We start from the raw sequence: 57671 nt of genomic DNA on the forward strand, positions 1-57671 counted from the left end.
AACAGCTGCCTGAATAACCTCAAAAGAGGCATCTAAATGAGGACGAAATCAGCTCACTTGCTCAGCAGTATTGCGTTAATACACCAATTCCCAGTGATGTTTTGAATTCATAGTGTCAGCCCGGCTTACTTTAAAGCGTCATATACTGCTCATTTTCATGGTCGGTAAACGTATACACCTCATATGGCTCTTCCTGAGGCCCTGGCATGCCTGGCGTACCAATCGGCATGCCCGCCAGGCCAATGCCATCTACGTCAGGCTGCTCTTCGAAAAGTTTGGTGACAGCTTCCATCGGTACATGGCCTTCAATCCAGTAGTCGCCTATTTCGATGGTATGGCACGACCCCAAACCATAAGGCACGCCCGCCTTCTGTTTAATATCGCCGAGCTCTATGTTATCGACGATTGTCACATCGACCCCCAGCGCTTCCAGGTGGCGAGCATACTCGTCACAGCAACCGCACTGCGGATTTTTGTAAAGTGTGGCTTCATCCGGCAACGCGGCCTGAGCCGAGGCCGCTCCTAAGAGTAAGGCACTAGATAACACTATAGTGGTATAACGTTTCATGAGCGGTCTCCCTGAGGTATGTGACTAAACAAATATTTGGTCAGCGAGGCAATACCTAATCCTATCAACAGTAAAAAAGTTAACGGCATTAGCCAACCTAACCAACCCATGGAGTTCATAAAAGCAAAACAATCCGCATTCATCATGTTAAGTCTCCTACCAAATCAGCTAGCAATAACGCTTTAAGCTTACAACCTTGGGGCTACCCCAAGGTCAAGTCTTGCAACCTTGCGGACAACGAAAGGTTGCTCCAGATCATTTTTACCCGTGGGTTCAGCCTCGTTTCAGGTTAACGCCGTATAAAGAAAGGGTGACAATAACCTCCGAGGTAATGACCATGCGCAAAATCACTTTCACTACGTCTTTGTTTGCCCTTTCACTAAGCCTGTTAACCAGCTTCGCGTGGGCTGCGCCCGGCCAAGGCAGTGGTGACAATGGCCTAACCGAGGCTGACGTTGACCGCACGATCAGCCTTGAAGCTGGCGATATGTGGTTCGACCCTGAAGCGCTAGAAATGGCGGCTGGGGAGGTGGTTAAATTTGAAGTCACCAACACCGGTAATTTAGAACACGAATTTGTGATTGGTAGCAAAGAAGCCCAAGAAGAGCATCGTCAAATGTTGCTAAACATGGCCAATGGCGGAGGTCATGACATGTCGAATATGTCACACGGCGACGGTCACGATATGGCCAGCATGAACATGGCAGGCATCACCATTGCGCCTGACGAGACCGGGACTCTATTATGGAGTGTCCCTGATAATGTTAACGAGCTTGAGTATGCATGTAACATTCCCGGCCATTACGAATCCGGCATGTACGGCAATTTTACTTTCTAATCTGACGCTTACCCATGAAACTGTTGCTACTCGAAGATGATGATTTGCTAGCGGAAAGCTTGGCAGAAAGTCTTAAGGACAACGGTTACCTGGTTGATTTGGCCGCTTCATTAAAAGCGGCCAAATCGCTGATGGCAACCGAGCATTACGAGCTGGCTATTTTAGATGTCGGTTTGCCCGATGGATCGGGGCTGGATTTGCTCGTCCAGTGGCGCAAGCAGAAACGCAGTACGCCTATTTTAATTTTGACGGCGCGTGATACTTGGGAAGATAAAGTCATCGGTCTTGAGACGGGTGCTGACGACTACCTCACCAAACCCTTCCACGAGGCCGAACTCATGGCTCGTCTGAAGGCCTTACTGCGTAGGCAGTCTGGTCAATTATCGCAGGTGATTACGCTAAACGGCGTCTCGTTGGATGAAGCAGGTCAACGAGTGTGCTTAGAAGGGGAAACGTGGCGTTCGCTAACGGCAACAGAGTTTCGGTTACTGCGCTACTTAATGCTGCATCCTGATCGCATTCACTCTAAAGAGCAGCTACTAGAGCAGCTCTATGCCTTGGATCAGGATGCCGCCGCGCCTAACTTGGTCGAAGTCTATGTCGCTCGTCTGCGCCGTTATCTAGGCAAATCAATTATTCAAACTCGCCGCGGCCAGGGGTATTTCTTTGCTTCACATTGATCGGCGCAGTTTACGTTTTCGGCTACTCGCATGGCTAGGTGGCGTGGCGCTACTGGTTGTGCTCGCAACTTGGCTACTGCACGGTTTTTTTTTACAGAGCCTGGCACGAGATTTTTTAGGCGAGCGCTTACAACGTGAAGCCAATCATGCGGTCGCACAGCTAGAGCAGGACCAAACGGCTGTCCCGGCTGCGCTAGACTTGGTTAGCCAAGGCTATCAAGTCTTTCATCATCTCTACGTACTCCGCTTTAACGGTTCGGTCAGCGCTTCCGACCCGCAATGGCAGCAACAGCTGGCGCCTCTCCTGGACGAGAACGGCGATGCTCTTGTGGACGTTAGAGATAACGATCAGCACATGCTCGTCTACCGTCGCCATTTTGAGTGGCAGGGTTCTAGCGGCGTATTACTGGTGGGGGAGAATTTTTCTCAGGTAGAAGCGGGACTTGCTACCTTGCACTGGTGGGTCGGTGGGATTGCCGCCGTGCTTTTAGGGATGCTCATCATACTCAATATGCTGGCGGTTAACCGTGGCCTCACGCCACTTTGGCAACTGCGTCAACAACTTGAAGCTTTGCGATCAGGTAAACGTGATCGCTTGTCATTAGTAGCCCCTTCTGAGTTAGATGAGTTAGTCGACCAATTGAACTGGTTTATGGATGATATTGATCTTCGTTTACAACGCTCGCGGGAATCAGTCACTAATCTTTCTCATGCTTTAAAAACCCCGCTGGCCGCGGTTACCCAAGTACTACGCGGCAACCGACCTATTGATGAAAACCGCCGCCATAAACTGCTCAGTCGTATCGAGGATATTAACGCCCAGTTGGATGCTGAGTTGCGTCGATCACGTATTGCAGGCCCTAACGCGGGGCGAACGGCCAACGTCACGCGTGATAGTTCACGGCTCATAGAGATGTTCCGCAGCCTTTACCCTGTGCGTATCTTCAACCTCACCCACTCGGCAGGCGAGAAAGACCAAGTACCTATTGAGGCTCACGACTTTTCTGAAATATTAGGCATCGTGCTCGATAACGCTGGCAAATGGTCGAATAGGTGCGTTAATTGCGATATTGCCGTCTCCGCTACCACACTCACGCTCACCATTGATGATGACGGACTCGGCGTTGCAGAAGAGGATCTTTCGCGCTTGGGAGAGCGTGGCACACGACTGGATGAACGCCGTCCCGGCTACGGCTTAGGACTGTCGATCCTTGCGCAGTTAATTGCCCGCTACTCAGGGCACTCGCGTTTTGAGCATAGTCCACTGGGTGGACTGCGCGTTACGATTACATTGCCTCTAGCGATTGAAGTGACTAATTAATCGCTATTCAGCTTTGATTCAGCTTTTTCCATCAAGATGGTGCCATTCATCATTGATGGGAGTTACACATGGCACGCTCAAGCATCATTTCTCACCCGCTTTCTCGTCGGCAGGTCCTAAAAGGCGGCGCTGCCCTAGGAATAGGTTCCGCTGCCACAATGGGACTAACCCCCGCCTGGGCAACCCCCTGGGGCCGCAGCAATGTCTACGCGCAGGGTGTTGAAGAAGGCCCCGTGGTATCACTGGCCATTCGTCGCGAATCACACCCGATTGATGGTCAGGAGGCGACCCCCATTACCATCAATGGCACCAGCCCTGGCCCGATGATTCGCTTACAAGAGGGGCAGGACGCGGTGCTTCGCGTCACTAACCTGCTTGATGAACCTACTTCTATCCATTGGCATGGCCTCATCCTACCGCCGGAAATGGATGGCGTCCCTGGGGTTAGCTTTGCCGGTATAGCCCCTGGCGAAACCTTTACCTACCGCTTCCCCGTACGCCAAAACGGCACCTACTGGTACCACAGCCACTCCGGTATGCAGGAACAGCTAGGCCATGCCGGGCCGCTGATTATCGACGCCGCCGAGCGCGAGCCTATCCGTTACGACCGTGAGCATGTGTTACTGCTCACCGACTGGACCTTTGAAGACCCCATGTCGGTGTTCCGTAATCTGAAAACTATGGAAGGCTATTACAACTTCCAAGAGCGCACGATTGCTGATTTTTTCGCCGATGTTCGCGAAAAGGGTTTCGCACAAACCGCCGAGATGCGCGGTATGTGGGCCCAAATGCGCATGAGTTCGCGGGATATCGCCGATGTCACCGGCAGCACTTATACCTACCTGCTCAACGGCCACTCCCCCCAGGAAAACTGGAATGCGCTGTTCAAGGCCGGTGAGCGGGTACGGCTACGCGTGATTAACGGTTCGGCCATGTCATACTTCGATGTCCGTATACCTGGCTTGAAGATGACCGTGGTGGCCGCCGATGGCCAACCGGTCCAACCCGTTCCCGTTGATGAGTTCCGCATTGGCGTGGCGGAAACCTACGATGTGCTTGTTTCACCTGAAGACGACCGAGCATACACCATCTTCGCCGAATCCATGGATCGCAGCGGCTACGCCCGCGCTACCCTGGCACCGCATGAAGGCATGCAGGCCGACATCCCTGAACGACGCCAAATTGCCGACCGCGGCATGGAAGCCATGGCTGCCCACGGCATGGGCGGTATGGATCATTCTGGCATGTCAAATATGGAAGGTATGGATCACTCCAATATGCCGGGAATGAGCGGTGACGATGCTGGTATGGAGGGAATGGATCATTCAAACATGCCGGGGATGGACCACTCAGGCATGTCGAATATGCAAGGCATGGATCACTCTAATATGGGTGGCATGGCGGGTGAACAGGCGAAAATCGGCGAAAATGGCTTGCTCGTTGCCGGTGAAGCCCAGCCCGGCTCTCGCTACGACCAGACGGGCATCGGCGTCGACCCCGATGAACGTCGTGTTTTAGTCTACCGCGATTTAAAAGCCTTCACGCCATGGCCTGACCGCCGTGAACCAGGCCGTGAGCTTGAACTGCACCTGACCGGCAACATGGAACGCTACATGTGGTCGTTTGATGGCAAGAAGTTTAGCGAAGTGACCGGCCCAATTCATTTTGTGAAAAATGAGCGGCTGCGCCTCATCCTTGTCAACGACACCATGATGGAACACCCCATTCACCTCCACGGTATGTGGATGGAGCTTGAAAACGGCCAGGGTGAACTGATTCCGCGCAAACATACCCTGAACGTGAAGCCCGGCGAGCGTGTGTCTGCGCTAATCACCGCGGACGCCGAGGGCAGCTGGGCGTTCCACTGCCACCTTCTCTATCACATGGATGCCGGCATGTTCCGCGTTGTTCAGGTTTCTTAAGGAGGCAGTATGAAAACCAAGTACTATGTAACCCTCGCCAGCGCCGCCCTCGGCATGGCCGCAGCCACTACCGCTTTTGCCGAAGATGGCTATGCGGCTCCGGACCACTGGCCAGCGCCCACGATGGAACACAACATGGGCATGGGGCTGTTCGACCGGCTTGAATACACCGTTCCCGACAAAGGCCAAGACGCCGTGGTATGGGACTTTCAAGGCTGGTATGGCGGTGATATCAACCGTGTTTACCTGAAGTCAGAGGGCGAAAATGTCCAGGGCGACGGCGAAGATGCTGAGTTTGAATCCCTGGAACTACTCTATAGCCGCCTAGTGGCAGATTTTTGGGAGCTACAGGGGGGTATCGGTTACCAAGGCGGTGTGTTCTCCGATGATCACGCCGAACGCACCTATGGGGTTGTCGGCCTACAAGGTGTGATGCCCTACGGCATTGAAACCGATGTTGCTATGCGAGTGAGTGAAGATGGCGACGTGGCCGCAAGTTTTGAAGGCGAATACGACCTGCGCCTCACACAGCGGCTCTACCTACAGCCGCGCACCGAAATTGCCGTGGCTGCCAGTGAGGTAGAAGAGTTCGGTGTGGGTAAAGGGTTAAACTCGGTTCGTGCAGGCCTGCGGCTTGGCTATGAAGTGTCCCGTCGCTTTGCCCCCTACATCGGTGCTTATTGGGAAAAAGAGTACGGCGACACTGCGGATCTCTCCCGCGCCAGCGGCGATAACACAGAAGACACTGGGGTCGTTGCCGGTGTTAAGTTAATGTTTTGAAAATGATAGGTGTTATTGCCCTTTTGCAGCCTGCGAAGGGGCAAGCCTTCTATAAGTTCGTTTGGCCCCAACATCCCTGGTCATTGTCTCACTGGTCGCCCATACACTCGAATTGTCCGTATCTACAAGTAGCGTATTCAACAACAGTTTGATTCGTTGCACACATAACACGAGGAAACACAGCCTTACAGCAATGCTTGACCTATAGGCAACCCCAGGCACTACATTTATAGCTTTGATAAGGCAAAAAGAGGGAGATTGCCATGGCATCATCACAGCAAAGCGCGCGGGTATACCGGATGAAAACCGCCGAGCATATGTGCCCGTTCGGTTTGAAGACCGTGGATTTACTCAAGCGCAAAGGCTTTAAGGTCGAAGACCACACCTTAACGTCCCGCGACGAGATTGACGCATTCAAGGAGCAGGAAAACGTCGCCACGACGCCCCAGGTGTACATTGGTGACCAGCGCATCGGCGGCTACGAAGAGCTGCGTGAGCATCTTGGAATGGGCCTGCCCAACGCAAAAGAAACTACTTACCGGCCGGTTATTGCTATTTTCACCACCGCACTGCTGATCGGCTTGGCGATTAGCTGGGTCACCGAGGGCACACTATTTACGGTGCGAATGCCGGAGCTCGCAGTTGCTTCAGCGATGGTGCTGCTGGGCTTGCAGAAACTGCAGGATGTAGAAAGTTTCAGCAGTATGTTTTTGAATTACGACCTGCTGGCACAGCGCTACGTTCCCTACAGCTATTTTTACCCCTACGCCGAGACGCTTGCAGGCATTTTAATGCTGGCTGGTGCGTTAATTTGGCTTGCAGCACCACTGGCGCTATTTGTCGGTACGGTAGGGGCGGCCTCCGTGTTTAAAGCCGTGTATATCGACAAGCGTGAGCTTAAATGCGCCTGCGTGGGCGGTAACAGCAACGTTCCGCTGGGCTTTGTGTCGTTAACCGAGAATCTGGTAATGATCGCCATGGGGGTGTGGATGCCGCTAAGGATGTTGATGGGATAAGACCCCCATTCATACACCAAGGCAAAATATGGGTCAGTTAATTTACTGACCCTTATTCAGGTTGCGTTCAGCTAACTCAACCACACGATGTATACCCGCTTCAGGCACCTGGATAGCTCAAGCACCAATAGGCGGTGTAAGTTATAAGAATATGTAATGCGATATCAAGGATTGTTATAAGCTTAGGCCTTTAGCTAAAACCAAGTGGGCTTATTAGATTTTCTTTATCGTTGATAGATGGCTCAACCAGCCCTGCAACCTTGATCAGTGCCTGTTTCCGTTCTTCGTAATAGTCATACCGGTCATAAATACCTTCGACACCCTTAAGCTTGTGATTCAAGCAGCGCTCGGCAACGTGGCCCGGTACACCTGCAGCGGCCAACAGGCTGCGGCAGGTACGTCTTAAGTCATGCACGGTAAATTCGGTAAGCTCGCCCATTTTGTTCTCGGACTGTTGCTTCTTTCCAGGCTCCTTACCAAATAGCTTGGCAATGGCTCGGTTCAGTGTGTCCTTACCCATATGAGGCTGCTTGCTGATGCGACGACTGGGAAACACATACGGCGAACCACAAGCACGAACCTGAAGCTCATCTAGCCAGGCGATAGCCTGTAGAGGAAGAGGAATCGCAATCCCAACTCCTGATTTACTACGCTCTCCGGGTAAAATCCATTTCGCATTGGTCAGGTCAAATTCAGACCATTTAGCTTCTGTAAGCTCTGTTTTGCGTACTCCTAATACAACAAGCAACGCGCAAGCGAGATAGTTATCACGCGTAAAGCTAATGCGATTCTCCCTGAACACAGCAAAGGCAAAGCTGAGTTCATCTATGCTCAGTGCTCTATCGCGGCTTTTTTCGACCCCACCCGCATCATTGACATTGAAAGCAGAAGCCGGGTTATAGGTAAGAAGACCCAGCTTGATGCCGTGATTAAAGAGCTGTTTCAAATACATCAACGCATCGTTTGCAATGGTTGGCCGGCCGCTACTTGTCACTTTTCTGACGATGGTTCGGATATCCATCGGGGTAACACTAGCCAATGTCATCGCGCCAATGGCGGGAGCAATATCTCTTTCAAATACGCGTTTTGGGATATTAGGGTGTTTAAGGCGCTTCTCTAGCTCCTGATACCAATCGTCAAACAGATCCTGAACCGTGCTGATCGTTATCTTTTCTTCACGTTTGCGCTCTGTAAGAGGGTCGGTGCCGCTACGAACCGCCTTCTGGGTTTCAACCACTTGTTCACGAGCTTCAGCGAGGGACAGGTGAGAACATTTACCCAGTGTCATGCCACGACGCTTGCCCGCGAACGTATAGCGGCACATCCAGTAGGCAGTACCTGCCTTAGGAATCATCAAGTACAAGCCGTTGCCATCACCATAGCGCCCCGGCTTGGCTTCCCTGATCAGTGACTGGGCCTTCTTGGCAGTAAAGCTTCCCATCCCTCCCCTCCGCTAACGCTTCAAGATTTTTGCCGTGTTTCACGGCGGGCGTAGAGCAGCTGCGTTCAAAGTGGGTAGTACTTCCACAAACAGTGCTTCCTTGATGGATAAGCATGACATTTTACTACCCACTTTACTACCCACTTGTCAGCGGCTTAAGCTGGAACTCAGTAGACAAGCGTAGACAACGCCTAAATAAAAATTCAATTAAAATAATATCTTGTATATTTCAGCGAACAACCTTGGGCCTTACTCAATATTCTGAATCTGCTCGCGCATCTGCTCAATCAGCACTTTAAGCTCTACCGCGCAGCGGGTCGTCTCGGCCACCACGGATTTGGATGAAAGCGTGTTGGCTTCGCGGTTTAGCTCCTGCATCAGAAAATCAAGGCGGCGGCCTTTAGGGCCTGTTTGAGTGAGCTGGCGGCTGACTTCTTCAACATGGGCCGTGAGACGGTCGAGCTCTTCGTCTACATCGGCTTTTTGGGCCACCAGTACCAGCTCAGCTTCCAGCCGCTGGGGATCAAGTTCGGTTTTGGCCATTTCCAGACGCTCCAGCAGCTGGGCACGCTGGCGTTCTAATAGCTGGGGTAGCAGGCTTTTGACGGTTGCGACCTGTTCGCTTACCGCGGTAAGGCGTGTGCTGATCATTTCGGCGAGTTTGTCGCCTTCACGGGCACGGGCATCGATGAGTTCTTCCAGCGCTTTCTCAAACAACGTTTTGGCAGCGGCTTTGATGGCGGACTGATCCAGGTGTTGGGTTTCCATCACGCCAGGCTGGTTTAAAAGCTCAAGCGTGGTGGGCGGTACGGCGCTGGGCACGTGCTGCTGGATCGTCGTAAGCGCATCAGAAATCGCGGCCAGGCGTGCGGTATTTACCGTAGGGGCCTGTACGGTTTCTGAGCTTTCAAAGCGTATGCTGCACTCTACTTTGCCTCGTGCCAGGCGGGTTCGCAGGGTTTCTCGGAGTAGCGGTTCGAGATCGCGCAGGCTTTCGTGTAGGCGAAAATGCGGTTCCAGGTAACGCTGGTTCACCGAGCGAATTTCGACGTGCAGCGTGCCCCAGGAAGCAGCCTCCTCAATACGGGCAAAGGCGGTCATGCTGTGTACGCGACGTAAAGTGGCCATGGTGATTATCCTTTGAGAACGCGTTTTCCTCAGTCTACCCGATAAGGGCAGGCTTAAACGTGAAGACGTGTACAATAGGAGGCTTTTCCTAGTTACGCGCTTATTGTGAAGTGCTTTTTGTGAGGTGCTATGCGTCCTGAAGTTGTTCGCCCCAGTGGTCGCGAGGCCAACCAGTTGCGTGAGATCCGCCTGACCCGCGACTATACCCGTCATGCGGAAGGCTCTGTACTGGTTGAGTTTGGCGATACCAAAGTGCTGTGTAATGCCAGCGTAGAAATGGGCGTACCGCGCTGGCTGCGCGGCAAAAACCAGGGCTGGATCACCGCGGAATATGGCATGCTGCCCCGTGCGACCCACTCACGCAGTGGGCGTGAGGCGACACGTGGCAAACAGGGTGGCCGCACGCTGGAAATTCAGCGCTTGATTGGCCGGAGCCTGCGGGCAGCGGTCGACCTGAAAAAGATGGGCGAATTCACGATCACCGTGGACTGCGATGTCATTCAGGCAGACGGCGGCACGCGTACGGCGTCAATTACGGGTGGCTGTGTCGCGCTAGTGGATGCCATTCGTTATCTGCAGCGTGAGAAGAAGATTAAAAGCGATCCTTTTAAACAGTTGGTCAGCGCGATTTCAGTGGGTATCTATAAAGGCACGCCGGTGCTGGACCTTGACTACCCCGAGGACAGCAAGGCCGATACCGATTTGAACGTGGTGATGACCGAAAGCGGCGAGCTGATTGAAGTACAGGGCACGGCCGAGGCAGGCGCGTTTAACCGCACGGAGCTAAACGCCATGCTGGACTTGGCCGAAAAGGCGGGCTCTGAGCTACTTGAGCATCAGCGTGAGGCGCTGGGTATTCGCGGTTAGGCCGTTTAATCGCCAACGCAATGAGCCGACCATAGTCCATGGCCGGCTCATTGGTTAACGACGACGCGGGAAAGATGCTTAAAGGGCGAGATCGTACTCGACAATTAGCGGGGCGTACTCGGAGAAAGTTGCCTCTTTATCGATCCATGCGTCGACCACGTGACGACGGAAGTTGGGGCCGACTAACTGATAGTCGATCCGCCACCCTTCCTGACGGCTGCGTGGTACTTCCTGGTCAAGCTTCGGCCACCAGGTGTATTCGCCAGCATCGCGATTGATTTCGCGGAAGGTGTCGATAAACCCTGTTGGGCCAAGCACCTGATCCATCCAGGCGCGCTCCTCAGGGCGGAAACCAGAGGTGAGCTGGTTATCCGACCAATTGGCCAAATCGACCGTTTTATGGGCCACGTTCCAGGTACCACAGATGATGTATTCGCGACGTTTGCGCGACATCTTCGTCAGGTACTCCTGGTACTGCTCCATAAACGCCTGTTTGGCTTTCTGGTCGCTGCCATCAGGCATCAAAAAGGTGGCAATGCTGAAGCGGTCATAATCCGCCTGCAGAAAGCGCCCTTCATGATCGCACTGCGGGAAACCCAGGCCATACATGATCGCCTTGGGGATTTTGCGGCAGTAAAGCCCAACACCGGAGAACCCATCTTCTTCTGCATCCAGGAAATAGCCTTCATAGCCTTCCGGATAAAGAATATGGTCACCTAATTCAAAACTTTTTGCCTTGATGTTCTGCACGCAGACCACATCGGCGTCCTGCTGAGCCAGCCAGTCCAGGAAGCCACGGTCGACGGCATCACGTATACCATTAACATTGATGCTGGCAATTTTCATAAATCGTCCCTTTTGCGTCGCTGCTGTATGATACCCGACGTTTAGACGTTTGGGTAAAGAGACCAACCATTTCTTGCTATTTACCTGCGTTTTATTGTTGCCTTCAGGCTGACATGCACCCACCGCCTAATGAGGAACGCCGTGGCTACCACTCTACAACCCTATCAGCGCGAATTCATCGCCTTTGCCATTGAGCAGGGCGTTCTCAAGTTTGGTGAGTTTACGCTTAAATCTGGGCGAGTAAGCCCTTACTTCTTTAACGCTGGGCTATTCCAGACCGGCCGCGCGCTGGCCAAGTTAGGCCGTTTTTATGCCCAGGCCATTGTCGACAGCGACTTGAAAGCCGATGTGCTGTTTGGCCCAGCGTACAAAGGCATTCCGCTGGCGGCAGTGACCGCTGCGGCACTGGCGGATCATCACGACCAGGACATGCCCTACGCGTTTAATCGTAAGGAAGCCAAAACCCACGGCGAAGGCGGCAACATTGTGGGTGCGCCACTGGCGGGCGATATCCTGATCATTGATGATGTGATTACCGCCGGTACAGCCATCCGCGAAGTCATGAGCCTGATTGAGCAAAGCGGTTCCCGGGCAGGCGGCGTAATCATTGCCCTGGATCGCCAGGAGCGCGGCCAGGGCGAGCAGAGCGCCATCCAGGAAGTCCAGGCCGAGTATGGCATGCCGGTGGTGAGCATCGTTACGCTTGAGCAAGTACTTACTTACCTTGAAGAGCATGCTGGTAGCGAAATGCTCGCCTATGCAGAAGCCGTGCGTGCTTATCGTGACCGCTATGGTATTGCCGCCTAGCTAAGTAGCAAGTGCGCCAGCAAAACCTTGCTGGCGCCACGCTTCATAGCTCACAATAGCCACCGCGTTGGAAAGGTTTAGGCTGCGATTATTGGGCTGCATGGGAATTCGTAGCTTTTGGGCGTCTGGCAGCGCCTGATGCACCTCGGCAGAGAGACCAGCCGTTTCAGAACCAAACAGCAGTACATCGCCAGCCGCAAAATCTGCCTCGCTGTGGGGCCGTGTACCCTTGGTGGTAATTGCCCAAATTCGCCGCTCAGGCAGAGCTTTTTGGAACGCAGCAAAATCAGCATGACGCGTCACATTCGCCAGGTCGCGGTAATCAAGCCCAGCACGGCGCAGCTTTTTTTCTTCAAGATCAAAGCCCAGCGGCTCGATTAAATGTAAACGACAGCCATTGTTGGCTACCAGGCGCATGATATTACCCGTGTTGGGTGCCATACGCGGCTCAAACAGCGCTACTTCAAACATCACCACCTGCCTATCCATATTGTGCGCGTAGAAACGCCTGATTGTAGATGAAAAACCGCCAAGGATAACGTGCCTAATGACGCCCTCGCCCCCGCAATCCATTCTTAGCCGCATTAAAGGCCTTAACCCGCGCCAGCAGGAAGCCGTGCGTTACATTGATGGCCCCTGCCTGGTATTAGCGGGCGCGGGTTCCGGCAAAACCAGCGTTATCACCACCAAGATTGCGTATCTGGTTCAGGAATGTGGAATGAGTGCGCGCCGGATTGCGGCGGTCACGTTCACCAACAAAGCCGCCCGCGAGATGAAAGAGCGCGTAGGGCAAATGTTGAAAGGCAAGGAGGGTCATGGCCTTACCGTCTCCACCTTTCACACCCTGGGGCTTAATATTATTCGTGGCGAGCTGAAGACGCTGGGGTACAAGCCGGGGTTTTCGCTGTTCGACCCGGAAGATGCCAAGGCGCTGCTGCGTGACCTGATGAACAAGGACGCCCAGGTCGACGCCGAGCAGATCAATGCCGTGCAGAGCAAAATATCCACCTGGAAAAACGACCTGGTGCTGCCCAGCGACGCGCTTTCCTTTGCCGCCGATGACGATGAACACTTTGCTGCTCGAGTCTATGAAGCCTATAACCGTCATCTCAAAGCCTACAACGCGGTGGATTTTGATGACCTGATTCTGTTGCCCGTCGTGCTCTTGAAAAACGATGCCGAGGCACTGGCGCGTTGGCGGCGCAAGATTCACTACATGTTGGTGGATGAGTACCAGGACACCAACGTGTCCCAGTATTTGCTGGTGAAGCTTTTAATGGCCGAGCGCTCGACCTTTACCGTGGTGGGCGACGACGATCAGTCAATCTACGCCTGGCGTGGTGCGCGCCCCGAGAACCTGATCACGCTGGGCGAGGACTTCCCGCGCCTGAAGGTGATCAAGCTGGAGCAGAACTACCGCTCAACCGGGACAATTCTACGCGCGGCCAACACGCTGATTGCCAATAACCCGCACGTCTACGATAAAACCTTGTGGTCGGATATGGGCGACGGTGCACCGATTCGGGTGATTGTGAATCGCCATGAAGAAGCGGAGTCTGAGCGGGTGGCTAGCGAAATGCTGACTCGGCGTATCAAGGAAAAGGCTGAATGGCGCGACTTTGCCGTCCTTTATCGCGGCAACTTTCAGGCACGGCTTTTAGAGCTCAAGCTTCAGCATTACCAAATTCCCTACAAGCTGTCCGGCGGCACGTCGTTTTTCTCGCGTAATGAGATCAAGGACGCCATGGCCTATCTGCGCCTACTCATCAATCCTGCCGACGATAACGCTTTTTTGCGGATAGTAAACGTACCGCGCCGTGAGATTGGGCCAGGCACGCTTGAGAAACTGGCTAACTATGCCACCGAACGGACGATTTCCCTGTTTGCAGCGTGTCATGAAATGGGCCTGGAACAGACGCTACCCACCCGCGCTGTCGAGCGGTTAAGCCGGTTCACCCACTTTATCGACGGTGTGCGCAAACGCATGGATCAGGGCGATGCAATTGCCGCTATCCGCGACATGTTGCGTGATATGGATTACGAGGCGTGGCTTTATCAGAACGCCAGTGCGCCCACTATTGCTGAACGGCGTATGGCCAACGTGTGGATACTGATCGACCAGTTGGAAAAGTCACTTAACCGTGACCCGGAAGAGGATACCGCCTCAGAGGCGACTGAAACCGATAGCGTGGAGGCGGCAATTTCTCGGCTGGTGCTGCGCGATATCCTGGAACAGCAGGCCGAAGAGGATGACTCGGACCGCGTACAGCTGCTCACCATGCACGCTTCAAAAGGGCTTGAGTTCCCGCATGTCTACCTGCTGGGCCTTGAAGAGGACCTGCTGCCCCACCGCAATGCTATTGAAATGGGCACGGTGGAAGAGGAGCGCCGCCTGGCCTACGTGGGTATTACCCGGGCGCGGCGCACGCTCACGCTCACGCTTGCCCGCCAGCGCAAAGCCTACGGTGAGCTGATGGATTGCCAGCCCAGCCGTTTTCTGGATGAACTGCCCGGGGAAGACCTGGAGTGGGAAGGTCGAGCGGATAAAGAGGACCCGGACAAGAAGCAGGCGCGCGGCAAGGATGCAATTGCCGGGCTGCGCTCTCTGTTGGGGTAACGACCAGACCAAACTATCCACAGGTGGAACACCGGAACCGCTTGTGGATAGGCTATTCGACCTCTTCGATCATGTAGTCGACCGCTGCCTTGATCTCATCATCGCTGAAATTAAACCGACCGCCCTTGGGCGGCATCGCACCAATCCCCTTAATGGCGTTGACGTAAAGCGTGTCAGTGCCTTGAGCAAGCCGTGCAGTCCAGGCGGCGTTATCGCCCGTTGCCGGAGCGCCCGCAATGCCTGCCGCATGGCAGGCGCCACAGCCTGCCCTGGCATACAGCGCTTCACCATCATATTGGGCGGCGATATCTTCCGGTTCAGGCTCCTCTGGCAAGGAAGCATCAGGTTCAGGCTGGGCCACCGCACGTTGGCATGTTTGTCCTTGCAGGCAGAGCTTGCCAACTGGCGCAAGGCGCTCGGCAAGCGCTGCATCCTCGGCCTCTGCATCAGCAAGTGCGGCGCTCGATAGCACTCCTAACGCAACTATCCCGCCCAGCATACATTTGAAATTCACCCTGCCCCCTTGGCGTTTATCGCCATAATAGCGGCGTTTAATCCTGTATCGATAACCGTGTTCCAGGAAAATATACCGGGAGATAATATCTTTTTTTTCACAGATAGCCAGAGGGCGATAGGTGAGAGCCACCTATCGAGTGACATAATAACAAAAGGGTCTAAACAGTGATTTAAAGGCCTACGTTTAGAAGATCAGCTTAAAGACGCCCGTAAGGGTAAGAAGGCCTACGGCAAAAATAAAGATAATAATCCACAGCAAAATTTTCATAACGTTTCCTCCATGAATAAAAGAAGCATTCCTCAATACCGCGCTCACAGTATAGAAGAAAAATTAAAAAGCAGGCTTAATATTACCTTTTGAATAGAGAAATTCTCGTGCTTCATTATGGGCTTGAAGCGGTAAGCTAGGCATTTTTCCAGGCAAGCAGGCGCTGCTCGGCATAACCGATGAACCCCGCCTGTTGATAAAGGCGCCAAGCGGGCGTATTGCGAGTATCGACGGTCAATATCATCTCGTTTGCCCCTTGGTTAATTGCCAGGTTAAAAGCCTCGGTTAACACGTTTCGACCGATGCCCTTACCGCGCCATTGCGCCGTGACGCCCATTAATAAAAGCTCCCAGCAGTGAGCCGACCGTGGCGCTAACAGCAACACGCCCACCCGCTCATCGCCCAGGTTAACGCTGTACCAATGGTTCGGCGCCGTAGGTGCCTGATCATAAAAACCGGCCAGCAGCGCTTCGCTGGAAAGCGATTCTCGCAGTGCTGGGCAGTCCAGCGAGCCTTGGCTAATGGAGTCGATCAGGTCGGTTTGCACGGCGGTGCTTAGCTCACTAAAAGGTGCTAGCCAAATTGGCGAATCCGTTGAAGGTACCGCCTCCGTGGCCGCCAGCGTAATGGACAAATAGTGTAGTTTGGCCAAGCGCACCATATTATGCGCAAGCAGCGTTGCCTCCCACGCATAGTGGCTGGGCGGCAAGACCACGTGGCAAAGCGTTATTCCCTGCGTGGTTACCCAATCATGAGCAGCGCTTAGTAAGGCTTGGCTTGTTGGATCATCCTGGCAAGGAAGCCATAGCTGTGCGGTGGCGTGAGCGAGCGGCTGCACCCACAGCGCACCGCTAATACGGCCGTGCTGCTGATAGACCCATAGCCCGTCCCAGGCTGCCTGCGGGGCTGACGTTAGAGCGGTGTGCAGCGCCGATTGCAAGGACGGTTCATGCACCGCCGCTAAGTGAAGCAGGGCTTCCCTACGCTGCGTTGAAGGGCAAATACTCACAAATGCACTATCGACCGTCGGCTTCATTAGTAATCTGGGCGCCACTGTGCTGCTTTCGTTGATGTTAATCCTGACTGACTCCCCCTAACGATGCTACCTTTTGTTACTTCTTACCGGGCCGTTGCTACAGGAGTGACTAACACCATGCGCATACTGCTGGTTGAGGACGACGCCAGCTTGTCTTCGGGCATTCGCCTGGCGCTCAAGCCGGAACACTATACGGTTGATCACCTGGATAACGGCAATAGTGCCCTTATGGCACTAAAAGAGGCTGAGCCGTTTGATGCTGTCATTCTCGATTTGGGCTTGCCGGGTTTGGATGGCCTCCACATTATCAAGGCGGTACGCCGCCAAGGCAGCCAAATTCCGATATTGGTACTCACCGCCCGCGACGGTATCAATGACCGCATAGCGGGGCTGGATGCTGGGGCCGATGATTACCTGGTCAAGCCTTTTGAAGTGGAAGAGCTCAAGGCCCGCTTACGGGCACTGCTAAGGCGCAGCCAGGGGCAATTGGATAATTACCTGGAGTGTCGCGGCATCCGCTTGGAACCGCTTACCCTAAGCGTCAGCTATCAGGGTAACGTCATTACCCTTTCACGGCGCGAATTTACCCTGTTACAGGAATTTATGGGCCACCCGGGGCGAGTCTTTACCCGCGATACACTGACCAGCCTGATTTATGGCTGGGATGAGGATGTCGAAAGCAACGCCATTGAAGTTCATATTCACCATTTACGACGCAAGCTGTTTCCTGAGGTGATTCGCACCGTACGCGGCATTGGCTATGTGATGGATAAAGCGCCGCCGGGAGGCGAACAGTGAACTCTATCCGCCGGCGAACCTTAGGGCTCACACTGCTGCTGTTTCTGCTCAGTATTATGGTCATTAGCGTGGTTAGCTACCGTTACGCCACGCACGAAATTCAGCAGTTGCACGATGCAAGCCTTGCCCGTCACGCGCATCTTTTGGGTGAGCTCATGCAGGCGCCTATTCCGCCCGCGTATCAGCAGGCACTTCTGCAAAGCGTAGAAAATACGCTGCAAACCAAGCAGCGCAATCCTGAGGCACTCGTCTTTCAACTGTGGGAAGGCGATAAACTACTGCTACGCTCAACCGATGCACCATTAGCGCCGCTTGCCGCATCGCAAAGTGGCTACACCCGGCAACAGTACCAGGGGCAAACGTGGCAAACCTATACGCTTTCGCTTGCCGAGGGACGCAGGGTCATTGTGGGTGAGCGTGACGATATCCGCTTACGTTTGGTCAGGCGGGTAGCGCTGCGTACGCTGCTGCCCGAATTTATGGGGTTAATCGTCTTAACGTCTTTATTGTGGTGGAGCATCGGCTGGGGGCTTTCACCGCTGTCGAGAATGGCAGAGCAAATCCGCAACCGAGACCCACATAATCTTCAACCCCTTAAGCTTGCGCCTCTGCCGTATGAGCTGGCGACGATTTCCGGTGCACTCAATCGCCTGTTGATGCGCATCCAGCGTTTACGCGAGCGCGAAAAACGTTTTATCGCCGATGCCGCCCATGAACTGCGTACGCCGCTTGCCGTACTCGACCTTCATGCCCAAAACGCCTTGGCCGCAGAAAGCCCACAGGACCGTGAGGAGTCGCTTCATTATTTGCGCCAAGGCGTTGCCCGTTCGACGCATTTGGTCAGCCAGCTGTTAACGCTAGCAAGGCTTGACCCGGATGAAACAAGCCTGCCATTACGCCCTGTTGATGCGCTGTTTGAGGTACGTGACGCACTGGCCAAGCTACTTCCCCTCGCCCAGCAACAGCAGCAAACGCTGCAGCTAGAGGCCGATGAACAGGGCCAGTGGGCGTTAAACGAAGTCCCCGGCACCTTGGGAGCACTCGTGCAAAACCTGGTGGGCAACGCCATTCAGCACTCTCCCCCTCAAGGAACTATCCACGTTCAGCTTAAGGCGGAATTGAGCGCCATTATTTTAGTGGTGGATGACCAGGGCCCGGGGATTCCTTTATCAGCCCGCAAGGCCGTTACAGAGCGCTTTCACCGCGCAGGCCCCGGCGCAGGGTCAGGATTGGGGTTATCCATTGTGGAACGGATAGTGGCGCAGCATGCGGGCAGCCTGGTATTTGATGATGCGCCAGGGGGCGGTTTGCGCGTACAGGTCACGCTTAATCGCCACAGCGGCCAAGGCTAGTTTTCAAGCCTTAAGGTTCCGATAAGAATTAACTGTGACTCTGAGGGTACCAGGCTGATTGGCAGTAAGCCGTTGGCCAAATAAAAATGGAGGTTCCCTGATGAATCAAGTGGCTTTTGCACCTAAAACGTTAATTAAATTCAGCGCCGCTCCCCGCCTTAAGTCGCCGAGTGCCAAGCGGTTAACGACTGAAAGTTCAGCGCTGGATGTACTTACCGACTTTCAAACGCTGAAACCTCATTCAGTCGCCGCCGACACGCCTGTTGATGAGGCACATCTCAAAATGCGTTATAGCGGTGTGCGGCTTCTGTTTGTAACCGACAAAAATGAGCACTGCATCGGTATTCTTACCGCCAAAGAGTTGATCGGCACACGCCGTATTAACCTGGCCATGCAGCAGCGCAATCTTGACCGCGACGAAATAACCGCGGATATGATCATGACCTCTTGGGATAAACTCAGTGCGATGACGCTGGAACAGCTCTCGGCGCTGACGATTGAAGACCTTGTCCTGGTCATGGAAGACGTGACTGAACAGCACCTGTTGATCACTCAGTACGACGACCATAACGCACTGACCATTCGTGGCTTAATATCAGCCACCGATATTCAAAACACTGTGGGTAAGCAAGTCAGTACAGTGGTTCCCGTCGCGAGCAGCTTTGCCGATATTTGCCAAGTGATTACCGGTCACGACCTGTAAGTTTAAAAGTATCCGTTAGCTGTTGTTAAACGTATTTATCATCTAAAACGCCCCTTACCAAAAACGGTAAGAGGCGTTTTTTAGTGTTCTATCAATAACGTGTTAATCCCTAAAGATTAACACCTAACCACTAGAACATGGAGGCGTTGATAAATAAGTGTGTCGCTACACTCGCGGCATAACCCAGAAAAATAGCCGGCACCCAGCGCAAGTGAACCATAAAGGTATAAATACCCCGTGCCTGGCCCATCAAGGCAACGCCAGCCGCTGACCCCATGGCGAGCAGGCTTCCCCCAACACCAGCGGTAAGCGTAATCAGCAGCCAGTTGCCTTCAGACATATCGGGCGCCATGGAAAGCACGGCAAACATGACTGGAATGTTATCCACCACGGCTGAAATCAGCCCTAACACAACGTTAGCCCAGATGGGATTCCAACTGCCATAGAGCGTTTCAGACAGCAGGCTTAAATACCCCATAAAGCCAAGCCCGCCCACACACAGTACGACGCCGTAGAAGAACAGCAGCGTATCCCACTCAGAACGTGCGATACGGCTAAAGATATCAAACGGCACCACGCTGCCTAATTGCTCCAGCTTCTTCCAGTCGCCGCGGCGTGAATAACGTACCCGTTTACGCTCTAACGAGCGCGGCAGGCTGCGCCGCAGGTAGTATCCAAAGAACTGCAGTAGTCCTAAACCAAACATCATGCCCATTGCAGGCGGCAGGTGCAGAACCGAGTGGCAGAGTACGGAGATGGCAACGGTCAGCAAAAACAGCGCAATGATCCGGCGTGCGCCCCGCTTGAGCCAGACGTTTTCAGTAAGCGCTGCCGGTTGGCGGTTAACAATAAAGAAGTTCATGATGACCGCAGGCACCATAAAGTTAACGATAGCGGGTAATAACAGTACAAAGAAGCCGCTAAACGGCACTTGTCCTGCCTGCCAAACCATCAGCGTAGTGATATCCCCAAAGGGGCTAAATGCGCCGCCAGCATTGGAAGCCACCACCACGTTGACGCAGCATAGGCTAATAAACTTGTTATCACCTTCAGCCACTTTCAGGATTACCGCGCACATCAGCATAGCCGTGGTCATGTTATTGGCTATCGCAGAAATACCAAATGCGAGAAAACCGGTAATCCAAAAAAGGCTGCGGTAGCTAAACCCTTTACGCACCAACCAGGCACGCAATGCGTCAAATATACGCCGCTCTTCCATGGCGTTGATATAGGTCATCGCCACCAGCAAAAACAGCAATAGTTCGGTGTATTCGAGCAACGTTTCCCGAAAAGCGATTTCTGCCTCTTCAGGCATACCGGCCTGCACATACACCCATGCCACAATGGCCCAAATAAGCCCCGCCGCTACCAGAACTGGCTTGGATTTACGCATGTGGAGAAGCTCTTCAGACATTACCAGAGCATAGGCAAGTACAAAGATACCCACACACGTAATACCGGCAAGAGAGAGCGTTAAATTCAGTGGGCCAGCAGCGGCATAAGAGAGGGAAGGAAAGACAACAGCACAGAGAGCAATCAACAACCAAGCGACCCGGCGAGCTGAGAGCCGAGGTGCAAGGACGTTTTGTGGTTTCATGACAGCGTGATCCTGACAGATGTGGGGGGAGAGCGTGGCACCATGATAAGCACGCTAATAAACTGCTGCAACGCAGCGCCGACTCACAAGGTGCGCCTAATTGTCGCACCTTGTAACGCTGTTTTATAGTGTCCGAACAACTTATTACATTTGCTCATTCAATGGGCCATACGCTTCTTTTTTCAGGACAGCAGATCACAGGAATAATGGCTGTTAAAAAATCAGATCGTCGTTCAGCCGCTATAACAATGCTGGTATTACTTAAGACAGGATGCCAGTGTGTGTAACGCCACCGTATTTTTATTTCTTGTTGTATCAATCGTTAGCATCGTTAATAAACACGCTCTCACTAACGCGATAGCACGCTGGATAAGTCCCCCCATGTACACAAAGAGCAAATACCCTCCTGTAAAAGACCATCAAACAAAAAAGGAGCCCGCTGATGGATGCATATTTAGACAATATCCATGACATCTTGCAAAAACTTAAGGATTATCTGGAGGGGAATGAAGATGAAGTGATCGCTACGACTGCCGTATCGTCAAATTCCATGACGTTTTGAAAAACCCGGATGAGTACGGCCTAACTGAGCTGGAGAAAAGCCAGTTGCCGCATTTGGAAGAAAAAGTGTGGCACACGGTACTCTCGCCACTTGCGAGGCTCGAAGCGAACGAAAACGTAGAGTAATAGGCGGGTAACACTGAGCATCATGCTAACCAGCAAACCATTCTCACCCCTAAAGGTTGGACACTTCATCCAACCTTTAGGGTATTGCCGTAAGAGCATTCAACGAACCGTTTGATACCAGACGGCAGTGGTTTACTCGACCGTCACGCTTTTCGCCAGGTTACGCGGCTGATCAACATCGGTACCTTTAAGCACTGCGACGTGGTAGCTCAAAAGCTGGAGAGGAAGCGTATATAAAAGCGGCGCCAAAGCTTCGTGAATATGCGGCAGCTCAATGACTCGGATATTGTCATGCGGCTTGATACCCACGTTCTCATCGGCAAATACAAACAGCTGGCCGCCCCTGGCACGGACTTCCTGTAGGTTGGATTTTAGCTTTTCCAACAGGTCGTCATTGGGTGCGACGGATATCACCGGCATCTCGCTATCTACCAGCGCCAGCGGGCCGTGCTTAAGCTCACCGGCTGGGTAGGCTTCTGCGTGAATATAGGAAATTTCCTTAAGCTTAAGCGCGCCTTCCAGTGCAATCGGGTAGTGCGCACCACGGCCCAAGAACAACGCATGGTGCTTTTCAGCAAATGCCTGGGAGAGCTGCTCAATCTGGCTGTCCAGGGCCAGTACTTGTTGGCAAATATCAGCAAGCGAATGCAGCGCCTTCACAATACCTGCATGCTCTTCCTGCCCCTTCGCTTTGCTCATCGCAAGCGTTAGAAGCAATAGTGCCACTAACTGAGTGGTAAACGCTTTAGTAGAGGCAACGCCAATTTCCGGGCCTGCACGGGTCATCAGGGTCATATCTGATTCACGCACCAGGGAGCTTCCCGGCACGTTGCAAATAGCCAGCGAGCCGACATAGTTCAAGGTCTTGGCAAAACGCAGTGCCGCCAGCGTGTCAGCGGTTTCACCCGACTGGGAGAGCGTTACGAACAGCGTATCGGAAGGTACGACCGGATGGCGGTAACGATACTCGGAAGCCACCTCAACCTGTACCGGCACGCCTGCATAACGTTCAAGCCAGTAGCGGGCCACCATCGCCGCGTGATAACTGGTGCCACAGGCAATGATATGGACCTGGCGGGTTTTCTGGAACAGTGCCTGAGCATCGGGGCCAAAGCTCTCGACCAACACACTGTCCGCGCTCAAACGCCCTTCCAGGGCCGCCTCAATCACGGTGGGCTGCTCGAAGATTTCTTTAAGCATGTAGTGGCGATAATTACCTTTGCTGGCAACACCATCACCATGCTCAAAAACGTGTACTGACCGTGTTACCGAGCTGCCATCTTTATCGACAATCCGGATAGTACCCTTTTCACTTAACTCGACCACATCGCCTTCTTCCAGATAAATAAAGCGATCCGTTACTTGTAGCAAGGCAAGCGGGTCTGAGGCTAAAAATGCTTCCCCCATACCCACACCTACCACCAGCGGGCTTCCCTGGCGTGCACCTACCACGACGCCCGGCTCCTTGACACTCATAACGCCCAGCGCATACGCCCCGCCCAGACCATTCACAATTTGCTGGGTTGCCTCAAACAAGCAGAGACCACTCTGCAACTTGTCCGCTAGCAAATGCGTAATGACTTCGGTGTCAGTTTCCGAGCTAAACGTATAGCCACTTGCCTGCAGCGTCTCTTTTATATATTCGTAGTTTTCAATAATGCCGTTATGCACCACGCTGACGTAGTCACCGCTATGGTGCGGGTGGGCATTGGCTTTTGAAGGCTTTCCGTGAGTTGCCCAGCGCGTGTGAGCAATCCCTGACGCTCCCGGCAGCGGTGCACTATTCAGTTCGTTCTCAAGGGCTGCGACCTTACCAACTGCGCGATGACGAGTAAGCTGGTTATGATCGTTCAACACCGTCATGCCCGCTGAATCGTAACCGCGATACTCCAAGCGCTTAAGCCCTTCCAACAGTATGTCTTGCACGTTACGTTGCGCTACAGCAGCGACGATGCCACACATAAACCGTTCTCCCAGGATAAATTAAAGTAGCGATGTACCACGCGTTTACTTGCCAGCTTTAGTAGGACGCACCCAATCGGCCTTTTCCAGCTGCTTGCCTCGCGTCACCGCTAAGGCACGCTCACGGACATCTTTTGCTATGGTGGATCCAGCGCCTATGGTTGCGCCTGCCCCCACTCTAACCGGGGCTACCAGTGCGCTGTTAGAGCCAATAAAGGCATGATCGCCGATCTCAGTGTGATGCTTGTTAACGCCGTCATAGTTGCACGTAATCGTGCCCGCACCAATATTAACGTTACGCCCCAAGCGGGCATCGCCAACATAGCTTAAGTGGTTAATTTTGCTACCCTCGCCTACCTCGGCGTTTTTGGTTTCTACAAAATTGCCCACCTTGGCATTAACCGCCATGCGCGTACCGGGGCGCAGACGCGCATAAGGCCCCACCTGGTTATGGCCAGCCATCTTCGTTTGGTCAATAACAGTGTGGCTATCAATGCTACTTTCAGCACCGATGGCGCTGTTTTTGATCACGCAGTAAGGCCCTACACTAACGCCATCACCCAGCGTCACGTCACCTTCAAAAATGCAGCCCACGTCAATAAACACGTCGTGACCACAGGAGAGGCTTCCGCGCACGTCGATCCTTGTAGGATCAGCCAGTGCCACGCCCTGCTCCATTAACAGGTCCGCTTGGCGCGCTTGGTAAACGCGTTCTAACCGCGCCATTTGGGCACGATTATTAACCCCTTCTACTTCAACGGCGTGAGCTGGCTGCTCGGTGCAAACTTTAACCCCCTCTTTAGCCGCCATTTCGATCACATCGGTCAGGTAGTATTCACCCTGAGCATTGTCATCGGAAAGCTTAGGCAACCAACGCGCCAACTGGGCACTGGTCATCGCCATGATGCCGGTGTTGCATTCGGTGATGGCACGCTCGGCGTCATTGGCATCTTTTTGCTCTACAATCGCCACCGCATCGCCCGCCGCATTGCGCACAATACGGCCATAGCCAGTGGGGTCGTCCAGCGTAACCGTCAGCAATCCCATCTGTTGTTCGTTCACATGGGCCAACAGCGCTGTCAGCGTTTCACTTTGAATGAGCGGTACGTCGCCATACAGTATCAAAACAATGCCGTCACCCAGTTCATTCAATGCTTGAGCGGCGGCATGCCCCGTGCCTTTCTGCTCTTCTTGCACGGCAAACGTGACGTTTTCATCCGCCAATGCGTGACGCAGCTGCTCAGCGCCGTGACCAATGACGACCTGCGTGCGTGCAGGGCTTAGGCTCGCCGCGGTTTCCAGCACGTGCGACACCATGGGTTTTCCCGCCAAGGAGTGAAGCACCTTCGGCATGTGTGAGCGCATCCGCGTGCCTTTACCCGCTGCGAGAATCACTACATCTAGCGCTTTTTGCATTCTCATTACCCTTCTTCTGCGTGACGCACGTTAGGAGACGCCCACTGACCAATACCGCTTTCATTGATGAGTTCTTCGCCAAACTCATCAACAAAAGCAGGGCTTGCAATACTCTGCCACTGGTCGCCATCGCGGATCAGCATTAATACACTCAGATTCTGCGCAACGGCCACTTCCATACCGGTATCGCTGTCTTCTACCAATAACGCGGTGGCCCAGGCATCGGCCCAGGCGTTGGATGGATGGAAAACCGATACCGATGCAAGATTATGCGAGACAGGCCGCCCGGTACGTGGATCAATGGTATGTGAAAAGCGCTGCCCATCAGCCTCAAAGTAATTGCGATAATCCCCAGAGGTCGCTACCGACATATCGTGAAGAGGCACAATATGCTGTGCTTGTGGCGCGCCGCTTTGCGGCGTTTCAATACCTACGCGCCAAGGCGTCTCTTGATCATCACGATAGCCGTGCGCCAGCATATCTCCCCCCAGGTTAATTAAATAACCCTCTATCCCTTGCTGGTTTAGGTACGCTGCCACGCGGTCGGTTGCATGCCCCTTGGCGACACCGGAAAGATCCACATAAACATCACGCTCACGACGTGCCTGCATGGCCTGAGTATCGATCGCTACAGCATCAAAGCCCACTTCGGCCAAGCGCTCGGCCAGCTGGTGCTCCGAAGGGGCTTCTTGCGGGCGAGCCTCAGGACCAAAACTCCATAAATTGACCAGACCACCAACGGTCATATCAAACGCGCCGTTACTTTGTTCAGACACCGAGCGGCTTATCGCCAGCACTTCAATTAGCTCGTTGGAAAGTGGCTGCCACTCATTAAGCGGCGCCTGGTTAAACAGGCTTAGCTCAGAGTCATCTTTATACGTCGACATGGACACATCAACACGTTCAAGCTCTTCCAAAAAACCGGCTTCCAGATGGCTGGCTTGCTCCTGGGTTAGCGGGTCACTAATGGTTACCTGATAAAACGTGCCAAAGATGCCGCCCTCTAAACGGACAGGCGACTCCAAAGGACGATCTTTTTCCGAACAGCCCACCAGTAGTAACAGCGACATAATGCATACCGCTTTTACTGTTAACCGTGTTGATTCAGGCATAAATAGGGTCATGAGCTTACTCTACATGTAAAAAAACCAGAGGAGCCACGCACCGAACAGTACGCGATAAACAACAAAAGGCTGCATCCCCATTTTTTTAATAATAACGAGGAAATAGTGAATACACAGGTACGCAATAACACCGGACAATAGCGTTCCGGCCGCCATGGATAGCCAATCGACTGACTGGGGCTGATGTAAAAGTTCAACGGCTTCTAACCCACCGGCTAATACGATTACCGGGATGGAAAGTAAAAAGGAGAACCGCGCAGCCCCTTCACGACTCATACCTACCAGAAGGGCGGCGGTGATGGTAATCCCTGAACGTGATGTGCCCGGAATGAGCGCCAACGCTTGGGCGCCGCCAATGATCAGCACATCTTTTAGCTGCATTTGGTATTCACTGCGGGTACCGCGTTTTTTCCAGTCGGCGTACCCCAGTAACAGGCCAAAGCCAATCAGGCTGAGCGCGATGATAACCGTGGAGCGCATATACACCGAGATAACATCACGAAGCAGAAAACCGATGATACACACAGGCAGCGTGGCAAGCGTGACCCAGATCGCGAGCCTGGCATCTTTATTGATCCCCCGGCCACGCAGCGCTGCCAGGCTGCTCGCTATCATTTGCCAAATTTCATGCCGGAAATAGACCACTACCGCGCTTAAACTGCCCAAGTGGAGCGCGACATCAAAAGCAAGCCCTTGGTCCTCCCAAGAGGTTAATACGGGTACTAAAATCAAGTGCGCCGAGCTTGAGACAGGCAAGAATTCCGTTATCCCTTGCACAGCAGCAAGTACCACTATTTGGAGCCACTCCATGGGTCATCCTATACATCAAAAGGGTGGTTGAATGACAATGGCGCATAAGGATACACCTCCATTAGGGGATTGTCCGCCATGGCTGCCATCGTTTTGTATTGCGTATTAGCCTGCTTAGAACAAAGGGCTTAAGAGATCATATTGCAGTGCGCTACAATAATGCTTTATTGAAAGCGCTCCCTTGTCAGGTATTTCATGACTCAGACCGTTGAAACGCCAGTGGTTCCCAACCACGAGCTAGATAATCAGGAAGCCAAGCGCGTCACCTATATCGGTGCCTGGTTGGATGGTGTGCTTAGTATTGTCAAAGTGGTGGTCGGTTTTTGGGTGGGTTCTGCCGCACTGATTGCCGATGGCATCCACTCGCTCTCCGACTTAATCACCGATGGTTTTGTACTGGCCGCCATTCATTACGGGCGTCAGGAGCCCGACAACGACCATCACTATGGTCACGGGCGCATCGAAACACTCACCACGCTGCTGTTGGGTAGCGTACTGATCTTTGTGGCAGGCGGTATTGCCTGGTCAAGCCTGGAGCGCTTGTTTAGCGGCACAGAAGTCACCGCGCCTGGCATTGTGGCGATTGTGATTACGTTTATTGCCCTGATCAGTAAAGAGTGGATTTTTCGCTACACCATGCGCGTCGCCAAGCGGGTAAAATCCAAGCTGCTGGAGGCTAACGCCTGGCACTCCCGTAGCGATGCCCTGTCTACTGCGGTGGTGCTGGTCGCACTGATTGGTGCTCAGTTTGGCTTGGGCTGGCTGGATGCCGTTGCCGCCATTGTGGTTGGCCTGCTGGTAGGCAAGGTTGGCTGGGATTTACTGTGGGAGTCTGCGCGGGAATTAGTCGATACTGCACTGCCTGAAGACACCCAGCGCCAAATGCACGACGTAGCCTGTAGCGTACCGGGCGTGGATAGCGTGCATGACCTTCGTACTCGCCAGTCGGCAGGCTGGGTAATGGTGGATTTGCATGTCGTGGTCGGACCTAAAATCACCGTTTCAGAAGCCCATGAGATAGGTAATGAGGTCAGCCGCCGTTTACGTCATGAGTTTCCGCTACTCACCGACGTTATTTTCCACGTTGACCCTGAAGATGACGCTGGAGAAGGGGACCCCAGCCGAATGCCAGGCCTGCCACTACGCCCCGAAGTTGAGGCCGCGCTTGACCAACGCTGGTACGCGCATCCGGTGTGGCGCACGTTAAACGAGCTTCAACTGCACTACTTAGATGACAAAGTGTCCGTATCGCTGATTATCGGCGATGCGGTACATCAGCCCCCGCAATGTTTGGCTAGCCAGCTCAAAGCGCTCGCCAGTGATATCGAGTGGCTCGGTCATGTGGAAGTCATGTTTATCACCCGAGCGGCCAGTAGCGCGATGCGCTAGCCGTTCGCTAAACGCCAAATACTCAACCACCTGACGGGCCTTATGGTTTCGGTACGGAATGAATACGCTTAACCTTGCCTTGTTTGAAAGGCTCAACGCCGCCGCTGACACCCCTGCCTGGCTGGTCATGTTTGCTCATGGATGCGCCGTTGAATTGATGTGGCTACTACCTGCGCTGCTGGTAGTCGGTTGGCTGCGCGGCGGTGAACAGCTCAAGCAGCCACTGCTGGAGGCGCTGATAGCGACGCTGCTGGCCTTAGCGATAAGTGGCATCATCGGGGTGCTATGGCCGATGCCCCGGCCCTTTGCGGTACCGGCAGGCACCACGTTGATGGCCCATGCGCCAACCCCAGCCTTCCCCAGTAATCATCTAACGATCATTCTGACCATGGCCTTTAGCTTGATGCTGCACCGCTACACCCGACGTATCGGCAGCCTTCTTCTGCTCTTGGCCATTCCCGTCGGCTGGGCAAGAATTTTTTTGGGCGTCCACTTTCCCCAGGACATGGCAGGCGCTGCCCTTTTGTCAGCCGTTATGGCTGTGCTGGTGGGTTTCAATCGCGCCTGGCTAGTGCTACCGGTTTATGAGCACGTCGCCAAGCGCCTTTATCACTGTCTGTTCGCGCCGCTTATCCGCCGTGGCTGGGTGAAGCGCTAACCGGCTGTTCGCTATAAGCTAGTAAGAATTACTGTTGCAATAGAGAAGTAAATCAATACCCCGGTGGCATCAATCAAGGTGGTGACCAGCGGCGCAGAGGCAGCTGCTGGGTCGACCTTGAAGCGCTCCAGTACAAACGGCAGGCACATGCCCAGCAGGCTGCCAAACAGTACGATAGTGACCATACTGAGGGAGACAATAATAGCGACTTCGTTGCCTGCTCGCAGTATCCCGATAGGGGCAACGGCGATGGCCATGGTCAGCCCCAGGGAGCCAGCTACCAACAGCTCACGGCCGAGCATTTTACTCCAGTCCTTAACGCCTACATCACCGGTTGCCATACCGCGAACCATCAGCGTTGCCGCCTGAGCGCCTGCGTTACCGCCACTACCAATCAACAAGGGCAGAAAGAATACCAGCGCCACTTGGGCGGCAATAATATCTTCAAAGTGAGCAATACCCGCGCCGGAAAACAAGTTGGCAAAAACCAGTACTACCAGCCACGTCACCCGTTTACGGTACAGGCTCCACAGCGATACACGGCTAACGCCATCTTCCAACTGGCCAATCGACATCCCCTTGTGGATATCTTCGGTGGCTTCCGACTCCGCCACGTCCATCGCATCATCGTGAGTAACGATACCCACCATACGGTTTTCGGCATCAATCACCGGCAGCGCCAGAAGATCATAACGAGCCACGATACGAGCCACTTCTTCCTGCGCTTCGTCCACGGCGGTCCTGATCACATCCTTGATCATGATGTCATCAACCAACGCGCCAGGCCTGGCAATCATCAGCTGACGCAGGGACATCGTGCCAATCAGCCTACCATCGTTGTCCAGGATATAGAGCTGATAGACCGTCTCGGCATCCGGAGCAGTCTGGCGTACGCGCATCATTGCCTGAGACACCGTCATGCCACTGGCTATCGCCACATAGTCAGAGGTCATAATGGCGCCTGCAGTACCTTCTTCGTAGCCTGCCAGCCGCTTGAGATCTTCCCGCTCCTGATGTGCCATGCGCCGTAACAGCGCTTCTCGGCGATCTTCATCCAGAAGATTGAACAGGTCCACCCGTTCGTCAGAGCCCATCTCTTCCAACAGCTTAAGTACCTGGGTGTCCTTTAGCTCACCCACGACTTCCAGCTGGCTTTCACCTGGCAAGTAGCCAAGCACATTAGCGGCGCGTTCTGTAGAAAGTATATCGAGCACTGAAAGCGCTGCGGACAGCTCTTCGTCCTCCTCGATAAGCTCTTCAAGCACCTCACCAATATCTGCCGAACGAATTTCGGCCAAGCGTTCGGATAATAGCTCTTTTTTCGGTTCCTCTTTGACCAGCTCGTCCAGCAGCTCGGTTTTTAATTCCTGCAAGATTTCATCGTTCAATGACATCGCGTTCTCCTTCTCTGCAGACGAGTCAGTGCTGACAAGCATTATGCTACTAAATGCTTATGACAAGTGTACCAGACAAAAAAAACGCCCCTTAAACCCTAACGGGTTCAAGGGGCGTTTTATTCACGCTTACCGCGTAGTGTTAGCCTTTACCCGCCTTTTTGCGCAGCTGCTGGATCGTACGCAGCTGTGCAACGGCTTCGGCAAGTTCAGCGGAGGCACGGGTATAATCGAGCTCCGATGACTTCTCATTAAAGGCTTTCAGCGCTTCCTGACGCGCTTCTTCGGCAGCGGCCTCATTGAGGTCGCTGGCCCGCGTTGCGGCGTCTGCCAGAATCGTAACGACATCCGGCTGGACTTCCATAAAGCCACCCGAGACAAAGAAGTTTTCTTCCTTGCCATTGTCGTGAATGACACGAATCGGGCCCGGCTGAAGCTCCGTCAGTAACGGGGCGTGACCTGGCAAAATACCCAAGTCACCCATCATCCCGGAAGCGACTACCTGCTCAACACTGCCTGAGAAGATAGATGCTTCTGCGCTGACGATATTGCAAGTGAAGCTATTCGCCATAGCGAATCCCCCTAATGGACGGGATTACTTCTTCATCTGGTTGGCTTTTTCGACCGCTTCGTCGATGGTGCCTACCATGTAGAAGGCCTGTTCCGGCATATCGTCATACTCGCCATCGAGGATGCCCTGGAAGCCACGGATCGTCTCTTTCAGAGAAACATACTTACCGGGTGAACCAGTGAATACCTCAGCAACGAAGAACGGCTGCGACAAGAAACGCTGAATTTTACGCGCCCGAGAAACGGCCAGCTTGTCTTCATCAGACAGCTCATCCATACCCAGAATGGCGATAATATCCTTGAGTTCCTTGTAACGCTGCAGAACGTTCTGCACGCCACGAGCAACCGCATAATGCTCATCACCTACCACCAACGGATCCAACTGACGCGACGTAGAGTCCAACGGATCAATGGCCGGGTAGATACCTAGCTCAGCAATGGAACGGGCCAGTACAACGGTCGCGTCCAAGTGTGAGAAGGTGGTTGCCGGAGACGGATCGGTCAAGTCATCCGCCGGTACGTATACCGCTTGTACGGAGGTGATTGAGCCTGATTTCGTCGAGGTGATACGTTCCTGCAGAACGCCCATCTCTTCGGCTAGCGTCGGCTGATAACCTACCGCAGACGGCATACGGCCAAGCAGTGCAGATACTTCTGTACCGGCCAGGGTGTAACGGTAAATATTATCGACGAACAGTAGAACGTCGCGGCCTTCATCACGGAATTTTTCAGCGATGGTCAGACCGGTCAGCGCAACGCGCAAACGGTTACCGGGCGGCTCGTTCATCTGGCCGTAAACCAGCGATACCTTATCGATAACGTTGGATTCGGTCATTTCGTGATAGAAGTCGTTACCCTCACGCGTACGCTCACCCACACCGGCGAATACAGAGTAGCCGCTGTGCTCGGTGGCAATGTTGCGGATAAGCTCCATCATGTTAACGGTTTTACCGACACCCGCACCGCCGAACAAGCCAACCTTACCACCCTTGGCAAACGGGCAGACCAGGTCGATAACCTTGATACCGGTTTCCAGCAGCTCGTTAGAGGCTGCCTGGTCGGCATAGCTGGGTGCTTTACGGTGGATCGGCATACGCTCTTGCTCACCGATCTCACCCGCTTCATCAATCGGCTCGCCGAGTACGTTCATGATACGACCCAGCGTTTCCTTACCTACCGGTACGGAAATCGCGGCACCTGTGTTGGCTACGTCCAAGCCACGCTTTAAGCCCTCAGTGGAGCCCATGGCAATGGTGCGTACCACGCCGTCGCCCAGCTGCTGCTGGACTTCGAGGACAGTCTCTTTGTCAGAGACCTTCAGCGCGTCGTAGACCTTGGGCACAGAGTCCCGCGGAAACTCTACGTCAATCACCGCGCCGATGATTTGTACGATACGTCCGCTCATCTTGGTTCCTCTCAAAAACCTGCAAATGAAACCTGTCTGCCGGGAGCTGCTTTATTGGGCAGCTCCCTAGGCGTTATACGGCTGAAGCGCCGCCGACGATCTCAGAAATTTCCTGGGTGATGGCGGCCTGACGGGCCTTGTTGTAAACCATCTCCAGATCGTCGATCAGGTTGCCCGCGTTATCAGTGGCACTCTTCATAGCGATCATTCGGGCGGCCTGTTCGCACGCACCGTTTTCGACTACCGCCTGATACACCTGCGATTCGATGAATCGAACCAACAGGCTGTCTAGCAACGCCTTGGCATCCGGTTCATACAGGTAGTCCCAGCTTTCGGGACGGGCGTTTTCTTCGTCATGTTTAGCGTCTTCGCCCATATCAGGCGACAGAGGAAGAAGCTGACGCACAACCGGCCGTTGCGTCATGGTGTTAACAAATTCGTTATACACCACGTACAGGCGGTCAAGACGTCCTTCATCGTACGCTTCGAGCATGACCTTGATACTACCGATCAGACCCTCGACCGTGGGTGCTTCACCTAATCCGCTCTTGGCGGCAATCAAGTTGCCGCCATAGTTACGGAAGAAAGCACTGCCTTTCGCGCCAAGGGCACAGAAGTCCAGCTCAGCGCCTTCCTGGCTCCAGACGCGGGCATCTTTCACCACGGCCTTGAACAGGTTGACGTTTAAGCCGCCGCACAAACCGCGGTCGGTAGACACCACAATGTAGCCTACGCGATTCACCTCGTTACGCTCGATCATATAATCGTGGCGATATTCGGGGTTAGCGTCAGCAATGTGGCCTACGACGTTGCGAATCTGCTTGGCATACGGCTGGCCAGCCTTCATCAGATCTTGTGCTTTACGCATTTTCGACGCAGCTACCATTTCCATGGCACTGGTGATCTTCTGCGTATTTTTGATGCTCCCGATCTGGGTGCGTATCTCTTTTGCAGCTGCCATAGCGATCTACCTTTCGTTCGTGACTCTCAGAAAGTAGGCAAGCCCGCCCGCAGGCAGGCCGGACATTACCAGCTCTGAGTCGCCTTGAACTTCTCGAGACCCGACTTCAAGCCGTCTTGAATCTCGCCGTTGTAGTCGCCGGTCTGGTTGATTTTGTCGAGCAGGTCGCCGTGCTCAGACTTCATGTAATCGTGCAGCGCACGTTCGAAGTCCAACACTTTATCGACGCTCACATCATCCATGTGACCTTCGTTAGCGGCGTAGAGAGACAGCGCCATTTCTGCAACCGACATCGGCGAATACTGTTTCTGCTTCATCAGTTCGGTAACGCGCTGACCGTGCTCAAGCTGCTTGCGGGTCGCTTCGTCAAGGTCAGAAGCGAACTGCGAGAACGCAGCCAGTTCACGGTACTGAGCCAAGGCCAGACGAACACCACCACCTAACTTTTTGATGATCTTGGTCTGGGCAGCACCGCCCACGCGCGATACGGACAAACCTGCGTTAATCGACGGACGAATACCGGAGTTAAACAGGTTGGTTTCCAGGAAGATCTGACCGTCGGTGATCGAGATCACGTTGGTCGGAACGAACGCAGAAACGTCGCCACCCTGGGTTTCGATGATCGGCAGTGCGGTCAAGGAACCGGTTTTGCCCTTCACTTCACCGTTGGTGAACTTCTCAACGTAGTCGACGTTGACACGTGCCGCACGCTCAAGCAGACGCGAGTGGAGATAGAACACGTCACCGGGGTAGGCTTCACGGCCTGGCGGACGACGCAGCAGCAGGGATACCTGGCGGTACGCCACTGCCTGCTTGGAAAGATCGTCATAAACGATCATCGCGTCTTCGCCACGGTCACGGAAGTACTCACCCATGGTGCAACCGGAATACGCGGAGAGGAACTGCATCGGAGCCGGATCGGCAGCGCCCGCAGCGACGACGATGGTATGTTCCATCGCGCCATGCTCTTCGAGTTTGCGCACCACGTTGGCGATGGTCGACTGTTTCTGACCAATGGCAACGTAGACACAGGTAACGCCTTTGCCTTTCTGGTTGATGATCGCATCAATGGCAATGGCAGATTTACCGATCTGACGGTCGCCGATAATCAGCTCACGCTGACCACGACCGATCGGCACCATGGCGTCGATGGATTTCAAGCCGGTTTGAATCGGCTCATCAACCGACTGACGGGTAATAACGCCAGGCGCTACTTTTTCTACCGCGTCGGTCATTTTAGCGTTGATATCGCCTTTGCCGTCGATGGGGTTACCCAACGCATCAACAACACGGCCAATCAGCTCTGGGCCTACCGGTACTTCAAGAATACGACCGGTGCATTTCGCGGTCATGCCTTCTTCAAGCAGCAGGTAGTCGCCCAGGACAACGGCACCTACGGAGTCGCGCTCCAGGTTAAGTACCATGCCAAAAACGCTATTAGGAAATTCAATCATTTCACCAAACATGGCGTCTTCGAGGCCGTGAATTTTCACGATACCGTCGGAAACACCTACGATGGTGCCCTGATTACGAGCTTCAGATGCGACGTCAAGCTTCTCAATTCGCTGCTTGATGATGTCGCTGATCTCGGAAGGATTCAATTGCTGCATGCCATGTCCCTCAGACTCAAGCGGTTAGCGCTTCGGAAAGGCGGTTCAGTCGACCACGTACCGACCCGTCAATGACGGTATCGCCAGCACGCAGGATGACACCACCGATGAGCGACTTATCTACCTGAGTAGTAATGGAGATTTCGCGATTCAGACGTTTCTTGAGCGCGTTGGATAGCTTGGTCTTTTGTGCGGCTGTCAGCTTATACGCTGACGTTACCATTACCTCTATACGCTGCTCGTGTTCAGCGCGCAGGCGCTCAAACTGTTCAGCGATAAAAGGCAGGACCATTAAACGGTCCTGGTCAGCCACAGCCTCCAAAAAGCGAGACAGTGCATCACCCAACGTTTCTGGAAGCATTTCAACCAGAAGGGCAACTTTCTTTGCATTCTCGATTTTGGGACTACCCAGCAGACGTCGAGCGTCGCTATCGGCCACAACAGTGCCTAAAAAACCCAGCGCCTGTGACCAGCTATCAAGCACATCATTATCACGCGCGTGTTCAAACGCCGCCTTTGCGTAAGGACGAGCGACGGTAAGTAATTCCGCCATAATTCACCTCCTTACAGTTCGGCAGCCAGCTTATTAAGCAGCTCGCGATGCGCATTTTCATCGACAGAAGCTTCCAAAACACGCTCAGCGCCGATGATGGCCAGATGAGACACCTGGGCACGTAACTCTTCTTTCGCGCGATTTACTTCAAGCTCGATTTCAGAACGTGCGCCCGCCATGAGACGTTCACCTTCTGCGCGGGCCTGCTCGCGGGCTTCTTCGATCATCTGAGCAGAGCGCTTATTGGCTTGCTCAAGGATCTGTGAAGCTTGTTCCTTGCTCTCACGCAGCGTCTGTTCTGCCCGCTCTTGAGCTAGCTCAAGATCACGAGTAGCACGGCTGGCTGCATCCAAGCCATCAGCAATTTTTTTCTGACGCTCGTTAAGCGCGTTGCTGATCGGAGGCCACACGTACTTTATGCAAAACCAGACAAAGATCGCGAAGGCGATCGTCTGCCCGATAAGCGTCATGTTGATATTCACAGGGATGTACCTCTGACAAGTTCGTGGCGACCGGAGTGAAACAAAACCGAGCGGTTAACCGCCCGGTAAAGCAATCATTAACCGGCAACAACGAAGATCAGGTACATCGCAATACCAACACCGATCATCGGTACAGCGTCCAACAGACCTGCCATGATGAAGGTTTTGGTTTGCAGCTGGTCGCCCAGCTCCGGCTGACGTGCAGTAGACTCAAGCAGTTTGCCGCCCAGAATAGCGAAGCCAATACCAGTAGCCAATGCGCCTAGACCGATGATGATGGCAGCAGAAAGATAAACCATTTCCATGATGTTGCTCCTGAGTTTAAGTTTTGGTTAAGGGTTGTGGGTTAATGAAAGCGTTAGCTTTGCTTGGTTAGTGGTGTTCGTGCGCCGCGCTCAAATAAACGATGGTGAGCGTGGTAAAGATAAAGGCCTGTAGCGTGACGACCAGGATATGGAAAATTGCCCATGGCACGTCCAGTACCCAAATGGCCCAAAACGGCAGCATGGCAATCAAAATGAAGATCACTTCACCGGCAAACATGTTACCGAAAAGACGCATGGCCAGACTGAACGGCTTGACCAGTAGCGATACAATTTCCAGCACCAGGTTGAAAGGAATTAGTGCCCAGTGATTAAACGGGGTCAGGGAGAGCTCTTTGACAAAACCGCCAACGCCTTTCACTTTGAAGTTGTAGTACAAAATCAGGCCAAATACGCCCAACGCCATGCCTAGCGTGGCATTTACATCGGTGGTAGGTACAATTTTCATGTACTCCACACCGAGCTTGCTAAACAGTACCGGGAAGTAGTCGACCGGAATAATCTTGAGACTATTCATCAGCAGTATCCAGATGAATAGCGTAATGGCCAGCGGTACGATATGAGGGTTGCGTCCATGGAACGTTGAGCGCGTCAGGTTATCGATAAACTCGACCACCATTTCAACCGCGTTTTGCAGACCGCCTGGCACGCCAGTGGTCGCCGCTTTTCCCGCCTTACGGAATACCCAGAGAAACAGTACCCCCATAGCGATTGACCAGCCCATGGTATCCAGATGGATCGCCCAGAAGCCCATTTCGCTCGCTTCTTGAGCGGAATGCGCCAGCGACCAACCATTCACCGGGTGATGCCCAAAGGTCAGGTTCTGCAAGTGGTGCTGGATATAATAAGTCGTCGAGACTTCGTTTCCTGCGGCCATAGAGATATCACCTCAATCAAGTGTGCGATGTCTGCGCATAAACAACGGCGTTAGCCCATGCATCAGAACAATCGCCACATAAGCACTAAAAAAGAAAGCGGGGTTTGAGGGGGGCACTACAACGAACACTGCGCTAAACAGTGCCACCGTCAAACCAAACTTGCCTGCTTCGGCACGAAACAAATGAACAGCGCTACGCGATGTTCGCTTACTGTGCAATATACCCATTCGCTGTATAAAAAAAGCATGGGGTAGCAAGGCCACCAGCGCACCTGTTACCACGGAGGAAACGCCCGGCATGCGCGCTACAGGGTAGACCATCAACATACCGACCACCGTCACGATTAGCTGTGCGGTAAAAAGCCGGATGACATACGCCTTCCTGCGCTGGGTTTCAACACGTTCTACCATTGCCCAGCACCCTGCCATCGAATGGTTGCTTAGGCTGTTGATAAGCAACCTGCACAAATCTTGCGCGATTATAGGGAAGCGCTATCACACCTTCAACCAAAGTTGCTCGTATTTAACGTGTTTAGGAGACAACTTGCGACCAAAGGGTGAAAATTAGCTACTTTTTAACGCTTTCTTAATAAGCCTGCTATTTAATTAATAAGCAGCCTATTTAATATGCGCCAGTATTCCGTCGAGTTCATCAAGGCTTGTATAGCGGATGGTCACTTTGCCTTTCCCTCGATTACCATGGTCAATTGAGACGGGGGCGCCAAGCAGTTCGCCTAACTGCGTCTCCAGACGCGAGACATCCGCCGTTTTATTTGGCCGGCTTGGCGTTTTTTCAACGCTTTGGCTGGCCTGTACCTTTTTGACCAACGCTTCGGTGGACCGCACGGTGAGATCGTTATTCACCACTTCATGAGCCACTTGGCGCTGCTGAACGCTGTTAAGTGATAGCAACGCACGCGCATGGCCCATATCCAGGTCTCCTCGCTCTAGCAGCGTTTGGACTTCAGGATCCAGTGCCAGCAAGCGCAGTAAGTTGGCGACCTGAGTGCGGGATTTACCGACCGCGTCAGCAATCTGCTGCTGGGTTAATTCAAACTCATCACCCAGCCGTTTAAGCGCCATCGCTTCTTCGATGGCATTGAGGTTTTCACGCTGAATATTTTCAATCAGCGCCAGTGCCAAGGCAACTTCGTCACTTACCTCACGAATAACCGCGGGGATAACGTCAAGCTCGGCCAGCTGCGCTGCACGCCAGCGCCGCTCACCAGCAATAATTTCATAGCGATCTTCGCCAATAGGGCGTACCACAATAGGCTGCATTACGCCCTGGGCACGAATAGAATCGGCAAGTTCTTCAAGCGCTTCTGGCTGAATATCACGCCGCGGCTGATACTTGCCACGGGTTAACTGACCAAGCGGAAGGCGCTCCAAACGCTCAGAAGCCGCATCCGAGGCCACCATCACGGATGACGCCTCATCATGAGCTTCCAATGGAGAGCTACCAGTAAGTTCCAGGCTGTCACGGCGACGAGCGCCCGCACCAATTAGGGCATCCAGGCCACGTCCTAGCGCGCGTTTACGCGTCATTCGCTTTCCCTCGTACTAATCAATACGTTATAGCGATAACCGACGAATCATCTCTTTTGCCAGTACGCGGTACGCCTGGCTGCCGCGTGAGAAGCGGGCATATTGCGTCACGGGTATTCCGTGGCTTGGCGCTTCAGCCACTTTGACGTTGCGCGGGATCGTCGTCTTGATCAGCGCATCGCCAAAGAAGTCTCGCAGCTGCTTGTCCACTTCCCGCGTTAGGCTGGTGCGCTTGTCGTACATGGTGCGCAGAATACCCGCAATCGCCAAATCAGGATTAACGCTTTGCTTAATCTGTTCAACAGTATCCAACAGCGCCGACAGTCCTTCCAGCGCGTAAAACTCGCACTGCAGCGGAATAAGCACGCTATCCGCTGCCGTCAGCGCATTAACGGTCAGCATATTGAGCGACGGTGGGCAGTCAATCAGCACCACATCGTACTTCTCAGCAACCGAGCCAAGCGCCGTGGTCAGGCAGCTTTCGCGCTTATCAAGATCCAGCAATTCGACTTCCGCAGCGGTCAAGTCACCGTTACCGGGGAGAACATCATAGTTGACCGGCAGGTCGCGCACGATGGTATCGGCGGCGGTGGCATCGCCGAGCAGTACATCCAGGACGCTTTTATCGAGTTCGTGTTTATCAATACCACTGCCCATGCTGGCGTGCCCTTGAGGATCAAGGTCCACCAGCAGTACTCGACGATCAAGAGCAGCAAGGCTAGCCGCCAGGTTAACGGCTGAGGTGGTCTTGCCCACGCCGCCTTTTTGATTGGTCAGGGCAATGATCTGGCTCACTTACTCAACTCCTTCCTGGGGTTCAGAATCAACGTTCAGAATCAATAGCTGTCGCTTGGCCGTATCGAAGGGCACGTTTAGCAGGTGACGTGTTTGCAGTCGAATACCGCTGGGCAGTTCACGCAACTCATCGTCAGCGCCAGGACCTTTCATGGCCAACCACTGTCCGTTCGCCGTGGGTAGTTCACGCGTTAGGGTGACAAAGTCCACCAGGCTTGCGAACGCGCGTGAAATTACCTGATCAAACGGCTGGTCACTAAACGTCTCCACCCGCGCCTGGCTTGCAGTCACGTTTTTTAGCCCAAGCTCCATGATAGCCTGGCGCTGAAAACGGACTTTTTTACCATTACTATCCAAAAGCGTAACGGACAGCGCCGGATCAAGGATGGCCAGCACGATACCCGGCAGACCTGGCCCCGCACCCACATCCAGCAATCTAGGGCCATGCACATAAGGCGCGACAGCCGCACTATCCAGTATGTGACGTGCCACCATATCATCAATATCGCGAACTGCCGTGAGGTTATAAGCCTTGTTCCACTTGTGCAATAGGGCGACAAACCCAAGCAACTGTTCACGCTGGCTTACCGTTACCGTTAAACCGAGCTGCGCTAATCCATTATCCAGTCGTGCAGCGACACTCACAGGCAAGCTACTCACCAATACAGTTAAACCGCTCATCCGTTAGCCACCTCGGGCGAGGCGATCAGACGACGCTTTTTAAGATGCACCAGCAAAATAGACACTGCGGCCGGTGTTACGCCTGAAATACGCGCCGCTTGGGCCAGTGTTTCAGGCCGTACGTTGGTCAGCTTCTGGCGAATCTCATTGGAGAGCCCTTCCACCCGCTGGTAATCCAGGTCGGCGGGAAGTGGCATCGCTTCATGGCGCTTAAGCTTATCAATTTCATACTGTTGACGTTCGATATAGCCTTCGTACTTCGACTGGATCTGTACCTGTTCGGCAACGGCTTCATCATTGATAACGCCGCTTTCCAGCCCCGGCAGTTCAGCAAGGTCCGCATAATTTAGCTCCGGGCGCTTGAGCAGATCGCTCAACCGATACTCGCGGGAGAGTGGTTTGCCGGTTTTTTCAGCAATTTTTGCCGCAGCCGGGCTGCTTGGCTGAATCCAAACACTGGCTAAACGCGCGGTCTCCAGCGCAATGGCTTCGCGCTTTTTACTAAATGCTTCCCAGCGCTGGTCATTCACCAAGCCTAACTCACGGCCTTTTTCAGTCAGTCGCAAGTCGGCGTTATCTTCACGCAGCAATAACCGGTATTCCGCCCTGGAGGTAAACATACGGTAAGGCTCTTTGGTGCCCATTGTGATCAGGTCGTCCACCAGCACGCCAAGATAGGCCTCATCACGACGTGGGTACCAGGCATCCTGCTGCATGGCACGCCGCGCGGCGTTGAGTCCGGCCAGCAGGCCTTGCGCCCCGGCTTCCTCGTAACCTGTTGTGCCATTGATCTGCCCGGCAAAAAACAGGTTGTGGATAAATTTGGTTTCCAGTGAGTGTTTTAAATCCCGCGGATCGAAGAAATCATACTCAATGGCATAGCCTGGCCGCGTGATATGCGCGTTCTCCAGCCCTTTAATCGAGCGCACTACCTGCAGTTGCACATCAAAGGGCAGCGAGGTCGAGATACCGTTGGGATATAGCTCATGGGTATCCAGGCCTTCCGGTTCAATAAAGACCTGATGGCTCGATTTATCGGCAAAGCGATGAACCTTGTCTTCAATTGATGGGCAGTAGCGCGGACCCACGCCTTCGATCACGCCGGAGTACATCGGTGAGCGATCAAGATTCGCCAGAATCAGCTCATGCGTGCGCTCATTGGTGTGCGCAATATGACAGCTGACTTGCTGAGGGTGCATATCCCGCGAACCAAGGTAGGACATGACCGGTGTTGGCGTATCGCCAGGCTGTTCTTCAAGCTGTGAGAAATCCACGCTTTTAGCATCAATGCGCGGTGGCGTGCCGGTTTTGAGCCGGTCAACCCGAAACGGCAGGGCACGCAGACGCTCAGCCAAGGCATTCGAGGGTGGATCACCTGCTCGACCGCCGCGACTTTGATCCAGGCCGATGTGAATCACACCACCTAAAAACGTACCCGTCGACAGCACAACGGACTCGGCATAAAAACGAATACCAGTCTCCGTTACAACGCCACGAACCGTCTCGTTATCCACAATCAGATCACCAGCTGCCTGCTGGAAAATCGTTAAATTTGGCTGGTTTTCCAACATGCCGCGGATCGCTGCTTTGTAGCGAACGCGGTCTGCTTGAGCACGTGTGGCACGTACTGCCGGCCCTTTTCGAGCGTTTAACACCCGGAACTGAATGCCGCCTAAATCCGTGGCAAGCCCCATCGCCCCGCCTAGCGCATCGATCTCTTTCACCAGATGGCTTTTGCCAATGCCGCCAATAGCGGGGTTGCACGACATCTGACCCAAGGTCTCGATGTTATGCGTGAGCAGTAGGGTCTGACAGCCCATACGAGCAGAGGCCAGTGCGGCTTCAGTTCCCGCATGGCCACCGCCGATGACAATCACGTCAAAGCGGTCGGGGTAATTCAAGAGACACCTCGTCTTGCGCCAATTGGCACGAATGATGTGGCCGTTTCGTCAGTTTCAGACGTGTCGGCGTAGTTAAACAAGCCCGCCAGTATAAACCCCCTGTGGGTAACCGTCAGGTTTTTCCACACCTCGTCTGCTCAGTTACTCTCTATTAATAACAATATATAAATAAAATAAGAGAAGTTCTGTTAATGCTGTAATTATTAGTGTGGACAGTTTCTGTGTATAACTCTATTAAGTTTATAAAATTCAAATGCTTAAAATGTTGACCTTTACGTGGTTAAGCAGCGTATTAGCTGCGTAGAAACGGTGTAGGCCCTGTGGATGGAACCGCTACTTACCCACAGCGCCATAAAAACACGGCTTATCCACCTACTCATACCGACGTTGTTACCGCAGCTGTGAACACATCTAAAAAGCATTGCATGTCCACCTTAAAGGCGCTCCTCATGGGCGCTGTGGCATGTTGTAGCGTTTTAAAATAAAAAAACTATCCACAGGGAAAAAAAATGGCCTGTCGCAAGGACAGGCCATAAAAAATGCGTTAAAGCGGGTATTTTTTGCCGGTATTCGTGCTTAAGGTGAGTGCTAAAGATTAGTGTTTAAGCACCCGGGCAAGAAACGATTGAGTGCGTTCATGCTGAGGCGAATCGAAGAGCTGTTGTGGCGCTCCTTGCTCAGCAATAACCCCTTTATGGATAAAAATCACGCGATCGGCTACTTCACGGGCAAAGCCCATTTCATGCGTGACAATCACCATGGTCATGCCCTCTTTCGCCAGCTCACGCATGGCGTCCAGCACTTCACCAATCATTTCGGGATCAAGCGCTGAGGTAGGCTCATCAAACAGCATAAGCCGAGGCTCCATGGCCAAGGCACGGGCGAGGGCAACACGCTGCTGTTGACCACCTGAGAGCTGACTGGGGTACTTATCGGCCTGGTCGGCAATTCCGACCCTATCCAGCAGGCGTTTTGCGGTTGCCACTGCATCGTCGCGGTTCCAGCCACGCACCTTCATGGGTGCCAGGGTGATGTTATCGATCACGCTAAGGTGGGGAAATAGATTGAACTGCTGAAACACCATACCGACTTCCGTACGGATGGTTTGTAGTGCCTTGCTGCTCTTGCCGTTAGGCGTTAGCGTATTGCCATCTACTTCCAGCATGCCCGACTGAAACTCTTCCAGCCCATTGATGCAGCGAATCAGCGTGGATTTACCTGACCCGCTTGCGCCAATAATGACGACGACTTCACCGGGGATAATTTCAAGGTCGATCTCATTGAGTACGTGCAGGTTGCCAAAATGTTTATTCAGCTTTTGCATACGCACAATGGAGGGCGTTGTGGGTGACACGGTATCGGTCATTGTACGTTTCCTTATCAGCCTGCGATGCCTCTACGCTCCAGCAGGCGCAGAAGAATAGAGAGGGTCCAGGTAATCGCTAAATACATCACCGCAACCATAAAGTAGACCTCCAGGGCGGTGAAGGTTGTCGCGATATAGATTTGCCCCTGGCGTACCAGCTCGCTGACCCCAATGACTGAAAATAGTGAGGTATCTTTAATGCTGATAATGGCCTGATTGCCAAGCGGAGGAATCATACGACGCAGCGCCTGGGGCCAAATCACATAGCGAAAGGCCTGAGCGCGCGAAAGCCCTAACGAGAGGGATGCTTCACGCTGGCCGCGCTCAATGGACTGCACGCCGCCTCGCACGATTTCAGAAATATACGCACCCGAGTTAACCGCAATAGCGGCAATGCCTGCGACCAGCGCATTGATAGGACTGCCCAGTAGCTGGGGCAGGCCGTAGAAAATAAACAGTACCTGCACGAGGATAGGCGTACCACGAAACACTTCTATGTAGCAGAGGGCCACCCAGCGTAGCCAGCGGATCGGACTAATACGCAGCAGGCCAAAGAAAATACCAATAAAAAAGCCGATTGCTAGACCGCCAAATGAAATTAGCAGCGTCCAGGGAATACCCGGTAGCAGGTAAGGGATCGACGCAAACGCGGCTGCCCAGTCGAAATGAAAGTCGAAATCCACGTCTTATCTCCAAAAAAACACGCGACGTATAACGTCACAGGGCCGGGAGGGTAGCCGCCCGGCCCTGTGATAAATTAGCTGTTAACTCTATAGCGCCGCTGGGTTACTCGCTGGTGGCTTCACCGAACCATTTTTTGTAGATTTCGTCGTAAGTGCCGTCTTCACGCATGGCGGCCAGGGCTTCATTGGTGGGTTCTACCCATTCGCTGCCCTTATGGAACACAATGCCATACTGCTGGCCTTCATAAAGCGGTCCCACCACTTTGGTACGTCCTTCGCCGCGGGTTTGGGAGAAGTAAGCAACATTAGGGGCGTCATACAGCACGGCGTCTACGTTGCGGCCCAGCAGAGCCATGTACATGTCGGCGGTGCCTGGATAGGGCGTGATGTCAGCGCCTTCACCCAGCTCTTGCTGGAGGAAGTCGTAGCTTGTCGAGCCGATCTTGGTACCGATGGTCAGGCCCTGGAGGTCTTCCAATGAAGAGATGTCTTCGTTGTTGGCACGAACGATAATCTGTAGACCGGAATCGTAGTAGGGGTCAGAGAAGTCAACGACCTGCGCACGCTCTTCGGTGATGGTCGTGCCTGCGATGGCAATTTCCTGACTGCCGGTTTGCACGGCGGGAATAATGCCCGAAAATTCCATGGTGGTGAGATTGACCTCAAAACCGGCACGCTCGGCAACGGCATTGATAATATCCATATCGAAACCGATCATCTCGCCGGTTTCTGAATCCATCATTTCAAAAGGAACAAAGCTTGGGTCGGTTGCGACATTAACAGAAGGCGTTTGGGCCATGGCGACAGAGGCGCCGCTTAAACCCAGAGCGATGGAGGAAGCGATAGCAGTTGTCGTTAGTATGGTTTTCATTGGTTTCCCCATGTTTTATAGCGCTGAAGCGGTGAAAAGAAGAGACGACGTTCTCTTCACACCGCGTTAGAGCAATTGTTGACCTTTTAACCTTGGCGAGAAACCACCAAGGCGTCAAGTCATGGGTACCAACGCTTTGCTAGCGTTATAAGCGCCTACACCATAAAAGAGGCGCCGCAGCCGCAGGTGGTGGTGGCATTGGGGTTTTGAATGCGAAAGCGTGCGCCAGCGAGGCCTTCTTCGTAATCCACCGTCGAGCCAACCAGATACTGGTAGGAGAGAGGGTCGACCACCAGGGTCGCCGTGCCAAATTCAATGAGCGTATCGTCTTCGGCGACCGTATCGGCAAAATCGAAGCCGTACTGAAAACCTGAACAGCCACCGCCGGTGACATAGACGCGCAGTTTTAGCGCAGGGTTATTTTCTTCATCCATTAGGGCACGGATACGTTTACGTGCGCTATCGGACAGCATTAAAGGGGTTGGAACAAAAGCTTCTGCACCGCTCATGGGTACCTCCCGCGAGCTTTAAGAACGAATAATCAGCATTGGAAGATGATTATGGATAATTCCCAGCAAAAGGGTCAACTATTGCCGGGATTTTGTACGTGGCTTATGGCATCAAGGCAGGAGCGGTCAAGCCCATGCTCTCCTCGAACCCAAACATCAGATTGAGGTTTTGAATGGCTTGGCCCGAGGCGCCTTTCACCAGGTTATCAATGACCGATAACACGACGACGGTGTTGCTATTTTCCGGACGATGCACGGCCAGACGGCAGGTGTTGATGCCTTTAACGCTGCGCGTTTCAGGATGGCTACCCGCAGGCATCACATCAACAAAGGGTTCGCTTGCATAACGTTTTTCAAACAGCGCCTGAAGGTCATCCACTGAGGTGGTGAGCTGACTATAGAGCGTGGCGTGAATGCCCCGTATCATCGGTGTTAAATGAGGAACGAAGGTCAGCCCCACCGGGTGCGCCTGCATATCACCAAGGCCCTGGCGGATTTCGGGCAAATGACGATGCCCTGAGGCGCCGTAAGCTTTGAAAGATTCACTGGCTTCTGCCAGTAGTGAAGGCACCTTGGCCCCTCGGCCTGCCCCCGTCACACCTGACTTGCAGTCAGCAATCAGCTGTTGAGGATCAACCAGCCCGGCTTCCAGCAGCGGCAGGTAGCCTAGCTGCACAGAGGTTGGATAGCAGCCTGGCACGGCCACCAGGCGCGCCGTTTTGATTTTTTCGCGGTGCATCTCGGGCAGGCCATAGACCGCTTCTTCAAGTAGCGAAGGCGCACCGTGAGGTTGGCCGTACCACTGGCTCCATACCTTGACATCACGCAGGCGGAAGTCAGCCGACAGGTCGATAATGCGGGTGCCTTTGTCCAAAAGCTCGCCAGCCAAAGCGTGGGCAACACCGTGGGGAGTGGCGAAAAATACCGCATCCATATCGCCTAACTGCTTTGCATCGGGTTCACTGAACGTCAATGTGTCGTAGTGGCCGCGCAGATTGGGATACATATCGCATACCTTGACGCCGGCTTCCGAGCGCGAGGTAATGGCTTCAACGCTGACATGGGGGTGCTGGGCGAGTAACCGCAGTAGCTCAACGCCGGTATAACCGGTACCGCCGACAATTCCGACCTTAATCACAAACGACTCCTTACACGTTGCACATTCGAGACAGGGTAATAATTAACAGCCTAAACAGATTGGCGCAGGCTGTCGAAGCGTATCGGGCTATGATACACAAGAGAACTACACTACATGCGTAAAGGAAGGTCGTCGTGGCGCGTTTTTCCCGATCAGATTTCACCCTCGAGGGGTTTCGACGCCAGTTGGCCCATGTTGATGCGCTGCCTCAGCTGTGCGTATTGGGGTTAGTGTCGGGGATCATTACGGGGGCGGCGATGGTCGCCTTCCGGCTACTGCTCGAAGCGGGGGCGGTGTTTTATATGCCGGATGGAAACCCGGAAGGATTTGAAGGACTGCCTCCGTGGCTGCGCTCACTGCTGCCTATTATTGCCGTTAGCGTGCTGGGGCTGCTGCTTTATCGGCAAAAAGCCGCTGCCCAAAAGATGGGAGTAGGGCACGTTATTGAGCGCCTCTCTTATCACCAGGGCCGCTTCCCAATGCGAAACTGGCTGAATCAATGGTGGGTGGGGGTGGTGTCGGTTCTTGGTGGGCTCTCTGCTGGGAGGGAAGGCCCGGCTATTCATTTAGGCGCTGCCGCGTCAAGCGGGTTGGGAGTCAAGCTTCGGTTACCCAATAACAGCCTGCGCGTTTTGGTTGCCTGTGGGACGGCGGCGGGGATTTCTGCGTCGTTCAATACACCGGTTGCCGGGGTTATCTTCGCCATGGAAGTCGTCATGATGGAGTATACCCTGATGAGCTTTATGCCGGTGATTTTAGCCTCTACGATGGCGGCGCTCATTGCGCAGATGGTGTATGGCAATGAGCCGGCTTTTCGTATCCCCGAGGTCGTGCTGGGCTCGCTCATGAATTTACCGTGGGTCATCGTACTCGGCTTTGTGGTCGGGCTATTGGCGGGGCTATTTATTCATATTTCACGTAACAAACGCATGCAGGCATGGCCGTTGTGGCTTCGTTTGGCTTGTGTGGGGGTGGCGACCGGGGTGGTGGCATGGTGGTTTCCGCAGGTTCAGGGAATTGGCTACGATAGTGTGGCGGCGGCGCTTAATAATCAATTGGACATTAACGTGTTGCTGGCGCTGATGATTGCCAAGCTTTTGATTACCGCCCTGACCGTATCAGGTAGCGTACCCATCGGGATTATTGGCCCCACGCTGGTGATTGGTGCTGCGACAGGCGCGCTGGGCGGTATTTTGGGTGGCTGGCTATGGCCTGATAAAGCGTCAGACCCAGGCATTTACGCCATGTTAGGCATGGCGGCCATGATGGGGGCGGTGCTGCAAGCGCCGCTTGCGGCGTTAATGGCGCTGTTGGAGCTTACTCATACGCCGCATGTCATGTTGCCGGGTATGTTGGTGGTGGTGGTTGCCTGCCTGACGTCTCGCCAGCTTACCGGCTGCGAAGGATTTTTTATTAGTTCCGTACGTTATGGGCTGCACCCGCTTCAACAGCCGTTAATGCAGGCGCTTTCCCGCGTGTCGGTGCCTGCGGTGATGGAGCGAAGCCTGGTACGTACTGAGCGCAAGGTGACGTTTGAGCAGGCACGTAAACTACTGGAAACCAATCCTGTCTGGCTGATTATTGAGCGTTCAAATGAAGAAAAATCGGTACTGGCGTTAAAAGCGTCGGCGCTGGCGCGGTGGCTTTTGGAGCACGATGAAGCGCTTGATGGCGATGCTCCTCCCGATAATGAATCCGTCGATTTACTGGAAATTCCGGGCCAGCGCCTGGAACTTGCGCCGATTGGCCTACAGGCCACCCTGTCAGAGGCGTTTGTAAAGCTTCAAGACGATGCCTTGGGCGCGCTTTATGTAGTGCACGGTTATCGGCCAAAGCGGCAGCGAATTTCAGGTATCATCACCCGTGGTGCCATTGAACGTTATTATTACTATTCTGACCCCAATACCGACGCTGACCCAAATACCCGTACTGACCCGAAAGCGAATGATTCGCCCGTATAAGGAGAGACAATGTATCTATGGTTGAAGGCCCTGCATTTAATGACCATGGTGACCTGGTTTGCCGCCCTGTTTTATTTGCCGCGGCTGTATGTGTATCACGCCATGGCACGAGATAAAGGCGACGATCAAGCTATCGCCTATTTCAAAACCATGGAGCGTAAGCTTTATCGCGGCATCATGACGCCTTCCATGATACTGGTGCTTATCTTTGGCGGGGCGATGCTGTATCTGGTGCCCGGCTGGTTCAGCCAAGGCTGGATGCACGTTAAACTCACCTTTGTGGTACTGCTGATCGCCTATCATCACGTCTGTCTGATTTATTTAAAACAGTTTGCCCAGGATCGCTGCACGAAAAGCCACACGTTCTTTCGCTGGTTCAACGAAGCGCCGGTGATTGCGCTAGTGGCGATTATTCTACTTGCCGTTGTGAAACCTTTTTGATGCGCCAACCTCTTTCACCGGTTGTTTTAGTACTGGCGGGCCATGACCCGACGGGCGGAGCGGGTTTAGTGGCAGATAGCGAAGCCATTGCCGCCTGTGGCGGTTGGGCAGTGACGATTCCCACCGCGTTAACGGTGCAAAACTGCCATAACGTGAGCCATGTCGTTCCGGCCGACCCCGCGTTGATGCGCCAAATGGCAGAGGCGCTTAGCGGGATGCAGGTTGCTGCGATCAAGCTGGGCCTGTTGGCAGATGAAGCAACGCTAAGAGCAGCCGAGCAGATTATTCGCCGTTTCCCAGGCATCCCGGTTGTGGCCGACCCAGTACTTAAAGCCGGTGGCGGTACTGAGTTATCCACACCCCAATTGCAACGCCTCTATGCGGCTCGCCTGCTACCGCTTGTGGATATCTTAACGCCCAACCGTTATGAGCTTAAGCAGCTCACTCCAGAGATTGACGGCCCCCTGGATGATACGGCGCGCGCCGTCGCACTTTTATCCCAGGGTTGCCAGGCTATTTTAGTAACCGCGACCGATGAGCCTGTTCCAGGTAACGAGCAGCAGGTTGTTAATACACTGCACTCGCCGGATACCACGCGCCAATGGCAGTGGCCACGTCTGCCGGAACGGTTTCACGGTTCAGGCTGCACCTTGGCATCTGCCATTGCGGCACGCCTTGCCGCCGGTGAGCGTTTGCCGACGGCCTGTGAACAGGCCCAGCACTTTACCTGGGAGAGTCTGTCTCATGGGTATCAGCCGCCTAGCGGGCAGTGTTTACCTAATCGCTTGCCACGGCCGGTTCGCTTTTGATTTTATTCGCGCTACGCCATTGATATTGAGGACGCCATGACCACATCTGCTGAACTGTTTGAGCTTGCTAGCCGCCATATTCCAGGTGGCGTAAATTCGCCGGTACGTGCGTTTAAAGGCCTGCACCGTCCGCCGGTATTTATGGAGCGCGCCCAGGGCGCTTATCTGTTTGATGTGGAAGGCAACCGCTACGTGGACTATGTAGGTTCCTGGGGCCCGATGATTACCGGTCATGCGGACCAGGATGTGTTGGCAGCGGTACGTGCTCGTTTGGACAACGGTCTCTCGTTTGGTACCCCGACCGCGGTGGAAACCACCATGGCAGACCTGATCTGCGAAATGATCCCCACCATGGAAATGGTGCGCATGACCAGTTCTGGTACGGAAGCCACCATGTCGGCGATCCGCTTGGCACGCGGCACCACCGGGCGCGACAAGATCGTTAAGTTTGAAGGTAACTATCACGGCCATTCAGATTCGTTGCTGGTAAAAGCGGGCTCTGGCGCGCTCACCCATGGCGAACCCAGCTCGCCAGGTGTTCCCGCGTCTCTTGCCGAGCACACCATTACGCTCTCCTATAACGATATTGAAGGTGTTGAAGAATGCTTTGCTGAAATCGGTGACCAGATTGCCTGCATTATTGTTGAACCTGTTGCAGGTAACATGAACTGTATTCCTCCCCAGCCGGGCTTTTTGGAAACGCTGCGCCGGGTGTGTAACGAGCATGAAAGCATTCTGATTTTCGATGAAGTCATGACCGGATTCCGCGTTGCGCTGGGCGGGGCTCAGGTGCATTACGGCATTACGCCTGATTTAACGTGCTTGGGTAAGATTGTTGGTGGTGGTATGCCAGTCGGTGCGTTTGGCGGTAAGCGCGAGATTATGCAAAATATCTCCCCCATGGGGCCGATTTACCAGGCAGGTACGCTGTCGGGTAACCCCTTGGCGATGGCGGCAGGTATTGCGTTATTAACCAAGCTCCAGGTCCCCGGCTTTCATGACGCGCTTTCTCAGCGGGTTGAAACACTTTGCAGTGGCCTGAAAGAGCGTGCTAATGCAGCCGGTGTCTCCATGATGACACAGTCAGCGGGGGGCATGTTTGGGCTGTTTTTCACCTCTCAACGCCGTGTGGATAACTTTGCCCAGGCAACCGCGTGTGACCCCGAGGCGTTCCGCCGCTTCTTTGGCGCGATGCTGGATCACGGCGTTTATCTGGCCCCTTCGGCGTTTGAAGCAGGCTTTATGTCGAGCGCTCATACGCCTGAGGATATCCAATTTACGCTGGATGCTGCAGAAAAAGCCTTCTCAATAATGTAGTCAGGCAACCTGTCTGCTATATCCATGCCGGGAGAAATACAATGGTCACGGTAAATACCCTTGTTCTAGCAAGCGGCAATGCGGGAAAGCTTAACGAGTTCAATCAACTGCTGGCCCCATTGGGGTTGGATGTTCGCCCACAGGCAGATTTTGGCGTACATGATGTCGAAGAAACGGGGTTAACCTTTGTTGAAAATGCCCTTTTAAAAGCGCGTGAGGCGAGCCGAGTTAGCGGCTTACCGGCGCTTGCTGATGACTCCGGCCTTGAGGTCGATGCGCTTTCAGGGGCGCCGGGGATTTACTCCGCACGCTACGCTGGTGAGCCGAAAAGCGATCAGCGTAACAATGAAAAACTATTGGCAGCGCTTAATGACTGTGCAGAAGGTCAGCGCACCGGGCGCTACTGGTGCGTGCTGGTGTATTTGCGCCATCCTGCTGATCCGGTACCGGTTATTGTTCAGCACAGCTGGGAAGGGGAGTTACTTGCTCATCCACGCGGAGAGGGTGGCTTTGGCTATGACCCGCTGTTCTGGCTACCCGACCAGGGAATGAGCGTGGCGGAATTACCCAGTGACTTAAAAAATCGCCTAAGCCACCGTGGGCGGGCGCTTCAAGGGTTGGTTGATATACTTAAGGTGGCACATGGCTAAGCCATTACCTCCGTTATCGCTCTATATTCATACGCCCTGGTGCGTACGCAAGTGCCCTTATTGTGACTTCAACTCTCATGAACCTAATGGTGATTTACCCGAAGCAGCTTATTTAAAAGCACTACTTCATGATCTGGATGGCGATCTGGCGTTAGCTGCTGAGCGTCAGATTCAGACCATCTTTATTGGCGGTGGTACGCCAAGCCTGATGTCACCCGCGTTCTTTGAACGGTTGTTTAATGGAATACGCCGACGCTTGCCTTTCGCGCCCAATATAGAAATCACCATGGAGGCGAACCCTGGCACCACCGAGCAGGCACGCTTTACGGGCTACCGCGAGGCGGGCATCAATCGTCTCTCGTTGGGTATTCAAAGCTTTCAGCCCGCTCAGTTGAAGGCCTTGGGGCGTATTCACGGCGGTGAAGAGGCTATTACTGCGGTAGGCCAGGCGCGTGCGGCGGGGTTTGATAATATTAATATCGACCTGATGCATGGCTTGCCTGGCCAGACGCCCTCCCTGGCGCTTGATGATATTGACCAGGCGCTTGCGCTGTCACCGGATCATCTCTCCTGGTATCAGCTAACCCTTGAGCCGAATACCGCGTTTCATTCACAGCCACCTGTTCTGCCTGAAGAGGAGGCGCTTTGGGATATTCAGGAGCTTGGCCATCAGCGATTGGAGCAGGCGGGCTTTGAACGCTACGAAATTTCAGCCTATGCAAAACCTGGTAAGCAGAGCCGGCATAATCTCAACTATTGGCAGTTTGGCGACTATCTGGGCATTGGCGCCGGGGCACACGGCAAACTGACGACGATTGACCCGCAAGGGCAGTGGCATATTGAACGGCGCTGGAAAACGCGCCAGCCCGATGCTTACTTACGGCGTGATAATGACCCACGCGGTTTCCTGGCGGGCAAGCAGCCTATCGCGGCGGACGAGTTGCCACTTGAGTTTTCCATGAATGCGCTTCGCTTAACCGAAGGGGTTGCCATGCAGGCCTGGTCGGCGCATACCGGCCAGCCGCAGGAAGCACTTTTAGCGCGTTTACACACCGCCGCCAAAAAAGGACTTTTGATGGAAATGCCCGAAAAGCTGCGTGCATCGCCTCAAGGTCTATTATTCTTGAATGAGTTGCTGGCCTTTATCAGCGACGAATAATTCAAGCGCAAAAATATACAAGGAGTGAGTGATGCGTATTTCTCGACTACTGACCCCGTTGGCTGCTGCGATCTTAGTGGCGGGCTGTGCCACCTCTGACCCTTATGGTGGCCAGACACAACGTTCATCGGCCGGCATGGGAACAGGGATTGGCGCGGCGGTAGGCGCTGCTGCGGGTGCACTTTCGGGTAGCGGAAGTACCAGCCGTCGTGACCGTGCCTTGATTGGTGCTGCCGTGGGCGCTGCTGCGGGTGCCGGTATTGGCGCTTATATGGACCGTCAGGAACAGCAGCTTCGCCAGAACCTGGAGGGCTCGCGCATTGAAATCGACCGTCGCGGCGACGACATCGTACTGAATATGCCCAGCAGCGTGACGTTCGGGTTTGACTCCTCAGATCTAACCGGCGATGCGCGCAGTGCGCTTAATGAAGTGGCTAACGTGCTCAAGCAGTATACCGATACGCGGGTTAATATTGCCGGCTTCACCGACAGCACCGGGGATGCCAGCTACAACCAGCGTCTCTCAGAGCGCCGAGCTCAGTCAGTGGGCAACTACTTAAGTCAAAACGGGGTATCCTCCTCGCGTCTTAACACCATGGGATACGGCGCTAACCAGCCGGTTGCCAGCAACGATACCGAGCAGGGCCGGGCGCAAAACCGCCGGGTTGAAATCACCCTGACGCCAATCGGTAACGGCCAGGGTTAAGTAAGACATAACTCCCCCGCGCATTACCGTTTAAAGCCCGCTATGATCCCATAGCGGGCTTTTTTCGTTCACTTATCTGCGAGTTACCATGCTGTCTTATCAACACGCCTATCACGCCGGTAATTTTGCCGATGTACACAAACACTTGACGCTCTACACCGTCGTTGATTATTTATTACGTAAAAAAACACCTGTTACATATATAGATACGCATGCGGGAAGAGGGCTATATCCGTTAGCCACCAAAGAGACGCAGCGGCTTCAGGAGTACCGTGAGGGCATTTGGCCGCTATGGCACGAACGCGAGGTACTCACCGACCCGTTACTCTGTGATTGGTTAAATGCTGTCACCAGCGTTCAGCCCAGTACTCGTGCGTTAACGCACTATCCCGGCTCCCCGTGGTGGCTAAGCCAATCATTGCGCGAGCACGATAAGCTGCGCCTTTTTGAGCTTCATCCGGGTGAGCATGAGCACTTGAACACGCAGTCGCTTCCTCCTCAGGCAAAACGTATTTATGGCGATGGTTTAGCGGGTTTAACGGCCATGCTGCCGGTGTCTACCCCGCGGCTCTGTGTACTGATTGACCCTAGTTTTGAGCGTAAAGCGGAGTACCAGGAAGTGGTTGATACGGCAATATACACGCTTGAAAAGGCGCGCCACGCCATACTACTGATTTGGTACCCCCTGCTACCCGCCGGGCATCATCACGCGTTATTGGACGGGCTAAAGGCAAGCGGTATTCGCAAAATATGGCGCAGCGAGCTTTTGCTGCGTGCGCCGGGTGAGCAAACGCACGGTATGTACGGTAGCGGTATGTTGGTCGTTAACCCGCCCTGGGGGCTTGATGAGCGCTTGAAGACCGCAATGGCAGAGGTAACCCACCGCCTTGGAAGTGAAAGCCGCTTTGATACGCAGTGGTGGGTCGAGGAGTAGCTGCCGCTAGATCACCTCTAGAGACGTTTTGACACGCTCCAGCACCACCATTGTTCTGAACCATTTAACGTTGGGGTTATGGTGAAACAGCGTGTCGCTTAGCTCTTGAAACCGACGCATGCTGGGCACCAGTAGTACCAACATGAAGTCTGCCTCGCCGGTCACGTAGTAACACTGCTGAATTTCAGGCCCGGAAAATTGGGCCTTGAGGAGCTCTAGATCTGCGGTGTGGGTTTTATCTGCTTGTACTTCCACCAAAAGAGTAATGACTAGGCCCAGCTTGTCTGGGTCAAGCACGGCTACGTTTGCCTGGATAAACCCATTGCTTTTCAACTTCTGTATGCGCCGCTGTACAGAAGCCGTTGACAGATGAACGGTTTCAGCCAGCTCGCGAAGCGGCGTCTGGCAATCCTTCTGCAGAAGCTCAAGCAGGTTTTGATCAAAGTTATCCAGTATCATTTGTGCTGCCAGGTGAGAAATTTTATCGCTGACGGTAGGTAATACAAGCGCCTTTATCAAGCATACCGCAATAAAATAACGCTACATTTTCTGACTAGAAGTCATTTATGCGCACGGATCACCACACCACACTGGGCGTCACGTTGAATGTGATTGCCTCGGCGCTGTTTGCGTTACTCTTTGCCTATACGTCTTTGCTCTCGGCAATGGGAGGAGAAGAGATTTACGGCTGGCGTGTCTTGCTAACTTTTCCCTGCCTTAGTGTATTTGTTCTGTGGCGAGGCTACGGAGCGCAGCTAGTGACTATCGGGTGTCGACTACTGGCCGAACCTTACTTCTGGGTTTCACGGCTAGTATCAGCATTTTTGTTGGGCTTTCAGCTGTGGCTGTTTATGTGGGCGCCAGGCAACGGCCATGGGTTAGCGGTCTCACTGGGCTATTTTATAATGCCGATGACCATGGTGATTATTGGCCAAATCGCTTTCCGAGATCGCCTGTCGCGCCTTCAGAAAATGGCTTGCCTGTTTGCAGTAGTGGGTATCATCAATCAACTGGCTATAGCGCAAACGCTGGCCTGGCCGACCCTGGCGGTGTGCCTGGGCTATCCGGCTTATTTCTGGCTGCGGCGTAAAACGGATACCAACCATATTGGCGGGCTCTGGTTCGATATGCTGCTCAGCTTGCCGGTCAGCCTTTACTTTATTCTTGATGGCGGCCACATGATGAAAGCGCTCAATGCCGATACGATCGGACTCGTCATGGGGTTGGGGGCGCTTAGCACCCTTGCCTTGGGGTTTCAGGCACTCTCTGCCCCGCTGCTCAATTTGAGCTTGTTTGGCTTGCTGGTTTACGTTGAACCCGTGCTGCTACTGGGCGTCTCGTTACTGCTCGGTGAGTCAATCAGCGTTGAAGAGTGGCTAACGTATATCGCCATCTGGTTGGCCGTTTTGGTACTTGTGTTGGAAGGTGTGCGGGGGTTGCAGCGCCGCCCCCGCCGATCCAAAAAGTGAGCGTATTACTTGCCGATGCAGAAACTGCCAAAAATCTCGCCCAGCAAGTCATCGGCGCTAAACTCGCCGGTAATTTCACTCAGCGCTTGCTGCGCGTCGCGCAGGTCTTCGGCCAGCAGTTCTCCAGCGCCGTAGCCATCCAATTGGGCACGGCCGGTATCAAGCGCTGCCATTGCCCGGTCGAGGGCATCCAGGTGACGCCGACGTGCGGAGAAGCGTCCTTCGGTGGTCGCCGCAAAGCCCATCACGGTTTTCAAATGGTTTTTTAGGTTATCCACACCCGCACCGGTTTTGGCCGAAAGGCGAAGCGTGGGCGTGGCTGTGGATAAATCAATTCCAGCCTGCTCAGCGCTGGTATCGATTTTGTTACGTACCAACGTTAAACGGCTTTGATCGGGAAGGCGGGCAACAAACTCGGGCCAGATCATCATGGGGTCGGTCGCCTCGGTGGTAGAGGCGTCCACCAACAGCAGTACCCGGTCGGCTTTCTCAATCTCGGCCCAGGCGCGGGCGACACCGATTTTTTCAACGGCGTCCGGGGTATCACGCAAGCCCGCTGTATCAATAATGTGCAGCGGCATGCCATCAATATGGATGTGCTCACGCAGCACGTCCCGCGTGGTGCCTGCAATATCGGTCACAATGGCGGTCTCTTGTTCGGTCAACGCGTTAAGCAGGCTGGACTTACCCGCATTGGGGCGACCGGCAATGACCACGTTCATGCCTTCGCGTAACAGCGCCCCTTGGCCGGCGGCTTTGCGCACGTCGCTGAGTGCTTGCTGAACACTTTCCAAACGCTGGGCGACATGACCATCCGCCAGGAAGTCGATCTCCTCTTCAGGGAAGTCGATGGCGGCTTCTACATAGACACGCAGCTCGATAAGCCGCTCAACCAGATGGGAGACGCGGGTAGAAAACTCGCCCTGCAGTGAGCGCACGGCATTTTCCGCCGCTGAACGCGAGGTGGCATCAATCAAGTCGGCAATCGCTTCGGCTTGGGCAAGGTCGAGCTTGTCATTGAGAAAGGCCCGCTCGGAGAACTCACCAGGCCGCGCCAACCGCGCGCCCAAGGCCACACAACGCTCAAGCAGCATGTCCATGATAATGGGGCCACCGTGCCCCTGTAGCTCCAGCACATCTTCGCCAGTAAAGGAGTGAGGGCCGTTGAACAGCAGGGCGATGCCTTCGTCAATAATGCTATCAGCGCCCTTAAAGGGGCCGTGATAGGCATGCCGAGGCGCCGGGCAGTGGCCGAGTATGGACGCTGCAATATCGCGACAGGCAGGCCCTGAGACGCGAATAATCCCTACGCCGCCACGCCCAGGCGGTGTCGCCAGAGCAGTAATCGTATCCTGGGTATAAAGTCGTTCAGCCATGGCGCGCCTCATTAATGGATGCGTACATTGTGAAT

57 protein-coding genes and 1 pseudogene are annotated in these 57671 nt (G+C 53.8%); 24 read left to right on the top strand and 34 right to left on the bottom strand.

From position 1 onward, the window contains the following. Nucleotides 1-130: 130 nt before the first annotated feature. Together FKN99_RS15385 and FKN99_RS15390 are read right to left on the bottom strand one after the other, a co-directional pair. A complete protein-coding gene (locus tag FKN99_RS15385; RefSeq protein ID WP_172118696.1) occupies nucleotides 131-568 on the bottom strand; it encodes a DUF411 domain-containing protein in 438 nt (145 codons plus the stop codon). After that, nucleotides 565-714: a hypothetical protein gene (locus FKN99_RS15390; RefSeq protein WP_172118697.1), complete on the bottom strand. Its 150-nt coding sequence runs from the start codon at nucleotides 712-714 to the stop codon at nucleotides 565-567. Before FKN99_RS15390 ends, FKN99_RS15385 begins: the two co-directional genes overlap by 4 nt. Before the next feature lie 191 nt (nucleotides 715-905). Between FKN99_RS15390 and FKN99_RS15395 the strand changes: the two genes are divergently transcribed. The 6 genes from FKN99_RS15395 to FKN99_RS15420 all read left to right on the top strand — a co-directional run bounded on the left by FKN99_RS15395 (nucleotide 906) and on the right by FKN99_RS15420 (nucleotide 7125). Continuing rightward, nucleotides 906-1406, top strand: coding sequence for a cupredoxin domain-containing protein (locus FKN99_RS15395; protein ID WP_253927063.1), 501 nt, complete (start codon nucleotides 906-908; stop codon nucleotides 1404-1406). 14 nt (nucleotides 1407-1420) lie between these two features. Next, a complete protein-coding gene (locus tag FKN99_RS15400) occupies nucleotides 1421-2086 on the top strand; it encodes a response regulator transcription factor (protein WP_172118698.1) in 666 nt (221 codons plus the stop codon). Beyond that, nucleotides 2073-3407, top strand: a complete 1335-nt coding sequence (locus FKN99_RS15405) for an ATP-binding protein (protein WP_172118699.1) — start codon at nucleotides 2073-2075, stop codon at nucleotides 3405-3407. Before FKN99_RS15400 ends, FKN99_RS15405 begins: the two co-directional genes overlap by 14 nt. Before the next feature lie 68 nt (nucleotides 3408-3475). Further along, a complete protein-coding gene (locus tag FKN99_RS15410) occupies nucleotides 3476-5329 on the top strand; it encodes a copper resistance system multicopper oxidase (protein WP_172118700.1) in 1854 nt (617 codons plus the stop codon). Between the two features lie 9 nt (nucleotides 5330-5338). After that, nucleotides 5339-6109, top strand: coding sequence for a copper resistance protein B (locus FKN99_RS15415; RefSeq protein WP_172118701.1), 771 nt, complete (start codon nucleotides 5339-5341; stop codon nucleotides 6107-6109). A 263-nt stretch (nucleotides 6110-6372) separates the two neighbouring features. Next, complete coding sequence (locus FKN99_RS15420) at nucleotides 6373-7125, top strand: glutaredoxin family protein (protein WP_216658117.1); 753 nt, start codon at nucleotides 6373-6375, stop codon at nucleotides 7123-7125. 190 nt (nucleotides 7126-7315) lie between these two features. Here the strand turns inward: FKN99_RS15420 and FKN99_RS15425 are convergent, their stop codons facing one another. Together FKN99_RS15425 and FKN99_RS15430 are read right to left on the bottom strand one after the other, a co-directional pair. Continuing rightward, nucleotides 7316-8566, bottom strand: a complete 1251-nt coding sequence (locus FKN99_RS15425; RefSeq protein ID WP_172118702.1) for a tyrosine-type recombinase/integrase — start codon at nucleotides 8564-8566, stop codon at nucleotides 7316-7318. 249 nt (nucleotides 8567-8815) lie between these two features. After that, nucleotides 8816-9694: a YicC/YloC family endoribonuclease gene (locus tag FKN99_RS15430; RefSeq protein ID WP_172118703.1), complete on the bottom strand. Its 879-nt coding sequence runs from the start codon at nucleotides 9692-9694 to the stop codon at nucleotides 8816-8818. 129 nt (nucleotides 9695-9823) lie between these two features. Here FKN99_RS15430 and rph point away from each other — a divergent pair, with 129 nt between their 5' ends. Continuing rightward, entirely contained in the window at nucleotides 9824-10561 is a 738-nt protein-coding gene (gene rph / locus FKN99_RS15435) for a ribonuclease PH (RefSeq protein WP_172118704.1), read from the top strand. Between the two features lie 78 nt (nucleotides 10562-10639). Here the strand turns inward: rph and FKN99_RS15440 are convergent, their stop codons facing one another. Next, nucleotides 10640-11407: an exodeoxyribonuclease III gene (locus FKN99_RS15440; RefSeq protein WP_172118705.1), complete on the bottom strand. Its 768-nt coding sequence runs from the start codon at nucleotides 11405-11407 to the stop codon at nucleotides 10640-10642. A gap of 141 nt (nucleotides 11408-11548) precedes the next feature. Between FKN99_RS15440 and pyrE the strand changes: the two genes are divergently transcribed. Then, nucleotides 11549-12214, top strand: coding sequence for an orotate phosphoribosyltransferase (pyrE, locus tag FKN99_RS15445; protein WP_172118706.1), 666 nt, complete (start codon nucleotides 11549-11551; stop codon nucleotides 12212-12214). Here the strand turns inward: pyrE and FKN99_RS15450 are convergent, their stop codons facing one another. Continuing rightward, complete coding sequence (locus FKN99_RS15450; protein ID WP_172118758.1) at nucleotides 12215-12685, bottom strand: tRNA (cytidine(34)-2'-O)-methyltransferase; 471 nt, start codon at nucleotides 12683-12685, stop codon at nucleotides 12215-12217. A 76-nt stretch (nucleotides 12686-12761) separates the two neighbouring features. Here FKN99_RS15450 and rep point away from each other — a divergent pair, with 76 nt between their 5' ends. After that, on the top strand, nucleotides 12762-14831 hold the full coding sequence (rep, locus tag FKN99_RS15455) for a DNA helicase Rep (protein WP_087110229.1): 2070 nt from the start codon (nucleotides 12762-12764) through the stop codon (nucleotides 14829-14831). Nucleotides 14832-14883: 52 nt separating this feature from the next. On the opposite strand, the gene FKN99_RS15460 is transcribed toward rep, so the two are convergent. Both FKN99_RS15460 and FKN99_RS15465 read right to left on the bottom strand, forming a co-directional pair. Then, nucleotides 14884-15345 carry a c-type cytochrome gene (locus FKN99_RS15460; RefSeq protein WP_319941293.1) on the bottom strand — a complete coding sequence of 154 codons (462 nt, stop codon included), beginning with the start codon at nucleotides 15343-15345 and terminating at the stop codon, nucleotides 14884-14886. A gap of 406 nt (nucleotides 15346-15751) precedes the next feature. Next, complete coding sequence (locus FKN99_RS15465; protein ID WP_172118707.1) at nucleotides 15752-16651, bottom strand: GNAT family N-acetyltransferase; 900 nt, start codon at nucleotides 16649-16651, stop codon at nucleotides 15752-15754. 117 nt (nucleotides 16652-16768) lie between these two features. Between FKN99_RS15465 and FKN99_RS15470 the strand changes: the two genes are divergently transcribed. From FKN99_RS15470 to FKN99_RS15480, 4 genes and pseudogenes are all read left to right on the top strand, one after another. Continuing rightward, nucleotides 16769-17449 (top strand): response regulator, encoded by a 681-nt coding sequence (locus FKN99_RS15470; RefSeq protein WP_172118708.1) that lies wholly within the window; start codon nucleotides 16769-16771, stop codon nucleotides 17447-17449. Between the two features lie 56 nt (nucleotides 17450-17505). Continuing rightward, nucleotides 17506-18261 (top strand): annotated as a pseudogene (locus FKN99_RS18155) (sensor histidine kinase N-terminal domain-containing protein); the annotation flags it as partial. Nucleotides 18262-18285: 24 nt separating this feature from the next. Next, entirely contained in the window at nucleotides 18286-18801 is a 516-nt protein-coding gene (locus FKN99_RS18160; RefSeq protein ID WP_406565436.1) for a sensor histidine kinase, read from the top strand. A gap of 100 nt (nucleotides 18802-18901) precedes the next feature. After that, nucleotides 18902-19504, top strand: coding sequence for a CBS domain-containing protein (locus FKN99_RS15480; protein WP_087110219.1), 603 nt, complete (start codon nucleotides 18902-18904; stop codon nucleotides 19502-19504). Between the two features lie 130 nt (nucleotides 19505-19634). Here FKN99_RS15480 and nhaD read toward each other — a convergent pair whose 3' ends face one another. The 5 genes from nhaD to FKN99_RS15505 form a co-directional block, all read right to left on the bottom strand. After that, nucleotides 19635-21101: a sodium:proton antiporter NhaD gene (gene nhaD, locus FKN99_RS15485; protein ID WP_172118710.1), complete on the bottom strand. Its 1467-nt coding sequence runs from the start codon at nucleotides 21099-21101 to the stop codon at nucleotides 19635-19637. A gap of 819 nt (nucleotides 21102-21920) precedes the next feature. Continuing rightward, nucleotides 21921-23750: a glutamine--fructose-6-phosphate transaminase (isomerizing) gene (gene glmS / locus FKN99_RS15490; RefSeq protein ID WP_172118711.1), complete on the bottom strand. Its 1830-nt coding sequence runs from the start codon at nucleotides 23748-23750 to the stop codon at nucleotides 21921-21923. 45 nt (nucleotides 23751-23795) lie between these two features. Then, nucleotides 23796-25166 carry a bifunctional UDP-N-acetylglucosamine diphosphorylase/glucosamine-1-phosphate N-acetyltransferase GlmU gene (gene glmU, locus FKN99_RS15495; RefSeq protein WP_172118712.1) on the bottom strand — a complete coding sequence of 457 codons (1371 nt, stop codon included), beginning with the start codon at nucleotides 25164-25166 and terminating at the stop codon, nucleotides 23796-23798. 5 nt (nucleotides 25167-25171) lie between these two features. Then, on the bottom strand, nucleotides 25172-26290 hold the full coding sequence (locus FKN99_RS15500; RefSeq protein ID WP_253927064.1) for an FAD:protein FMN transferase: 1119 nt from the start codon (nucleotides 26288-26290) through the stop codon (nucleotides 25172-25174). A gap of 9 nt (nucleotides 26291-26299) precedes the next feature. After that, nucleotides 26300-27100, bottom strand: a complete 801-nt coding sequence (locus tag FKN99_RS15505) for an undecaprenyl-diphosphate phosphatase (RefSeq protein ID WP_172118713.1) — start codon at nucleotides 27098-27100, stop codon at nucleotides 26300-26302. A gap of 195 nt (nucleotides 27101-27295) precedes the next feature. Between FKN99_RS15505 and FKN99_RS15510 the strand changes: the two genes are divergently transcribed. Both FKN99_RS15510 and FKN99_RS15515 read left to right on the top strand, forming a co-directional pair. After that, the gene (locus tag FKN99_RS15510) at nucleotides 27296-28489 is read left to right on the top strand and encodes a cation diffusion facilitator family transporter (protein ID WP_172118714.1); all 1194 of its coding nucleotides are present in this window, start codon (nucleotides 27296-27298) and stop codon (nucleotides 28487-28489) included. Nucleotides 28490-28547: 58 nt separating this feature from the next. Then, nucleotides 28548-29147 carry an undecaprenyl-diphosphatase gene (locus tag FKN99_RS15515; RefSeq protein WP_172118715.1) on the top strand — a complete coding sequence of 200 codons (600 nt, stop codon included), beginning with the start codon at nucleotides 28548-28550 and terminating at the stop codon, nucleotides 29145-29147. Between the two features lie 11 nt (nucleotides 29148-29158). Here the strand turns inward: FKN99_RS15515 and mgtE are convergent, their stop codons facing one another. From mgtE to argC, 19 genes are all read right to left on the bottom strand, one after another. Further along, entirely contained in the window at nucleotides 29159-30541 is a 1383-nt protein-coding gene (gene mgtE / locus FKN99_RS15520) for a magnesium transporter (RefSeq protein WP_172118716.1), read from the bottom strand. A gap of 142 nt (nucleotides 30542-30683) precedes the next feature. After that, entirely contained in the window at nucleotides 30684-31112 is a 429-nt protein-coding gene (locus tag FKN99_RS15525; RefSeq protein WP_087107048.1) for a F0F1 ATP synthase subunit epsilon, read from the bottom strand. A 24-nt stretch (nucleotides 31113-31136) separates the two neighbouring features. Beyond that, the gene (gene atpD / locus FKN99_RS15530) at nucleotides 31137-32516 is read right to left on the bottom strand and encodes a F0F1 ATP synthase subunit beta (RefSeq protein WP_172118717.1); all 1380 of its coding nucleotides are present in this window, start codon (nucleotides 32514-32516) and stop codon (nucleotides 31137-31139) included. A 73-nt stretch (nucleotides 32517-32589) separates the two neighbouring features. Next, nucleotides 32590-33477, bottom strand: coding sequence for a F0F1 ATP synthase subunit gamma (gene atpG / locus FKN99_RS15535; protein ID WP_172118718.1), 888 nt, complete (start codon nucleotides 33475-33477; stop codon nucleotides 32590-32592). A 65-nt stretch (nucleotides 33478-33542) separates the two neighbouring features. Beyond that, nucleotides 33543-35087, bottom strand: a complete 1545-nt coding sequence (gene atpA, locus FKN99_RS15540) for a F0F1 ATP synthase subunit alpha (RefSeq protein WP_172118719.1) — start codon at nucleotides 35085-35087, stop codon at nucleotides 33543-33545. A 16-nt stretch (nucleotides 35088-35103) separates the two neighbouring features. Beyond that, entirely contained in the window at nucleotides 35104-35640 is a 537-nt protein-coding gene (locus tag FKN99_RS15545; protein WP_172118720.1) for a F0F1 ATP synthase subunit delta, read from the bottom strand. 11 nt (nucleotides 35641-35651) lie between these two features. Continuing rightward, nucleotides 35652-36122, bottom strand: coding sequence for a F0F1 ATP synthase subunit B (locus FKN99_RS15550; protein WP_172118721.1), 471 nt, complete (start codon nucleotides 36120-36122; stop codon nucleotides 35652-35654). A gap of 77 nt (nucleotides 36123-36199) precedes the next feature. Continuing rightward, nucleotides 36200-36427, bottom strand: coding sequence for a F0F1 ATP synthase subunit C (gene atpE, locus FKN99_RS15555; RefSeq protein WP_018918432.1), 228 nt, complete (start codon nucleotides 36425-36427; stop codon nucleotides 36200-36202). A gap of 67 nt (nucleotides 36428-36494) precedes the next feature. Then, nucleotides 36495-37322: a F0F1 ATP synthase subunit A gene (gene atpB, locus FKN99_RS15560; RefSeq protein WP_172118722.1), complete on the bottom strand. Its 828-nt coding sequence runs from the start codon at nucleotides 37320-37322 to the stop codon at nucleotides 36495-36497. Nucleotides 37323-37334: 12 nt separating this feature from the next. Next, nucleotides 37335-37733 (bottom strand): ATP synthase subunit I, encoded by a 399-nt coding sequence (locus FKN99_RS15565; protein WP_172118723.1) that lies wholly within the window; start codon nucleotides 37731-37733, stop codon nucleotides 37335-37337. Between the two features lie 207 nt (nucleotides 37734-37940). Beyond that, on the bottom strand, nucleotides 37941-38870 hold the full coding sequence (locus FKN99_RS15570) for a ParB/RepB/Spo0J family partition protein (protein ID WP_172118724.1): 930 nt from the start codon (nucleotides 38868-38870) through the stop codon (nucleotides 37941-37943). A gap of 27 nt (nucleotides 38871-38897) precedes the next feature. Beyond that, entirely contained in the window at nucleotides 38898-39665 is a 768-nt protein-coding gene (locus tag FKN99_RS15575; RefSeq protein ID WP_172118725.1) for a ParA family protein, read from the bottom strand. After that, nucleotides 39666-40346, bottom strand: a complete 681-nt coding sequence (rsmG, locus tag FKN99_RS15580) for a 16S rRNA (guanine(527)-N(7))-methyltransferase RsmG (protein WP_172118726.1) — start codon at nucleotides 40344-40346, stop codon at nucleotides 39666-39668. Then, on the bottom strand, nucleotides 40343-42247 hold the full coding sequence (gene mnmG / locus FKN99_RS15585) for a tRNA uridine-5-carboxymethylaminomethyl(34) synthesis enzyme MnmG (RefSeq protein ID WP_172118727.1): 1905 nt from the start codon (nucleotides 42245-42247) through the stop codon (nucleotides 40343-40345). Before mnmG ends, rsmG begins: the two co-directional genes overlap by 4 nt. Before the next feature lie 595 nt (nucleotides 42248-42842). Next, complete coding sequence (locus tag FKN99_RS15590) at nucleotides 42843-43613, bottom strand: amino acid ABC transporter ATP-binding protein (RefSeq protein WP_172118728.1); 771 nt, start codon at nucleotides 43611-43613, stop codon at nucleotides 42843-42845. A 14-nt stretch (nucleotides 43614-43627) separates the two neighbouring features. Further along, nucleotides 43628-44296, bottom strand: a complete 669-nt coding sequence (locus tag FKN99_RS15595) for an amino acid ABC transporter permease (protein ID WP_172118729.1) — start codon at nucleotides 44294-44296, stop codon at nucleotides 43628-43630. A gap of 103 nt (nucleotides 44297-44399) precedes the next feature. Next, on the bottom strand, nucleotides 44400-45167 hold the full coding sequence (locus FKN99_RS15600; RefSeq protein WP_172118730.1) for a transporter substrate-binding domain-containing protein: 768 nt from the start codon (nucleotides 45165-45167) through the stop codon (nucleotides 44400-44402). A gap of 155 nt (nucleotides 45168-45322) precedes the next feature. Continuing rightward, the gene (gene erpA / locus FKN99_RS15605) at nucleotides 45323-45676 is read right to left on the bottom strand and encodes an iron-sulfur cluster insertion protein ErpA (RefSeq protein ID WP_172118731.1); all 354 of its coding nucleotides are present in this window, start codon (nucleotides 45674-45676) and stop codon (nucleotides 45323-45325) included. A 103-nt stretch (nucleotides 45677-45779) separates the two neighbouring features. After that, nucleotides 45780-46814: an N-acetyl-gamma-glutamyl-phosphate reductase gene (gene argC / locus FKN99_RS15610; RefSeq protein WP_172118732.1), complete on the bottom strand. Its 1035-nt coding sequence runs from the start codon at nucleotides 46812-46814 to the stop codon at nucleotides 45780-45782. A gap of 134 nt (nucleotides 46815-46948) precedes the next feature. On the opposite strand from argC, the gene FKN99_RS15615 reads away from it, so the two are divergent. The 8 genes from FKN99_RS15615 to FKN99_RS15650 all read left to right on the top strand — a co-directional run bounded on the left by FKN99_RS15615 (nucleotide 46949) and on the right by FKN99_RS15650 (nucleotide 54791). Next, nucleotides 46949-48775 (top strand): chloride channel protein, encoded by a 1827-nt coding sequence (locus tag FKN99_RS15615; RefSeq protein WP_172118733.1) that lies wholly within the window; start codon nucleotides 46949-46951, stop codon nucleotides 48773-48775. A gap of 9 nt (nucleotides 48776-48784) precedes the next feature. Continuing rightward, complete coding sequence (gene hemJ / locus FKN99_RS15620; protein WP_087107012.1) at nucleotides 48785-49216, top strand: protoporphyrinogen oxidase HemJ; 432 nt, start codon at nucleotides 48785-48787, stop codon at nucleotides 49214-49216. Continuing rightward, nucleotides 49216-50025, top strand: a complete 810-nt coding sequence (gene thiD, locus FKN99_RS15625; RefSeq protein ID WP_172118734.1) for a bifunctional hydroxymethylpyrimidine kinase/phosphomethylpyrimidine kinase — start codon at nucleotides 49216-49218, stop codon at nucleotides 50023-50025. The genes hemJ and thiD overlap by 1 nt, the downstream gene beginning before the upstream one ends. Nucleotides 50026-50061: 36 nt before the next feature. Beyond that, nucleotides 50062-51342 carry a glutamate-1-semialdehyde 2,1-aminomutase gene (gene hemL / locus FKN99_RS15630; RefSeq protein WP_172118735.1) on the top strand — a complete coding sequence of 427 codons (1281 nt, stop codon included), beginning with the start codon at nucleotides 50062-50064 and terminating at the stop codon, nucleotides 51340-51342. Nucleotides 51343-51383: 41 nt separating this feature from the next. Beyond that, entirely contained in the window at nucleotides 51384-51992 is a 609-nt protein-coding gene (rdgB, locus tag FKN99_RS15635; RefSeq protein WP_172118736.1) for an RdgB/HAM1 family non-canonical purine NTP pyrophosphatase, read from the top strand. Further along, on the top strand, nucleotides 51985-53151 hold the full coding sequence (gene hemW, locus FKN99_RS15640) for a radical SAM family heme chaperone HemW (RefSeq protein WP_172118737.1): 1167 nt from the start codon (nucleotides 51985-51987) through the stop codon (nucleotides 53149-53151). The genes rdgB and hemW overlap by 8 nt, the downstream gene beginning before the upstream one ends. 31 nt (nucleotides 53152-53182) lie before the next feature. Beyond that, nucleotides 53183-53857 (top strand): OmpA family protein, encoded by a 675-nt coding sequence (locus tag FKN99_RS15645; protein WP_172118738.1) that lies wholly within the window; start codon nucleotides 53183-53185, stop codon nucleotides 53855-53857. Between the two features lie 88 nt (nucleotides 53858-53945). After that, entirely contained in the window at nucleotides 53946-54791 is an 846-nt protein-coding gene (locus FKN99_RS15650; RefSeq protein WP_172118739.1) for a 23S rRNA (adenine(2030)-N(6))-methyltransferase RlmJ, read from the top strand. Between the two features lie 6 nt (nucleotides 54792-54797). Here the strand turns inward: FKN99_RS15650 and FKN99_RS15655 are convergent, their stop codons facing one another. After that, the gene (locus FKN99_RS15655; RefSeq protein WP_172118740.1) at nucleotides 54798-55250 is read right to left on the bottom strand and encodes an Lrp/AsnC family transcriptional regulator; all 453 of its coding nucleotides are present in this window, start codon (nucleotides 55248-55250) and stop codon (nucleotides 54798-54800) included. 107 nt (nucleotides 55251-55357) lie between these two features. Here FKN99_RS15655 and rarD point away from each other — a divergent pair, with 107 nt between their 5' ends. After that, a complete protein-coding gene (gene rarD, locus FKN99_RS15660) occupies nucleotides 55358-56260 on the top strand; it encodes an EamA family transporter RarD (protein WP_172118741.1) in 903 nt (300 codons plus the stop codon). Nucleotides 56261-56265: 5 nt separating this feature from the next. Here the strand turns inward: rarD and mnmE are convergent, their stop codons facing one another. Continuing rightward, on the bottom strand, nucleotides 56266-57636 hold the full coding sequence (gene mnmE, locus FKN99_RS15665; RefSeq protein WP_172118742.1) for a tRNA uridine-5-carboxymethylaminomethyl(34) synthesis GTPase MnmE: 1371 nt from the start codon (nucleotides 57634-57636) through the stop codon (nucleotides 56266-56268). Between the last annotated feature and the right edge of the window lie 35 nt (nucleotides 57637-57671).

The sequence above is a fragment of the Halomonas hibernica genome (assembly GCF_013183775.1).
In the GTDB taxonomy this organism is placed as follows: Bacteria; Pseudomonadota; Gammaproteobacteria; order Pseudomonadales; family Halomonadaceae; genus Vreelandella; species Vreelandella citrativorans.

Bases quoted from the DNA above. Each gene is read 5' to 3' on its own strand.
- FKN99_RS15525 (WP_087107048.1), bottom strand. From the start codon at position 31,112: ATGGCGAATAGCTTCACTTGCAATATCGTCAGCGCAGAAGCATCTATC.
- rarD (WP_172118741.1), top strand. From the start codon at position 55,358: ATGCGCACGGATCACCACACCACACTGGGCGTCACGTTGAATGTGATT.
- atpD (WP_172118717.1), bottom strand. From the start codon at position 32,516: ATGAGCGGACGTATCGTACAAATCATCGGCGCGGTGATTGACGTAGAG.
- FKN99_RS15505 (WP_172118713.1), bottom strand. From the start codon at position 27,100: ATGGAGTGGCTCCAAATAGTGGTACTTGCTGCTGTGCAAGGGATAACG.
- glmU (WP_172118712.1), bottom strand. From the start codon at position 25,166: ATGCAAAAAGCGCTAGATGTAGTGATTCTCGCAGCGGGTAAAGGCACG.
- FKN99_RS15480 (WP_087110219.1), top strand. From the start codon at position 18,902: ATGAATCAAGTGGCTTTTGCACCTAAAACGTTAATTAAATTCAGCGCC.
- FKN99_RS15385 (WP_172118696.1), bottom strand. From the start codon at position 568: ATGAAACGTTATACCACTATAGTGTTATCTAGTGCCTTACTCTTAGGA.
- atpB (WP_172118722.1), bottom strand. From the start codon at position 37,322: ATGGCCGCAGGAAACGAAGTCTCGACGACTTATTATATCCAGCACCAC.
- FKN99_RS15570 (WP_172118724.1), bottom strand. From the start codon at position 38,870: ATGACGCGTAAACGCGCGCTAGGACGTGGCCTGGATGCCCTAATTGGT.
- FKN99_RS15655 (WP_172118740.1), bottom strand. From the start codon at position 55,250: ATGATACTGGATAACTTTGATCAAAACCTGCTTGAGCTTCTGCAGAAG.
- atpG (WP_172118718.1), bottom strand. From the start codon at position 33,477: ATGGCAGCTGCAAAAGAGATACGCACCCAGATCGGGAGCATCAAAAAT.
- FKN99_RS15450 (WP_172118758.1), bottom strand. From the start codon at position 12,685: ATGTTTGAAGTAGCGCTGTTTGAGCCGCGTATGGCACCCAACACGGGT.
- hemW (WP_172118737.1), top strand. From the start codon at position 51,985: ATGGCTAAGCCATTACCTCCGTTATCGCTCTATATTCATACGCCCTGG.
- FKN99_RS15600 (WP_172118730.1), bottom strand. From the start codon at position 45,167: ATGAAAACCATACTAACGACAACTGCTATCGCTTCCTCCATCGCTCTG.
- rph (WP_172118704.1), top strand. From the start codon at position 9,824: ATGCGTCCTGAAGTTGTTCGCCCCAGTGGTCGCGAGGCCAACCAGTTG.
- mnmE (WP_172118742.1), bottom strand. From the start codon at position 57,636: ATGGCTGAACGACTTTATACCCAGGATACGATTACTGCTCTGGCGACA.
- erpA (WP_172118731.1), bottom strand. From the start codon at position 45,676: ATGAGCGGTGCAGAAGCTTTTGTTCCAACCCCTTTAATGCTGTCCGAT.
- FKN99_RS15400 (WP_172118698.1), top strand. From the start codon at position 1,421: ATGAAACTGTTGCTACTCGAAGATGATGATTTGCTAGCGGAAAGCTTG.
- rdgB (WP_172118736.1), top strand. From the start codon at position 51,384: ATGGTCACGGTAAATACCCTTGTTCTAGCAAGCGGCAATGCGGGAAAG.
- hemL (WP_172118735.1), top strand. From the start codon at position 50,062: ATGACCACATCTGCTGAACTGTTTGAGCTTGCTAGCCGCCATATTCCA.
- FKN99_RS15510 (WP_172118714.1), top strand. From the start codon at position 27,296: ATGACTCAGACCGTTGAAACGCCAGTGGTTCCCAACCACGAGCTAGAT.
- FKN99_RS15565 (WP_172118723.1), bottom strand. From the start codon at position 37,733: ATGGTAGAACGTGTTGAAACCCAGCGCAGGAAGGCGTATGTCATCCGG.
- FKN99_RS15395 (WP_253927063.1), top strand. From the start codon at position 906: ATGCGCAAAATCACTTTCACTACGTCTTTGTTTGCCCTTTCACTAAGC.
- FKN99_RS15420 (WP_216658117.1), top strand. From the start codon at position 6,373: ATGGCATCATCACAGCAAAGCGCGCGGGTATACCGGATGAAAACCGCC.
- glmS (WP_172118711.1), bottom strand. From the start codon at position 23,750: ATGTGTGGCATCGTCGCTGCTGTAGCGCAACGTAACGTGCAAGACATA.
- FKN99_RS15470 (WP_172118708.1), top strand. From the start codon at position 16,769: ATGCGCATACTGCTGGTTGAGGACGACGCCAGCTTGTCTTCGGGCATT.
- mgtE (WP_172118716.1), bottom strand. From the start codon at position 30,541: ATGTCATTGAACGATGAAATCTTGCAGGAATTAAAAACCGAGCTGCTG.
- FKN99_RS15390 (WP_172118697.1), bottom strand. From the start codon at position 714: ATGATGAATGCGGATTGTTTTGCTTTTATGAACTCCATGGGTTGGTTA.
- hemJ (WP_087107012.1), top strand. From the start codon at position 48,785: ATGTATCTATGGTTGAAGGCCCTGCATTTAATGACCATGGTGACCTGG.
- FKN99_RS15415 (WP_172118701.1), top strand. From the start codon at position 5,339: ATGAAAACCAAGTACTATGTAACCCTCGCCAGCGCCGCCCTCGGCATG.
- FKN99_RS15430 (WP_172118703.1), bottom strand. From the start codon at position 9,694: ATGGCCACTTTACGTCGCGTACACAGCATGACCGCCTTTGCCCGTATT.
- FKN99_RS15410 (WP_172118700.1), top strand. From the start codon at position 3,476: ATGGCACGCTCAAGCATCATTTCTCACCCGCTTTCTCGTCGGCAGGTC.
- rsmG (WP_172118726.1), bottom strand. From the start codon at position 40,346: ATGAGCGGTTTAACTGTATTGGTGAGTAGCTTGCCTGTGAGTGTCGCT.
- FKN99_RS15500 (WP_253927064.1), bottom strand. From the start codon at position 26,290: ATGACCCTATTTATGCCTGAATCAACACGGTTAACAGTAAAAGCGGTA.
- FKN99_RS15545 (WP_172118720.1), bottom strand. From the start codon at position 35,640: ATGGCGGAATTACTTACCGTCGCTCGTCCTTACGCAAAGGCGGCGTTT.
- FKN99_RS15645 (WP_172118738.1), top strand. From the start codon at position 53,183: ATGCGTATTTCTCGACTACTGACCCCGTTGGCTGCTGCGATCTTAGTG.
- FKN99_RS15425 (WP_172118702.1), bottom strand. From the start codon at position 8,566: ATGGGAAGCTTTACTGCCAAGAAGGCCCAGTCACTGATCAGGGAAGCC.
- FKN99_RS15650 (WP_172118739.1), top strand. From the start codon at position 53,946: ATGCTGTCTTATCAACACGCCTATCACGCCGGTAATTTTGCCGATGTA.
- FKN99_RS15465 (WP_172118707.1), bottom strand. From the start codon at position 16,651: ATGAAGCCGACGGTCGATAGTGCATTTGTGAGTATTTGCCCTTCAACG.
- nhaD (WP_172118710.1), bottom strand. From the start codon at position 21,101: ATGAAACCACAAAACGTCCTTGCACCTCGGCTCTCAGCTCGCCGGGTC.
- FKN99_RS15440 (WP_172118705.1), bottom strand. From the start codon at position 11,407: ATGAAAATTGCCAGCATCAATGTTAATGGTATACGTGATGCCGTCGAC.
- atpE (WP_018918432.1), bottom strand. From the start codon at position 36,427: ATGGAAATGGTTTATCTTTCTGCTGCCATCATCATCGGTCTAGGCGCA.
- atpA (WP_172118719.1), bottom strand. From the start codon at position 35,087: ATGCAGCAATTGAATCCTTCCGAGATCAGCGACATCATCAAGCAGCGA.
- thiD (WP_172118734.1), top strand. From the start codon at position 49,216: ATGCGCCAACCTCTTTCACCGGTTGTTTTAGTACTGGCGGGCCATGAC.
- rep (WP_087110229.1), top strand. From the start codon at position 12,762: ATGACGCCCTCGCCCCCGCAATCCATTCTTAGCCGCATTAAAGGCCTT.
- FKN99_RS15515 (WP_172118715.1), top strand. From the start codon at position 28,548: ATGAATACGCTTAACCTTGCCTTGTTTGAAAGGCTCAACGCCGCCGCT.
- FKN99_RS15590 (WP_172118728.1), bottom strand. From the start codon at position 43,613: ATGACCGATACCGTGTCACCCACAACGCCCTCCATTGTGCGTATGCAA.